This is a genomic window from Acinetobacter variabilis (genome assembly GCF_000369625.1).
Taxonomy (GTDB): domain Bacteria; phylum Pseudomonadota; class Gammaproteobacteria; order Pseudomonadales; family Moraxellaceae; genus Acinetobacter; species Acinetobacter variabilis.
The window spans coordinates 269,192-326,862 of the sequence record NZ_KB850113.1 but is presented as its reverse complement, the minus strand read 5'-3'; the positions used below and the strand labels follow the sequence as shown (position 1 = coordinate 326,862).

Below are 57,671 nucleotides of genomic sequence, written 5' to 3'. Positions count from 1 at the left end.
GCTCTTTAGTAATGTCAACGTTCGCGAATTTCTTGCCAATCTCGAATACAGATGGCAGACGTTTCATGATGGTGTCAGCACCCAAATGAGTCATATCAAGAAGGATATAATCGCCTTTAGGACCACAACCACGACCTTCTTTGATTTCCTGGTCCATAGAACGTGATACGAAGTCACGAGGAGCCAAGTCTTTCAGAGTCGGTGCATAACGTTCCATGAACGGTTCGCCGTCTTTGTTACGAAGGATTGCACCTTCACCACGACAACCTTCAGTCAACAGTACGCCTGCGCCCGCAACACCTGTAGGGTGGAATTGCCAGAATTCCATATCTTGTAATGGAATGCCTGCACGAGCTGCCATACCAAGACCGTCACCAGTGTTGATATATGCGTTAGTAGATGCACGGTAAACACGACCAGCACCACCTGTAGCGAACAATGTAGCTTTCGCCTGGAATACGGCAATTTTACCAGTTTCCTGGTCAATTGCTGTTACACCCAGTACATCACCTGCTTCGTTACGGATCAGGTCAAGCGCGATCCATTCAACGAAGAACTGAGTACCCATTTTCACATTGCTTTGATAAAGCGTATGAAGAAGCGCGTGACCTGTACGGTCGGCTGCAGCACATGCACGTGGAACTGCTTTTTCACCGTAGTTTGCAGAGTGACCACCAAATGGACGTTGGTAAATCGTACCGTCTGCGTTACGGTCAAATGGCATACCTAAATGTTCTAATTCGTATACCACTTGCGGTGCTTCGCGAGTCATGAACTCGATCGCGTCTTGGTCACCTAACCAGTCAGAACCTTTAACTGTGTCGTAGAAGTGGTAATGCCAGTTATCTTCTTGCATGTTACCAAGAGATGCACCGATACCACCCTGCGCTGCTACAGTATGAGAACGTGTTGGGAATACTTTTGTCAGTACCGCAACTTTCAAACCTGCTTGAGCAAGTTGGTAAGAAGCGCGCATACCAGAACCACCACCACCAACGATAACTGCATCGAAAGTTTCGTGCGGAATATTTGTGTAATCTTCTTTAGGGGTTATAGCGCCCATGATTGTTTCCTATCAATTCGCCCAAAAAATCTGGATTGCCCAGATCGCATATGCAAATACAGCAATAATCACTGCTGAAGTCAGTACAAGGCGTAAACCTGATGCTGATGGACCCATTTGACGAGTAGTCACATAGTCAGTGAATACCTGCCACATACCGATCCATGCATGCGCAACAAGAGATAAGACTGCCAACAAAGACATGATCTTCATTGGAACTGTCATCATAAAGCCGTACCATTGCTCGTAGTTGAAGCCACCATTCAGTAGGATCCAACCAAACACCACAACGGTATAAGCAGCTAGAACTACAGCACTAATGCGTTGGACAAACCAATCACGAGAACCTGAACCTGTTAAACCAGTAGCACTTTTCATTAGAGTACGATCCATACAAATGCTGCAACAATACCGATTGCAGACAAGATTAATGAAATAGTAGCTGCAGTACGACCGCTTTGCAGTTCTTCTGCAACGCCGATATCTGCAAGTAAGTGCTTAATACCAGTGAACAAATGATAAATTAAGCCGGCTACAAATACCCATACGATAAAGCGAACAAAGAAACCGTTAAAGATTTCCTGCACTTCAGCAAAACCTTCTGCTGAAGACAATGATTTATCCAACAGCCACAAAAGGACCGGTACGAGTAAAAATACGATGACACCTGAAAGACGGTGTAGAATTGATGCAATAGCCACGGGTGATTTTAAGTTTACTTCTAAAACTTGACCCATGGACAAATTGACAGGTCTGTTGCTTTTCACAGCGGGCATCCTGTAGTTAAAAACTCCATCCGGAGTTTGTTGGAATTAATTCGAAGGAAAGCTGGCATTATCAGGCAAATACATGCCTAAACATAAAACGACACTGAATTATAAAACGTGAACTATTAAAATACAAACAACTGTATTTGGCTTTTTAAACAAAAAACCTTTAAATAAGAATCATTAACAATAACTTTAAGTTCTCCCCTACTTGCTTTATCTTCATATTTTCATTCTAGATATTTGTTTTTTAATAATTAACTTGATTAATTTAGTCTGCTATTCAGCCGAGCTTCGACTAAGTAGATTTAGACTAAAGATGAACGGTAAAAATGTAATTTTGTCCCTAAGTCCTTATTAATCCCAAGTAAAATCATAAGGATAATTTCACAAATAAATAATGACTATTTATATAGAGGTATCTCAATTTGGAATTTTTGTACCAAAACCTACTTATCTCTTTGTAGATCATAGTTTTTTTGATGTTTTTAGACATTTTAGATTCAAAAAAACACTTATTTATTTTTGTTTAAGTTGTATTAAACAAAGTGAAGCAAATTTGCGAGCTATTTTTTAGCCAATTAAAGACAGCTAAAAAGAAAATTTATTGCTTTTATTTATAATTCAAGTTTGAAGTAAAAACTTAAGGAAATCGATGTAAGTTACGAGATTTATATAATTTTAAGTTGTAGCCTTAAAATATTTTCTCAATTTCTCCTTTATTTTTTGCTAGGAAAAAATGCTTACAAATACGGCAAAGACTATATTTTTTTCTGCACCTTCTGTTCAATTTGACTTATTATAGAGGTTTGGTACTGTGATTTTATTAAACTTTTTATACCAAGATAAATGACTAAACCACTATGAGAATGTCATTTTTCATCCATAAGTATAATTGACAAAATTTCAGTAGCCACTAATCTTATAGCAATTTTTTGATCCGTCCGTTTTGTGCATTAAAAGATTGATAGGCAACTCGGATATACATTCACCAGGACAGGAGATCTATTGAATGTCTGAAGCAACTGGCAAGAAAGCCGTTTTACAGCTTGATGGCAAAGAAATTGAATTACCAATTTACAGCGGCACATTGGGCCCAGATGTAATCGACGTTAAAGATGTATTGGCTGCAGGTCACTTTACTTTTGATCCTGGTTTTATGGCAACAGCTGCATGCGAGTCTAAAATCACTTTCATCGATGGTAATAAAGGTGTTCTTTTACACCGTGGCTACCCAATTGACCAGTTAGCAACTAAAGCTGATTACCTAGAAACTTGCTACTTACTTCTTAATGGCGAGCTTCCAACAGCTGAGCAAAAAGAAGAATTCGACGCTAAAGTTCGTAACCACACTATGGTTCACGATCAAGTAAGCCGCTTCTATAACGGTTTCCGCCGTGATGCTCACCCTATGGCAATCATGGTTGGTGTTGTTGGTGCGTTGTCTGCGTTCTATCATAACAATCTGGACATCGAAGATGTTAACCATCGTGAAATCACTGCGATTCGTTTAATCGCCAAGATTCCTACTTTGGCAGCTTGGAGCTACAAATACACTGTTGGTCAACCATTCGTTTACCCACGTAACGATTTGACTTACGCTGAAAACTTCCTGTACATGATGTTTGCTACTCCAGCAGACCGTGACTACAAAGTAGATCCAATTCTTGCGAAAGCAATGGACCGTATCTTCACACTTCACGCTGACCACGAACAAAATGCTTCTACGTCTACAGTACGTTTAGCTGGTTCTACTGGCGCTAACCCATATGCATGTATCGCTGCTGGTATTTCTGCACTTTGGGGTCCTGCTCACGGTGGTGCGAACGAAGCTGTTCTTAAGATGCTTGATGAAATCGGCACTGTAGAGAACGTTGCTGGCTTCATGGAAAAAGTGAAAACTAAAGAAGTTAAACTCATGGGCTTCGGTCACCGTGTGTACAAAAACTTCGATCCACGTGCGAAAGTAATGAAAGAAACTTGTGACGAAGTTCTTGGTGCTCTTGGCATCAACGATCCACAGCTTGCTCTTGCTATGGAACTTGAACGTATTGCACTTTCTGACGAATACTTCATCAAACGTAACCTTTACCCTAACGTAGACTTCTACTCAGGTATCATCCTTAAAGCGATTGGTATCCCAACAGAAATGTTTACTGTGATCTTCGCGCTTGCTCGTACAGTTGGTTGGATCAGCCACTGGTTAGAAATGCACAGCGGTCCTTACAAGATCGGTCGTCCTCGTCAGCTTTACACTGGCGAAGTTCAGCGCGACATCAACCGTTAATTCGGTTAGCGTTGAAAGACGTAAGAAACCACCCTTCTGGGTGGTTTTTTTATGACTGACAAAAACCAACACAACCAAGATGTGAAAAACTTAAAATAGTAAACCTGAAGAATTTTCAATTTCTGCAAATTTCTAGAAATTACTCTTATATCGTTAAGGATTGAGTTTTAATGCTGTTTTACCTGCTTCCCTTCATCCTGAAAATGATTCGTTTTGATCAGTTTAAAAGCCGGAACTTAACTTCAGGTGAAATCAAGCTTTGCCAACAAGTCTTTGCTGACCTGATTGACTATTCAGCAGTCCGTGTCATGAATCACCCTTTCCTGCCTTGGCAATCCAAGCATGTGATTATGGCACCAAGTGGTTATATTCATGTGCGTAACCTGAATTATCGGGACGATTATTCTAAAGAAAGCTGTTCTTATCAGGCGCTTTTCATTCATGAAATGGCGCATATTTATCAATATCAGCAGAATATTAATGTGTTGTTTAAGGGTGCTTTTTTGCAAACCGCTTATTTTTTAAGTATGGGAAAATATAATCCTTACAAATATCAATTTAATCCCAACAAATCCTTTTTAGACTATAACATTGAACAACAGGGAGATATTGCACGCGATATTTTTCTAAAAAAAATCCCTAATATTATTTTAAAAAATCAGTTAAGCAGATGATATTGAATATTTTTCACTCAAGTATTCTGTTGATTTCTATTTTTGGAAAATAAACTCATTTAAATCCAATTGAGTATTTTTTTGCATTTACCAGAATAAAAAAGCACCATAATAAGTCATTTCTGATCATAACTTTGTATATCTGTTTCAATTCTCCTGAAACAGCTCTAGCATCTGCCTCAAATTTCGATAAAATAAGCCAAGTATGATATTTGTAGCTCGCAAATCAAGATTTAATGATCATGCGGTCATGACTTTTTTAATTTTGGCCATTTGGCATTTTGTTCGTATCAAACTGCACTCAGCTGGATAATTAGAATTTTAAAAATCAGTGATTTAGTGTATTCACCTATAGGAATAGGACTTAATTGGAATGAAAAGTTTTAAAATTGCGATTGCTCAATTCTCTCCACATGTGGGCAATTTAGATGCAAATACGCAGACAATGATAGATTTGGCAAATCAGGCCAAAAAAGATAATGCTGATCTTATTATTTTCCCTGAACTTTCAACTTTAGGTTATCCGGCTGAAGATTTATTAATTCGTCCAAGTCTGGCTAAACGTACAAAACTGGCGTTTGAGAAACTGACTGAAGTAAAAGATATCGTCATGGTCTTCGGGTTTGTCAATCAAACCGAAGATAGTGAACGCTATAACTCAGCAGCCGTCATGAAAGATGGTGAAGTTTTAGGGGTTTATAATAAGCAAACTCTGCCAAACTATGGTGTATTTGATGAGAAACGCTATTTTGGTGAAGGACATCAACATCTGATCTTCGAATATCTGGGACACAAGTTTGGTGTTCTGATCTGTGAAGATGTCTGGTCATTATCTACCGTTCAACAGCTGGCTCAATTAAATATTGATACTGCGCTGGTTCTAAATGCTTCTCCATACGAAGTAGGCAAACCGCAACACCGTATCGATACCATGGCTGCACTGGTCAAACAGTTGAATATCAATTTGGTGTACTGTAACCAAGTAGGTGGACAAGATGACCTCATTTTTGACGGCACCAGCTTTGTACTCAATAAATCAGGCGAAGTGGCTCTACAAGCGCCTAGCTTTGAAAAGGGCTTGTATATCGCTGAATATGATGCAGAAAAATTAGAGTTCAGCAAAGGCACGATTACTCCAGCCCTAGAAACCATGGCTGAGATTTATCAAAGTCTGGTGATGGCAACTCGTGACTATGTACAGCGTTCAGGTTTCCCAGGCGTGATTCTGGGTCTGTCTGGTGGTATTGACTCTGCCCTGACTCTTGCCATCGCAGCAGATGCGATTGGCCCTGACAAAGTCCAAGCAGTGATGATGCCTTATACCTATACTGCTCAGATCAGTGTAGAAGATGCCACTGAACAGGCGAAAACGATGGGTGTAACTTTCGGTATTGCTGAGATTAACCCGATTGTAAGTGGCTTCTTGCAAACCCTGTATCCATTCTTTGGCAATGCCCCTGTAGATGCTACTGAGGAAAACCTGCAAGCGCGCGCACGCGGTACTTTATTAATGGCGCTTTCTAACAAGTTCGGCAATCTGGTTCTGGCAACCGGTAATAAATCCGAACTTGCCGTTGGTTACTGCACACTATATGGCGATATGGTCGGCGGCTTCGCGGTATTAAAAGATGTTTATAAAACCATTGTGTTTGAACTGGCAAAATACCGTAACAGCATCGCAGAAACTCCAGTAATTCCTGAGCGTGTCATTACTCGTCCACCATCAGCAGAACTTCGTCCAGATCAGGTCGATCAGGATTCATTACCGGCTTATGAAGTGCTTGATGCGATTCTTTATGCTTATATTGAAGAAGATCTGAGCCAAGATGACATCATTGCCAAAGGCTTTGAAGCTGAAGTCGTGAAAAAAGTGATTCGTCTAGTTGATATTAACGAATACAAACGTCGTCAAGGGGCAATTGGTCCACGTATCAGCTCGCGTTCTTATGGTCGTGAACGTCGCTATCCGGTCGTTAATGGTTGGAAAGCAGGTATCTAAGTTTTAACAAAACTAGATTAGCCATAATGCCCAAGTAAATGCTTGGGCATTTTTTTATCTTTAAGCAATAAATAGGGTTAAGAAATTAAAAGAAGATTCAAAAATTTAAACAGACAGAAATTTAGAAGAACTTTCTCTTAATTTTTTATTAATATTTTTATGGTACAAAAAAAGAGACCAAGCTGAGAGCTTGGTCTTTAAAAATGGTGGCTATGACGGGACTTGAACCTGTGACCCCCGCATTATGAGTGCGGTGCTCTAACCAACTGAGCTACATAGCCGTAAACTGTGTGCGCATTATCGTAATTTCAGGTTGTATCGTCAAGCATTTTAAACCACAAATGTTCAGTCTTTATGCAAATTAATCATAAACTCTTAAACTTTGTACAAATCATGCTTTAATTCGAAACCTATTAGCAAATACTATGAAAATTAGTATCTTTTTTTAAAGCCAAATCTGAATCGAAGTCGTATCAAATAATATTTAATCTTAAGAATAACTTGCTGAAGAAACAAAATAAAAAGTGAATCTACTACCTTTTCCTATCGCTATAATGCTTTTCCAAATATGACCAATAGTATCTCTGGATTAAAGCAAAACTGAAGATGACGAAATTCAAAATATACCTAAGCCTGCTCCTATTGAATTTTACAAGTTTAGCCACTGCAACTGTTATTCATCCAAGCAGCAGATTTTTAGGATGTGAAGATGTAAAGGATCTGGCTCAAGAAGTCATGCTCTTTAGACTCAAAGGTGCACCTCAGAAATGGATGATTCAGCAAATAAAGCAGCACTACGGTGCAGAGAATGATCTCCATGCTGTGATTGGTATAAAACTTACTGAAAAAGCGTTTAAATATGAAATACTACATGATCAGTTTGAACGCTCAGCCTTAATTAAAAATTTTGCAATTGATCACTATAATGAATGTGAGAAATCCATTTCAGATCATGATCAATCTAAACAAGAAAATAACGGTATTACCCCACCCTCGGAAAGGGAAATTTTAGAACACTAAAATTATGCTGATAGAAGCTTACTATTAGAAATAGCAGGCTATCTTTATGCAGTTTGATAGATTTTTTATTAGGGTGTGTTGACACTTTTAGCTTAAAAAATAGCGAAGTAGTAAAATCAAATCGCCAAACCCAATTTTACTATTCGCTATGCCTCGTACCATGCTGACAGATCAACACTGGCAAAAGTTGAAAGTTATTCTGCGTAATTTATCCATTCACCACAACTCAAATTTACGCAATTTTATTGAAGCTATTCTCTATAGAATTAGAACAGGCTGTCCGTGGCGAGATATTCCTTCCTATTTCGGTCAATCAAACTCTATTTTCAAACGTTTTAATCGTTGGTCAAGCAGCGGTAAGTTACTTAGATTATTCAAATTACTAGCCTCATGCCCCGATATGGAGTGGATTTTTATTGATGGCTCTCACGTACGTGCTCATCAACATTCTGCCGGTATAGCGAATCAATCCATTTCTAAAAGTGTAGGAGGAAACTCCTCAAAAATACATTTGATTGTTGATGCAAATGGCAATCCTGTTGATTTCATGATTACCGATGGAACCACACATGATGTCAAAGTTGCACCTGATTTAATATCAACATTAGACTTAAAAGAGACAAAAGTGGTCTGCGCAGATAAAGGCTATGATTCAGAACCACTGCGTGAACAGATCAGAAAAACAGGGACGAAAGCGAATATACCAAAGAAAATAAATAGCCAATCGAACAATGATCATATGGACTGGTATTTATATAAAATCAGGCATTTAGTTGAAAATATGTTTTGTAGATTAAAGCAATTTAGAGGAATAGCTACTCGATATGACAAGCTCAAAAGAAATTATCAAAGTGCTGTTGCCTTAGCCTGTATATTTTTATGGCTACCTTTATAGGTTTAATTATGAACAGTAAATGTCAACAGACCCTATTAAAATCTCAATTTTAAACCTGTCCCTACAGTTTTATATAACAGGGATTTTTTGAATCTAAAATTACAGGTAATAATACATTATTAAAATTAGATGGCTTTCTTAACCTAGTTCATTAATATTCTAAAATCATATTATTTTAATCTTAAAATATAATTATAAATCAGAAACTTATAAAATATATCAACCATTAAAAATTATTGCTTTGTTAAACATAATACTGAGGTATTTACTTGGTTTTATTTTTATAAAATACGCGCTATGATCAAAGTATAAACAACAATTCGTACACGATTTTAACGCGTCATATTTTTATAAAACTTATTTCCGATAAGGAGAATTCTAATGTCATTTGAACATATTTTAGTACCCGTTGACGGTTCAGAAACTTCCTACGCTGCAGTTGATAAAGCCGTCGAAATTGCCAAAGCATTTAATAGTAAAGTGACAGTGGTTCAGGTGCTGGCACTTGATCCCTATATCGCTGCTGAATACATTACAGCAGCTCAAACCAATGATCTGGTTGAACGTGCCCGTACCGCGATTTTGAAAACACTTGACGAAGCAAAAGCAAAATTTGCTGCGGCAGGTATTGAGGCAGAGACTCAGTTACTTGAAGGTCAGGTGATTTATAGCGAAATTGTCAAGGCAGCTGAATCCTTGAATACTGATCTGATTGTAATTGGTTCACATGGCCGTACTGGATTTAAGAAACTGTTCTTGGGAAGTGTTGCGCAAAGCATCTTGGGACAAGCCAATGTTCCTGTAATGGTCATCCGTAAGTAATAAAAAAATCCCCACTTCAATCAAGTGGGGATTTCTCTTTCAAACAAATCCATCCCATTGAAACTGCTTTAAGCTGACCCGATTTCCAGCACATAGAATCCCTTCTGCGCCTAATTTTTGCTGTTGAATATTATGTCCATATTCATCCAGTTTATTGAGACTGATCTTACCTTGAGCATTCACGACACGATGCCAAGGCAAATCGGTTTCTGTATCAAGCTGACTTAAAACCCTACCTACCAGACGTGCATGTTTAGGCAAGCCAGCCAGCTTAGCGATCTGCCCATAAGTCGCTACTTTCGCATAAGGAATTTGGCTAACCACACTCAGAATCATTTGTGCCATTTCCTGGCTTGCACTTGATGTCATAGGCTTTCAATCTTGACAGAAACTTCTAATAATTAGAAATTCTCCGGATTCTCTAAACGCTTCACTTCCTGTACTTTGTCAGGATGATGCACTGTTGCTACTCCATCTGCATCTTTCTTATCAATCAGCATTTCTGGCTGGAAGATGGTGATGGTTTCATTTCCATTTGCATCCTCCCCTACAATATACTGAAAACCGCGACGGTTCATTTTGTGGCACATCCGCTGATACCAGCCTTTAAAACCTTGGGTTTCTTCATTCGGGTTGTAATAAAAGGCATTCATTACGGCTGGCAAACCTAGGCCACAAACCACCCCTGAAAGAAGCACCACAATAAAGGTATATCCAATCAGAATACTGCTATATGCTTCCAGTTGTGGAATATTGGCCACTGCCAGAATCAGGGCTAAGGAAATCCCGCCACGTACACCGCCCCAAGACAGAATGGTTAAACTGCCGTTATAACTCTTCTTGCTCATTCTAGGGAATAATGCAAAAGACAGATGGTTGGCCAGGAATCGCGCCAAATGCAGAATTATGAAAGCAACAATTCCGCCTAGAACCAGACTGGTGCTTAGATCAATAATGAACAATTCCAGGCCGATCAAGGTGAACAGGAAGGAATTGATAATCCCCTCTACCGTATGCCAGAAATGGTTTACATCACCGATATCTGCATCAGCCAGAATTTCTTTCCATTTATTACCGACAATCAAGCCGCCTATTACACAGGCAATTGGTGCAGAAGCATGCGCCAGTAAAGCAACCAGATATGAACCACAAGCCAACAGTGCAGTAGTTAATATCAGTGATTCCATTTCATGCTTACCGCGCAGAATACGTAAAATCGCCAAACCAAACCCAATTCCGATCAAGACTGCCACGACAATTTCATAAAGCAATGTTTGCAGGACGGCGAGTACGGTAAAGTTTTCACCTTGCAGTACATTTAATAAGGTCATAAATAATGCAATACACATGGCATCATTAAACAGCGACTCACCTTCCAGCTTCACGATCAAATGATGGGGTGCGCGTACCGAACTGAGTACACCTTTAATCCCAATGGGATCCGTTGCTCCGAGCGCAGCACCGAGTAATAGTAGAACCAATATATCGACCTGGTTACCAATCAGGAACTGATAACCGTACAGCGCAATACCAAAGAAAACTGCACAGAAAACCAATGCCAGACTGGCCAGAATACCAATCGGCCGCCAGTGATTGCGTAAATCTGAAACCTTAAACTTCAATGCGGATGAAGTCAGAATGAAACAGATCACACCATTAATCAGGAAGTCATAAAAATCGACATGGCGAACTGCTTTCTCAATATTATCAATATTGATGCTAAAAAATGGATTACCCTGTAACAGGCTGGCGCACCATTGCAGGATAAATACAAAAATAGCGGAAACAATCGGCACACCAATGGCTTGAGGAAAACTTAGAACACGTTTGTTGAACATGGTAGTGGCAATTGACAGAGCAAAGACCACCGTCAACAGTTGTAAAAAAAAGAAACTTCCCATTAGGTTTCCTAAGATTTGGCAATTTGCAGCCGTGAGCTGAAAGATTTACTTGAAATATAAATTTAAAAAAACAGTATATTTTAGCGGATCAAGTTTAGTCCCATTTTTTTTTCGAATTAAGTTAAGTTTCTTTTCAATATTCACAACTGATGATTTAACATACAGTCTTAAAGCACTTTATTGCTCATCTCTCTTCTTTCTATTTTGAAATTTTCTCCCATGCATCAAACCGTCAAAACCATATTCCGTCTGTGTCTCGCTGCTGTCATTTTTTCAATCACACTTTCCTTGATGTTCACCTGTGTTGCCAAAATTCAGGAAATCCTGAAAGCAGATCAATATTATCAGCAAGCTGTGAGCATTCCTTTAAAAAGCAGTGCCAAAGCGCAATATGTACTGGTGTCTAATAATCAACGTCCAGACAATGCGCTGTTTATCCTGATTGCGGGAAATGGTTATGTAGCGAAAATCAGCTGTGAGCATTATGCTGCCCTATGTACTGATGACTATAACCAGTCACATACCCGGCAGATTCAGAATGTTAATTTAGTAAAAGTGAAAAATTATTTTTATATTGAAAATATTCAATTCCAAGATAGTCGAACTGGTCAGATCACTAAACTTAGCTATTCCAAAAATGAATTGAAGCAATTTTATAATAATGACATCAGCAATTTAAAATATATTCTCTTTGCGATTTGGCTATTTGCCTTAGCTGCCTTATTTGTCAGTATCAAGATTTTGAAAAACTTCCGTCGTTTTCTGGAAAAATAACTATTCAATCATTAGGGGAACATTTGCTCCCCTTTTTTGATCTTTAATTTTAGATATTTTGATTAAAAGTATCGCAAGCAGACATCTGACCTGATTTCAGGCCGGTATTAAACCATTTTACCCGCTGTGCACTGGTACCATGCGTAAAGCTGTCCGGTACGACATGGCCTTGTGCCTTTTTCTGCAGATAGTCATCACCGATCTTGTGTGCCGCATCCATTGCTTCCTGTACATCCCCCTGCTCCAGGAACTGCGTACGCTCATGGTTATGATAAGCCCATACCCCAGCTAGACAATCAGCCTGTAGTTCTTGACGTACAGAAAGCTGATTACCCTGTGCTTGAGTAGCTTGTTGACGTGCCTGCTGTACCTGTGAAGAAATACCTAAAATGGTCTGGATATGATGACCTACCTCATGCGCTACCACATAGGCTTGAGCAAAATCACCTGCCTGATCATTGCGAGATAACTCGGTTGAGTTCTGTTCCCCGCTGATTCCCATTTGAGTACGCATATCTTTAAAGAATGCCGTATCAATATAAACTTTCTGGTCTGCCGGACAATAGAAAGGTCCCATGGCCGATTGCGCTGTACCACAACCAGAATTTACCACACCACTAAATAAAACCAATTTGGGTGCAGTATATTGCTGGTTCAGCTGCTGCTGAAATATTTGAGACCAGGTATCTTCTGTATCGGCAAGCACAGTTCCTACAAAATCGATTGCTTCTTGCTGCTCTGGCGTTGGATTTTCCAAACCCCGTGTTTCTGCACTAGAAACACCTTGCGTGACCTGCTTGGTGGTTTGATAGGCTTGCTGTGGATCAACGCCAAAAAACTTCCAGGCCACGAAAGCAATAATCAACCCGAGAATACTGATTCCACCGGCTTTGGCACCACCGCCACGACGGTCTTCTACATTACTACTAACACGACGTCCTTTCCAGCGCATAGTGAGATTCCTTATAGTTTAAATTCAGCTTATTTTAACGGGCTTGATTTATGCCTGCTTTGGTTTCGATCTGATTTTTTGAATAAAGCCAATCAAGATAAATACAATTAACCCTGCCACAAAACCAATCACCAGATTAATCAGTGTAGGCGTAACAGCCCCTACGATACTTCCTAGGCTAGGAATATGCTCTACATACTCAACTGAGTCTTCAGTGAAATGATGAAACCATGGAATGGTATGTGCAATAATCCCGCCACCGACCAAGAACATCGCAATCGTACCTACAATCGTCAGGGTTTTCATCAATTTAGGGGCAAAAGCCAGTAATCCACGGCCTACACTTTGCTTAAAGCTAGATACCTGCTTAGTCAGGTACAAACCTAAATCATCAATTTTAACAATCATGGCAACGAAGCCGTACACCCCGACTGTCATTAATATGGCGATCCCTGCTAGTACGATGACCTTGGTGGTAAAAGCTGCGGCTGCCACGGTGCCCAAAGAAATCACTACAATTTCCGCAGACAAAATAAAGTCAGTTCGGATCGCACCCTTAATTTTCTCTTTTTCAAGTGTGGCCAAATCGGTTTCGATCGTAGTGAATTCAGCCTCAGCGTCTTCTTCAGTCTTGGCTTTTTTATGCTTTAAGCTATGCAGAACTTTTTCTACGCCTTCATAACAGAGAAACAAACCGCCAATCATCAGTAAAGGATTGATTAACCAGGGCGCAACCACACTAATAAGTAAAGCCAAAGGAACAAGAATCAGCTTATTAATAAAAGAACCTTTCGCTACTCCCCACACTACAGGAAGTTCACGTTCTGCCCGTACACCACTGACTTGCTGGGCATTTAATGCCAAGTCATCTCCTAAGACACCTGCTGTCTTTTTTGCAGCCATCTTGCTCATCACTGCAACATCGTCTAAAACAGTCGCAATATCATCCAATAATATTAATAAGCTGCTCGCCATTCTTGTTATCCTTATCATCTTTAGACATATTTTAATGAAAATATTTAAAAAATATTGTATTCACTTGTTTAATTAATAAGATTTTTTTACTACGACTTTTTTTCTGGCTGACATTCAAAAACAGAATGCCGTACAATGTGGCCATTCGTTAAAATATAGATGTAGTACAGACTACTTTTGGAATAGATAATGAGTAATCAAGATAATCGTCCAGTAATTTTGACTGGCGACCGTCCTACCGGACAGCTTCACCTTGGCCATTTTGTCGGTTCATTACGCTCTCGCGTAGGTTTACAAGATTCTCACCATCAACATTTGTTACTCGCTGATGCTCAAGCCCTGACAGATAATGCAGATAACTTTGAAAAAGTACGTCGCAATATTATTGAAGTGGCGACAGATTATCTGGCTGTCGGCATTGATCCAACCAAAACTACAATCTGTGTTCAGTCTTGCCTGCCAGCCTTAAACGAATTGACTATGCTCTATCTGAACTTTGTGACAGTTTCACGTCTAGAGCGCAACCCGACCATTAAATCAGAAATTCAGATGCGTGGTTTCGAGCGTGATATTCCGGCAGGTTTCTTATGCTATCCAGTGGCTCAAGCAGCAGATATCACAGCCTTTAAAGCCACTGTAGTTCCGGTGGGCGAAGACCAGATTCCAATGATCGAACAGACCAATGAAATCGTACGTCGCCTTAACCGTCAGATTGGCCGTGAATTACTGCCTGAATGTAAGGCGCTGCTTTCTAATGTGGGACGCTTACCAGGTTTTGACGGCAAAGCGAAAATGTCTAAATCATTAGGCAATACCATTGTTCTAGATGCTTCTGATAAAGATATCAAAAAAGCTGTCAATGCGATGTATACCGATCCGAATCACCTGCGTATTGAAGATCCAGGTCAAGTTGAAGGTAATGTGGTATTTACTTACTTGGACGCTTTCGACACCAATAAAGAGGAACTGGAAGAATTGAAAGCACATTATCGCCGTGGTGGTTTAGGTGATGGTACAGTAAAAAAACGTCTAGAAGGTATTCTAAAAGAGCTGATCGGTCCAATTCGTGAACGTCGTATGGAACTGGCTAAAGACCCGGATTACATCATGGATATTTTGAAAACGGGTACAGATAAATGCCGTGATATTACACAGGCCACTTTAGATGAAGTGAAAACAGGCTTAGGCGTTTTCCATTTCTAAGCTAGACAATATTTTTAAAAAAAAGCCCTTCATATGAGGGGCTTTTTTATGTAAGTTCAAAATGCGCAAAAATAAGGCATGTTTTCACACAGATTCTTCATAGTTTTAACCTTACTTAACATCTATTAACATGAATACTGATGAGTCACATGAGAATGAGTCCTAATATACTTACATACAGTAAGCAATCAAATTTAACTCTCTCCACAGTTAATCTTGATTTAGTTTTGAAAGAAACTTCCTTTTTCTACGCAATGACAACCCCAATCATTGCGTTTTTTTTGTCTGTAATTTTTGAAAATATAAAAAAATCCTGCCAGATGAGCAGGATTTTGTTGTTGGTTCTTGAATATTAATATTTGAACAAGCCTTTTTCTAATGGAATTTCAATTCCAATAGAAGCACCGCCATCCTGACCATTTACATCTGAGTCACTTATCCAAGCATTAATTTTAAGTGGCATTTCTGGACGAATATAATGCGACCAGGTGACATCTAATGCTTTAATTTCATCATCAAAAGCAAAAGCAGCATTATTTGCACTTGCACGTGCAGACTGATTGACTTCAGCAAACAATACCCGGCCTGATAAGCGGTTCATCGGATCAACACGGATATCACCACCTACTGAAACCATCTGCGCATCACCACCTAAAGCATGTGCCAGCGGATAACCATGCTGATAAAAGCCATCAGTATAATTGGTATGGTTATAAGAAATACCGCGCACCTTGCCGTTAGTCCGTGTATCTGCCCATTCTGTATAAAGTTGATATGGCATATTTCTTACAGTTGCAGAATAGTCTATACCCGCCAGATACATTTTTTTCGCAGGGAGACCACCTGCTTCATCTTCACCAACATATTGCCCATAGAAGCCCATAGGTACCTGTGTCAAAGGAAACAGATTCAAACGTGCATCAAAACCAGCGATCTGGTTCGATGGATCAGGCTCACCCGTACCACCATTATCTTTATTCCCGACAAAAGCATCCCATAATGAACTTAAGCTTTCAGGACGTCCTTCGCCCCCCCATTGAATCGCACGAGAAGCACCTAGCTCCAAGTAAGATAAAGGTTGGGCAGTTACACGAAGCCCAATAAGTTTGGCATCTGGAACGGCAGTATAATCATCCAATTGTCCTGCAAAAGCCTGATATTGCCACGGTCCAATCCAGGACAGCCATTTAGTTTCAAAAGCGGTTTGTTCTGCACGCTGTGCCATAAAGCCATATACTGGGCGGCTAGCATCGCCACGAATCAAGCTACCATCATGTCCCGGACCCCAATAGGTCGGAATTTGGCCGGCAATCAGCCATTGATTCCAGAGTTTCCCTGCAAGATAAGATCCTTCCAGATTCACATCCTGATCATTCTCAATTTGTCTATCTTTTTCGGCATTAACCCGGAGCTTGGCATCCCAGTTTTCGCCACCTGCATTAAACTCTAAAGCTGCCTGAAATTGTGCCTTTTGCTGATCGCCAAAGGCTTGAGGAATATCTTTTGGATCACTTTCCGCAAATAAGCCTACTTTGAGCTGCTGATTGTCTGCTGTTAATTTTGCCAGAACTGAATCAATAACACGTTGTTGTACTTTGTTACTCACTTGTGCATTGGATAGAGCACGTTGAATTTCATCACCACTGAGCGGCCAAGTCGAGGTACTGATCTGGATCACCCCTTGCTGGTTTAACCAGTTCAAGTCAGTACGAAGATTTGCATCATTCAGAACCAGCCCTTGAGCAAAAACAGGAAGCGAAAGTGTCGTAAGAAGTGCACTTAATAATGGTTTTTTTAGAAACATGGGATCAATATTCTCAAGTTTATTTTTGCCTAACCATAGATATTTCAAAAACAATATTCAATGGCGAAACTGTATCAGTATAATATGAAACCTTGGATTTAATTGACTTTTAAAATAATAAATCGCTTCAAGAAATGAGATAAAAATACAAAAATGAAATCACAAATGTAAAAAATAGAATGAAATAATGCTGGGTTATAATTTTATTTAAAATAAATACTGTGTCTTGTCCTGAAATAGATTGACAGTATTCCACTTCAAACCGAGTTAAGCAATTAGCTCGGTTTTAGTTTGCTCATACGTCTGATTCGGGGTGTTCATATTTAAACTTAAATGTGGTCTATAGCAATTATAAATCATGATAGATTCCGCAATTAAGTGATCTAACTCTTTCATGGTTTGACATCGTGTAGTTAAAAACTCCTGCTTTAATATTCCATTAATCCGCTCTGCTAATGCATTCTGGTAACAGTCTCCTCCATCTGTCATAGAAGGACATACCCCATAATGGCGTAATGCCGATTGATATAGTTCAGAGCAATACTGAGAGCCTCTGTCTGAATGGTGAATCATCCTGGCTGCCCGATCTGTCACATGCTGCATCGCCATATGTAGTGCCTGCACAACATTCTCTGCACGCATATCATTCGATAACTTATAACCTTTAATCTGGCGGGTATAAGCATCTGTCACCAAGGATAAATAATGTACGCCTTCAGCACTCTCAACATAGGTAATATCACTGACAAAGACTTCATTGGCTTGCACCGCTGAATAATCCTTTAATAAATTTGGATGCTTCTTCATCCAATGCTTGCTATCCGTAGTTTTTGTATAACGACGCTTGGGGCGAATCAATAAATTATTTTCTTTCAATATTTTAAATAACTGATCCCGTCCACACTTTAAACCACGCTGCAACAATTTGCCTTTAATAAGCCAATACAGCTTACGTGTTCCGATACTTGGCATGAGACAGCGATACTCCATAACCAACTCGAGTATTTGTTCTGTTACTTGTGCAGTCATTTGAGCACGTTTTTCTGCTTGATAATAAGCTTGTCGAGTGATTCCTAACCACTGACAATAACGTGAAACGCTTAGTCTTCTTTGGCTTTGCCAATCTTTGAAACGTGCTCGGTATACTTTTTTCCAAGATCAGTCCCACACTCTTTATCAATGTGATAAATCACATCCTGTATAAATTCAGTTTTGAGCTTTTCTGCGGCTAACTGTTTTTCTAATTGGCGGATTCGTTGTTGGGGTGTCAATTGGCGTTTAGAAGAAGTCGGCATATTCGAAGTCCAATCCTGTTGTCCGTGCTTGCGTAACCATACCAGCACAGTTGATCTTCCTTGAATACCATATTTTGCCTGAGCTTGTTTATAAGTAATTTGCCCTTTTTCTACTTCATGTACCACCATCATTTTAAAGGCGAAGCTATAATCACGTTGTGTGCGCTTAACTCGTTGTTCTCGTGCATGTTCCATAAAATAAGTCTCTTAAGGTGTAAACTTATTTCAGGACGGGACACTGAACACATAAAAAAAGGCAGTTTTAAAAACTGCCTTTTTTCGAAGAAGTCATCAGTGTTTATGACGCATATGCGGGAATAAGATTACATCACGGATACTTGGAGCATTCGCAAAGATCATCACCAGACGGTCAATACCGATTCCTTCACCTGCTGTAGGAGGCAGACCATATTCCAAGGCTTCAATGAAGTCAGCATCATAGTGCATTGCTTCATCATCACCCGCATCTTTCTCAGCGACCTGCGCCTGGAAGCGTTCAGCCTGATCAATTGGGTCATTTAATTCCGAGAAACCATTTGCCAGTTCACGACCACCGATAAAGAATTCAAAACGATCGGTAATATGCGGGTTTTGATCATTACGGCGTGCTAATGGTGAAGTTTCTGCTGGATATTCAGTCACGAATGTAGGCTGACGTAGTTGAGTTTCTACCGTTTCTTCAAATACGATTGTTTGCAGTTTACCCAGACCAAAACCTGGTTTTACCTGTTCTTTCAGTTCGTCCTGAATAAATTTTGCCAGAAACTCACGGTCATTGACATTTTCTGGAGTGAACTGTGGATTGTGCTCAAGAATGGCATCAAACATTGAAATTTTCTTGAATGGCCCTTTGAAGCTAAAGACTTCATCACCATAAGGCACATCAGTGGTACCTAGAATATCAATTGCCAGTTTTTCCAGCATTTGTTCAGTCAATTCCATCAGGTCTTTGTAATCTGCATAAGCCTGATAGAATTCAATCATAGTGAATTCAGGGTTATGACGAGTAGAAACACCTTCGTTACGGAAGTTACGATTAATTTCGAATACGCGCTCGAAACCACCCACAACCAGACGTTTCAAATAAAGCTCAGGTGCAATACGCAGGAACAATGGCATATCCAGCGCATTATGATGCGTTTCAAATGGACGCGCAGATGCTCCACCTGGAATCACGTGCATCATCGGGGTTTCAACTTCCATAAAACGTTTGTCATTCAGAAAACTACGAATACCGGCAACAACTTTGGCACGAACTTCAAAAGTTTTACGGGTTTCTTCATTCACGATCAGATCAAGATAACGTTTACGATACTTCACTTCAGTATCAGTCAAACCGTGGAACTTGTCTGGAAGTGGACGTAATGATTTTGTTAGTAATTCAAAATGTTCGATATGAACATACAGGTCACCTTTACCAGAACGACCGATATAACCTTCAACTGCAATGATATCGCCTAGATCCAGGCCTTTGATCGTTGCAAGTACTTCTGGCTCAAGCTCTTTGCGTGGAACATAAAGCTGAATACGACCGGTCATATCCTGAATCACGATGAATGAACCGCGGTTCAACATCACACGACCTGCTACTTTTACATGAACGTGTTCGCCAGCTTCAATTTCTTCTTTAGATTTATCAGCAAACTGGTCTTGTAAGTCTTGCGCATAATGTTCACGTTTAAATGTGTTTGGCCATGGGCTAACACCAGTTTCTTTTGCGTGGTCTTGAATCTGCTTTAACTTGGCATGACGCTGTGCAATTAAATCGTTTTCGGAAATGATTTGTTCAGAAGTCGATTGAGCGTTATTTTGCGTCATCTCTGCCTCGGATAAGATTAGTTAAAAAATAGAAGTTGCATAGAATAGCAGAAATCTGCATCAAATCGTAGCGTAAAGACTTCCCACACGCGGCTTTTCTTGAGAAAAATTTCTGGATATATGAAATTCTTAAAGGCAAATGATTTGCATTATTTTCAGTTTCGAATTTTATGATTGGTTTTTTAAAAATATTGCCAAACTTTTATTAGATGAAAGTCCAAGATCCCAACCTTCTGCACAAATTATGCCTTTATATCCAGTATCAGCTTAGACCAATAGCTAACTGCTTCCTCAAAATAGACGTTTTACAATAATGACCATATTAGAAGGTAGTGTTTTAACACCCTGACCACGACTTTGCCATGTCCGATAAAAATGAGTAAAAATATGTCTAAAATATTGTTTTTTCATGGCTTGGATTCGTCAAAACAGGCCACGAAATTTCATGCAATTGATTCAATGCATAAATATTGTATAGATGTGGATTATCGCAATCTGAGCTACCAGTCGGTAGCCGATTTCTACCACGAAATGGTTGAAACCATTAAGCCGGATATTCTGGTCGGACACAGTCTGGGCGGTTATTGGGCGCTAAAAATGTCACAAGCTCATCAGATCCCTTGTGTGATCGCGAATCCTAGCTTGCAACCGAATTTCCGCGATGATTATCCTGCGATTTGTGACAGTGATTTGCAGCATGATATTCCGCAAATGGCCTATCTGGAATTAGGTGATGAAATTCTGGATATGCATGCAGCACAGGCACAGCTTGAAGACTATATGCAAATTCATGCCATTGAAGGTGGTCATCATCGTCTGGAATATCCCGAACAGATTAACGACCTGATTCAGGAAATTGAATATCATTTTATCCGGCAATAAAAAAGCCCCAATAGTTGGGGCTTTTTTTAATCATCTAGACTTAAGCAACTGCAGCTTCAGGCTGAGATTTATCATCAAGTACTGACCAGATGTCCAAGCCTAATTCACCATGTAAATCTGGCAGATCAAGGAAGATGCTCGCACCTAGAACCTGATGCTGACATTTTTCAACCAACTCATGTACTGCTTTTAATGTACCGCCAGTTGCCAGAACATCATCTACAATAATCACTTTTTGTCCCTGAACTTCTGCAGACATTTCCAGACGGTCCAGACCATATTCAAGGCTATAACCTACACCTACCACTGGAGGCGGCAATTTACCTGCTTTACGAACCAGTAATAAGCCTTTGCCCGTACGCTGCGCCAACAGGCTTGCCAGCACAAAACCACGTGCTTCTACTGCCACAAAGCTATCTACTTCAGCTAGCTTTTCTTCAGGAATGCTGGCAATCAAAGCATCAGTTAATGGACCCAGATTATTCATGAATAATGGAGTCAAATCGAAGAAACAAATGCCTGTTTTTGGGAAATTCTGGACAGTACGAATGTGAGACCACAGAGTAGTAGACAAATTGCTCATGGGAGATCTTTAAACAAGGAAGGGAATAGGTGAATTTTAAACTAAATTAACAATGTGTAACAACAACGACTGTGCAATAATAAAGCAGAAAATAATAATAAGAAATTGATTTACATAACTAAATTTATTTTAAAAAATATTTAATAAAGACTTTGCTGAGTCTAAGTTATCTGATTTTAATCATATTTTCTGCCCGACTTTGGTCTACAACTTAAAATCTAAGCCAGAAGCGTGTTTTATAAAACTAAAAATACAACTCTTTGCCTAACCTTAAATATATTTCTAGTAATGAAATACCTGGGGACTGCCCTTTATGCTGTTAATTTCACTGATTAAACTTTTATTCGCTTTACTTTATGAATAGAACTGCGTAAAAATTTAGCCAAATATGTTTACTATTAAAAGTCATATTCTTTAGGGTCTTGCCATTTGTGGATTTTAAGCTGACAGCTACAGTTGGTCAGTTATGGAGAGTTATATGAAAAAATATCAATGCATCGTTTGTGGATGGATTTATGACGAGGCAGAAGGTTGGCCTCAGGACGGAATCGTTCCTGGAACCAAATGGGAAGATATTCCTGATGACTGGACTTGTCCGGATTGTGGTGTTTCTAAAGTCGATTTTGAAATGATTGAAATCTAATCATGTTCTTTTAAAGACCATATTTAATGGTCTTTTTTATGTCCTTTATACCTGAAAAAATTAATTTAAAAAAGCATGGAGAATCGTATGCATCCTATCGTCATCATTGGTTCGGGTATGGCGGGTTATGCTGTTGCCCGTGAGTTTCGTAAACTCAACCCAGACCATGAACTTGTCATGATTTGTGCTGATGATGCGACTAATTATGCAAAACCTACGCTTTCTAATGCTTTAGCAGGAAACAAAGCGCCAGAACATATCCCTTTGGGTGATGCAGAAAAAATGTCAGCACAGCTGCAAATGCGCATCGAAAAAAACACTTGGGTCAAAACGATTCATCCTGAACAGCATCAGCTCACTTTAGAAAAAGACGGTCAGGAAAGCTCACAGGATTATTCTAAATTGGTGCTGGCTGTGGGTGCTAATCCAGTACGCCTGGCCATTGCTGGTGATGCGAGCGACGATATTCATATGGTGAATAACCTGACTGACTATAAAGCTTTCCATCATAATCTGGCAGCCCGTGAAGATAAACGTGTGGTGATTCTAGGCGCAGGCCTGATCGGCTGTGAATTTGCCAATGACTTGCAGCATACTAATCATCAGGTCACCGTGATTGATCTGGCACCTCAACCGTTGGGTCGCTTATTACCTTCTCATGTCGCAGATGCTTTCCAGCAAAATCTTGAAGAGACGGGCATTCATTTTGTACTGGGGACAACAGTCGAAAAAGTCTCTAAAGTTGAAAATGGTGATTATCTGGTCACACTTGCCAATGGCCAGTCGGTAGTTGCTGATGTGGTGCTGTCTGCTGTGGGCTTACAGCCGAATATTTCTGTGGCAAAAGAAGCCGATATTCATACCAGTCGCGGGATTCTGACAAATACAAAACTAGAAACCAATCAACCGGACATTTATGCAGTAGGCGACTGTGCGGAAGTAAACGGAATGCTTTTACCATATGTCATGCCAATCATGCAGCAGGCCCGTGCCCTGTCTAAAACATTGAATGGCGAACATACTGCAGTTCATTATCCAGCGATGCCAGTTGCGGTCAAAACACCAGCTGCGCCATTGACTGTCCTTCCTGCTCCGGTTGATGTCGAAGTAACTTGGGAAAATGAAGAGTTTGATGACGGTATGCTGGCCAAAGCCTTTGATGCCAGCGGTACTTTACGTGGTTTTGTCCTGCTTGGTGCCACTGCTGCCAAACAACGCCTGGCATTGACCAAGCAGGTTCCTGACTTGATTCCAGCTACAGTTTAGATGTTTAATACAAAGGACATTTTTTAAGCGAAATGTCCTTTAATCAGGAAATATATCATGCATAGTGCCCTGCAGTTCAATCATTCTCCGTATACCGCTTTCATGCGTGAAACCAAGGTCGATCTTGGCAGTGGCATCGAATTGCACGTAGAAGTCGGAGGAAATCCTGAACACCCGACTATTCTGCTAATTATGGGGCTTGGGGCACAGATGCTGTACTGGCCGGACTTCTTCTGTAAATCTCTCATTGATCAGGGCTATCATCTGGTGCGTTTTGACAACCGGGATATTGGTTTATCTTCCAAGATTCACCATAAAGGACCTCGCTTAAACACCTTAAAAATGATGAGCCGTTTTGTACTGGGTTTAGGCAATCAGGGCGCGCCTTATACACTGTATGATATGGCAGATGATGTACATCTTCTGATTGAAAAAATGGGACTGGGTCAGGTCTATGTGCTCGGTGCCTCTATGGGCGGCATGATTGCCCAGATTCTGGCCGCACGTTATCCTGATAAAGTTAAAAAAATGGGCTTACTGTTTACCAGTAATAACCAGCCACTGTTACCCCCGCCTTTTCCAAAGCAACTCTTTAGTTTAATTGACAAACCCGCTTCCACAGATGAAGATGGCATTGTTGATCATAGCTTGAAACTGTTTAACATTATTGGCTCGCCGGGTTATGTGAATCATCTGGAAGCGATTCAGACCGCCCGTAAGCTATATAAGCGAAGTTACCATCCAGCGGGTGTACTTCAACAGTTTTTAGCAATATTATGTACAGGTTCATTGCTGCAACTGGACAAGCAAATCCAACAAGAGACCCTGGTGGTTCATGGTGCTCGTGACAGATTGCTGCCTCCTAGTCATGGTAAGGCTGTTGCAAAAGCAATTTCAGGGGCTAAATTTGAATTAATTGATGGAATGGGGCATGATATCCCTCCACATTTTATTCCATATCTTAGCGAATTATTTGCTGATCATTTTAAATCATAAACATTAGGACACTATGGCTGCATTACCATCCCTAAGACAGCTGTCATACCTCGTAACACTGTCTGAGACGCTGCATTTTACAGAAGCTGCTCGCCGCTCATTTGTTACCCAGTCAACTTTGTCTGGCGGTATTATGGAGCTGGAGCGTTTACTCGGTGGCGTTCTTGTTGAACGCGATCGCCAGAATGTACGTTTAACGCCGCTTGGTGAACAAGTGGTTGCACGTGCCCGTGTTCTACTGGCTGATGCTCAGGACTTAATGCGTTTAAGTCGTGAAATGAGTGAACCATTAACCGGTGATCTGCATCTTGGCGTTATTCCAACGATTGCCCCTTTCATCCTGTCACAATTTCTGGATGAAGTGCATCAGCAGCTACCGAAAATCCAGTTACATTTACATGAAGCTCAAAGTGAGAAAATTGTAGAGAAACTGGAGCATGGTAATCTGGATATGGTAGTGCTAGCGCTGCCTTTCGATACCCGTAGCCTGAAAGTTGCTGAAATTGCCAAAGAGAATCTGTATCTGGTACATCACAAATCTGACCAGAATGCGGCTCAAGCCAAATCTCTGGAAGATCTGGACCTGTCTCGCCTGATGCTTCTGGAAGAAGGCCACTGCTTGCGTGATCATGCATTGAGTGCCTGTCCAATTGGTGAGCGCAAAAATGATCATCGCCTGAAAGCAAGTTCATTACCGACGTTGATCGAAATGGTGTCTGCTGATCTTGGTTTTACCCTGTTGCCAGAAATTGCACTGCATACCAATATGATCAAAGCCAATCCGGATCTGCGTATTAATCCAATCAATGCTGCACCAAGCCGTACTCTGGCGTTGGTCACTCGTAAGAGCACACCGCTACAAAGCGAATTCGATGTGTTATTACAAATTTTGCAAAAAATCACTGCCCACGATGCAGCTTAATTAAGTCCTAATAAAAAAAGGAGCACTTAGATTGCTCCTTTTTTCTTGCCTGCGTCTTCTGATACAGTAAATTTCTATACATTCAGTCAATTAAAATGATCCAAAAACTAATTTTTAAACTTTAACTATCTATAATATATAAAAATTAAATCCCTATTTCTTGGGATTTGCAGTTAGAATAATTTAAGCCAAAATACATCTGTATATTAATTACTCTCAGGATAAGATTTCTTTGGCCTCATTTTTGCCCGCACCTGTATTATTGGTGCAACCTTATCCACCACCGCTCTCTTCCAATCTTGATCTTGCATTGCTACAGCTCGGTTATCAACCGGATATGCTGTCCTATACCGATCATCTGTCTGCTCAATCCCATATTGAACAGTATCTTCCCAATCTAGTGCTATATGAGATTCATGAGAAAGCCCAACTCAATCATCTGTATACGGTTCAAACCCGGATCCAGATTCCTCATCTGATTGCAGTTTTAGCTGATGATTCACCTGAAATGATTAATTTATTCTTGTCATCTAGCGTGGATCGATATCTGATTGCATCGCATCCTGTTTCAAAAATAGTAGCAAGCCTGAAAATCATCCTACGAGGTGGTTCCGATTTACATCCGGAATTAGCCCGTTATTTAGTGAGTCAGGAAACAAAAATACATTTTTTAAATCAGACTGAAGTACAGATTTTAAAGTATTTCAGCCAAGACCTGACTTTGGCCGAAATTCAAAACAGATTAAGTCTGCACGATTACCAGATTTATGCTGCTATTCGTAAAATCTATCAAAAACTCGAGAATCCATTTATCCATTCTCAAAATTAACAAAATATAAAAAAGGCTGGATTATCAGCCTTTTTAGTTTGCATAGAGTTATTTAAAGGTTTCCAGCAAGGTACGCTGTGCATTATGCGGTTGTTCACCTTCTGCAACTTGGGCACGCACCCAGGTTCCATCTCCTTGTAACAACCAGGCCTGCTGATTGTCTTTCAGGTAATTTAATAAACCTTGCTGGTAAATGCGTTTCTTCAATGTTTCATCTTCAATCGGGAAACAGGCTTCTACACGATTAAACAGGTTACGATCCATCCAGTCCGCGCTTGAGCAATAAATGCGGGAATCGCCATTATTGCTAAAATAAAACACGCGTGTATGTTCAAGGAAACGGCCGACGATTGAACGTACCCGGATATTCTCTGAAAGTCCCGGCAAGCCTGGACGTAGACAGCAAATCGAGCGGATAATTAGGTCAATCTGTACGCCCGCTTGTGAAGCCTCATAAAGTTTATTGATTAGTTGCAGCTCAGTTAAAGCATTCACCTTCACGATAATCTGAGCTTTCTTGCCCGCTTTGGCATTGGCAATTTCATTATCAATATAGTTGATGAGCTGGGCATGCAAGGTAAATGGAGCATGGAGCAGCTTTTTCAGCTTGGCCATTTTCCCCATTCCCGTCAATTCCTGGAAGATACGATGCACATCTTCACACAGATCTTTGTCTGTGGTTAACAAGCCATAATCGGTATAAATCCGTGCATTGCCCGCATGATAATTTCCGGTTCCTAAATGCACATAACGCACCAGCTTGTTATTTTCTCGGCGTACCACCAGAATCATTTTGGCATGGGTTTTATAGCCAACAATGCCATAGACCACGACAGCCCCCGCCTCTTGCAGTACGTTGGCAACTGCAATATTGGATTCTTCATCAAAACGTGCACGTAGCTCGATGACTGCAGTAACTTCCTTACCGTTACGGGCCGCTTCTGCCAGCACCTGCACGATCTCGGAATCTGGACCACTGCGGTACAGTGTCTGCTTGATCGCCAGCACCTGAGGGTCTCGTGCCGCTTCACGTAACAGCGTAATCACTGGAGCAAAAGATTCAAATGGATGATGTAGCAAAATATCCTGCTTCTGCATGGCACTGAAAACATTTTCAGATTTTTTTAGTACTTTAGGCAGAATTGGCGTATGTGAATCATAACGTAAATGTGGACGTTTGAAGTTGGACAGTAATCGCGCCAGATTAACTGGTCCTGCGACTTTATAGAGCTGGTCTTCATCCAGATCAAATTCTTCCAGCAAATATTCATAAATATGCTGCGGACAATTTTCAGTCACTTCCAGACGGACTGCACGACCAAAACGGCGCGAACTTAGCTCGCCTTTTAAGGCTTTGGCCAGGTCTTCAACATCTTCATTTAAGGCCAGATCGGCATTCCGGGTAACACGGAATTGGTAACATCCCGTCGCGGTCATGCCCGGGAACAGGTCAGACACATGTTCATGAATGATGGCGGATAACATCACATGATGTTCTTTACCATCAGTCAGTTCATCCGGTAAACGCACCACACGCGGCAATGAACGTGGCGCAGGAACAACCGCAAGATCAATCTGACGGCCAAAGGCATCTTTCCCTTCTAGCGTCACAATAAAGTTTAAAGATTTGTTGACCAATCGTGGGAATGGATGTGCCGGATCAAGGCTAATGGGCGTTAAAACTGGCGCAACCTGCTCCTGAAAATATTTTTTCACCCAGGTCGATTGTGCCGGTGTTAGCTCTCCACGACGCAGAAAACAGATATCTTCCTCACGCAGTTTCGGCAAAATCTCTTCATTTAAAATACGGTACTGACGTTCAATGGCGGCATGCGCAGTTTCGGCAATCTGTTCTAATACTTGTTTTGGCGTCAAACCATCCGGACTGCGACTTTCATTGCCCAAATCCAGTTGTTCCATGACGCCAGCCACACGAATTTCAAAAAACTCATCCAGATTACGTGAAAAAATCAAAAGAAAGTTCATGCGTTCCAGCAAAGGATGCAGAGGATCGACCGCCTGTTCCAGCACTCGCAAATGGAAATCCAGAATAGACAGTTCACGATTAATGTAACGATCATTATAAGTATATTCGGTTGGTGCCGAAGTCGTACTGGCTGCCGTATTCATATCAAACCTACGCTATTTTCAAGTCTTACTTATTGCTTTTAGTATGCTTCAAATTAATGACATTTTCATAAAAAAAGCCCAAATATTTGGGCTTTATCTTGATATTTTTATTTAAGGGATTTCAGCATAGCGCATATAACGCTGAATCATACGTTTACGTGCTTTTAGGGCTGATGCATTACGATGATCTTCAAAATATTTTGGATTGGTGAGAATCGCTGCCAGGAAGATGGCCTGATCACGCGTCAGGCTCTCTGCAGTCTTACCGAAATAATGTTTGGCTGCAGCTTCTGCCCCGTAGATATTGTCTCCAAACTCAATCGAGTTAAGATACACTTCCAGAATACGCTCTTTAGACCACATACGTTCCATCATCCAGGTCGCAACAGCTTCCTGACCTTTACGCAGGAATGAACGCTTGTTGACGAGGAACAGGTTTTTAGCCAGCTGCTGGGAAATGGTTGACCCACCGGCTACGACACGGCCTTCATTCTTGTTACGGCTGAGCGCAGTCTGAATACCATCCCAGTCAAAGCCATGATGGTGCATGAATTTTCCATCTTCTGCAGTCACTACCGCCCGTTTCAGATTGGTACTGATTTCATCATAAGGGCGCCACTGATGTTGAATGGGCTTGGAGGACTCAGTCCAATAATCAATCCGCATCATCATGGTGGTATTCACCGGATTGGTTCGCCACCAGGCTAAACTTGCAAAAATCCACAGTTGAACAAGTAAAATCACACTGACAATCACGAGAAGGGTGCGGGTCAGAAAGGCTTTCATGTCAGCGCGTTACTCCTGAAAATTCAATTTTTCGTGTTAAGCTTATTCGAAATATACAATCACAGCAAAAAAATAGCATGTCTGAAAATTCTCCCCCAACAACACATCGCAAACTTGAAATGCAGCTCTGGTGGATGACCGCACTCTTGATCTGCATCAATGTCGGCCTGTTTAGCTGGCAGGTTCTGAATGGTATGGATATCACACAGCCCAGTTCTCCAGATGCCATTCGCTGGGGAGCAGATTATGCACCTTTAACGTATTTAGCGGAACCCATACGCCTGTTTAGTAGCATGTTTTTTCATTTTGGCTTAATTCACCTGATGTTAAATATGTGGGCACTGTATATTTTTGGTAGTGTCGCTGAACAAATTTTTGGCCGGGTCTATTTTACAGGTCTTTATATTTGTGCCGGCCTGATGGGCAGCTTACTCAGTGGTTATATGAGCATCCAGGACAGCTATGCCTTAATCGAAGGCGGTGTAGCCAATCCTGGCTTATTGCCGGGTGTTAGTGCGGGTGCTTCGGGTGCAGTCATGGGTCTCGGTGCCTCCCTGACTGTTCTGTCTTTACTGCCGATGTTGCCCCGTCAGCCTTTTATTCTGGATAAAAAGACACTGGTAATGATCATGGGCCTTAACCTGGCGATGGGCTTCATGATCAGCGGAATTAACAATGCCGCACATATTGGCGGGATGATCATGGGGGCCGGACTAACAGCGCTCTGGTATCTTGGTCAGAAAATGCAGCGTGGCCTTTTGGTCAGCCTAGTTGCTTTACTGCTCGGCGTCGCTGCCTGTGTCGTGCTGTATCAACATAACCTGGCTTTGCTTGAACCGATCCGCCCACTCTGGCAAGAGATTTTACAGATGCTACAACAGCAGTTAGCGGATCAAACTGCGTGAGATGAATCTTATTGATTCATCTCACGCAGGCTTTGCAAGGGCGGAATCTCGGAAAGATAACTCAGACGATAACGCCCGATCAGGGTACACAAAACTGTCATAAACACAGGCAGGATAATCCAAATTTCCCAATGGGGCTGAATGATCAGATCCATCTTGTAGCTGGCAATGGCGCTGATCACTTCTGCAAACAGACATGAAACAATACCTGCGAATAGTCCGATAAAACCGATTTCCAGACTCATCATGGTTTTCAGCTTCTGTTTGGAACTACCAAAAGACCGGAGCAAAGCCACTTCACGTTTACGTTCATCCATGAGCAGGTTTAGACAGGCCATCAGTACTAGAAAACCGGATACGCTGACCAGCACAGCCAGAATGGTAATGATCTGCACCAGTACATTCACAATGCGTTTGATTTCTTCCAGAATCAGGCTGACATCAATAAATACCGTATTGGAAAACCGCTGAACCAGATTCACCAGTTTATCTTTATCTGTTTCCGGTACGTAGAAGCTGCCCAAATAACTGCCAGCATTAGCATCCATGGTATTTGGTGCAAAGATAAAGAAGAAGTTTGGACTAAAACTTTCCCACTCTACTGTTCTGAGGTTCACTACCTTGGTCTCAAGTATGCCTTCAGGCAAGCTAAAACTGAGCTTATCCCCCAGTTTGATGCCCAGCTCTTGTGCAGTATTGGCTTCGACCGAAACTTCACCCGGCTGTTTCAATCCTGCCCCCCCCTGCACAATGACATTATCCTGAGGATAGCGGTCCGATTGAGTCAGATTCAGTTCACGTCTTAAGGTATTACTCTGCTTGACCAGTTCAGCAGCAAAAGGATGATCATTTTTCGCCACCAGACGCCCGCGAATATTGGGATACAAGGGTGTACTTTTCCAGCCATTCTGTTCTAACTGAGCTTTTAAGTCAGGCATGTCAAAAGGCGGCAGACCATAGACAAACTGGTTGGGTGTCCCTTCCGGCAACTGTTGCTGCCAGCGATCAAGCAGGTCGGTACGTAGCACAGCCAGCACACTGATCAAGCTGAGTCCAAGGGCTAAAGCAGTAATTTGTAAAGCGGTCTGATAGGGTGTCCGCACATACGCAGACAGGTTGAATTTCAGATTACGCAGCAGTTTTAAGATACTCCAGACCGTGAAATACAGTACGGCACAGAGCAGGATAATGGCCCCGATCACCCAAGCTGTCAGCACAATATTTTCCGTTAAAATCACACTGAAAATAATCAGACTTAAGGTTCCGGTCAGTAACATCCACAACATCGAATGGACGGATTTTTCCTGCTGACGAATGACCCGAATCGGAGGGGTATTCAAGAGCTGAAACAGACTTGGCATGACAAAGCCCAATAACACCACAGCACTGGTCAGCATGGCAATTGGCAATGGTCCCAGCAGCATCGCCGTAGCAGAAAACTCAAGCTGCAAGTTTGGAATCAGCTGTAGCATAAGTTGCAATAAGCCATAACCCAATGCTACACCTATTACGCTACCAATCAGCATGGCGATTAAAAGCACTAAACCTAGCAAAGCCAGATAAGCGGCCAGAATCTGATTTTTGGTCGCGCCAATACAGCGCATCAGGGCAATATGATCCTGATTCTGCTGCACATAACGCTGCGCAGTTAAAGCAATGGCAATCCCGCATAACAAAATGGTGAGAATATTGGCCAGTTGCAAAAAAGTATCCAGATTGGCAATTGGTTTCATTAAACGGGTATTGCCTTCGCTGGCATTACGTAAGCGCAGACTGCCCTGCTGTTCCAGTTCTTGTCCCTCAACCCCAGCATCTGCTTCATCTGAAGTTCCATTTTCAGATTTTATCTTCTGCTTGAACCAGGCTTCATATTGCCGGGTATCGGCTGGATTACCCGCCATTAATAAACGGTAATCAATCCGGCTACCGACCTGAATCGCATTGGTGCGCGCCACTTCTGACTGAGCAATAATTACAGTCGGCGAAAAGCCAGAAAAGCCGAGCTCCTGATTCGAATCCTGCTCGATTTTTGCAGTAACCTTAAATTTGGCATCGGCAATATTCAGTTCATCACCCAGTTTGACCTTAAGTAGATCCATGGCCCGTGAACTCAGCCAGATTTCCCCCGCTTGGATTTTGTCTGCTGCAGGTTGAACCCGTAGTTCTCCTCGTAAAGGAAAAGCCTGATCAATAGCCTTAACATTGACCATGACAAACTGATCATTGGTATAAGCCATCGTACTAAAAAATGTGACTTCAGATTGCTGTAAATCGAGCTGCCTGGCCTGATCACGCCATTCCTGAGCTAGCGGCTCATTATCAGAAAGTACCAAATCTCCCGCCAGCATTTCAGCTGCCTGTAAAGCAACGGCGTTCTGAATCTGTTCATTACTGAACTTTAGTGCCGTTGTGGCACTAATCGCTAAGGTCAGCGCGATGATTAGCAGATAAATTCCTGTCGTATTAAAACTTTGTCTGAGTAAAGGACGAAACAGATGCTGCATATCAGCCTCCACTCGCATGTTCAATCAACTGACCATTGACCAGTTCAAAATGACGCTGGCATTGCCGGGCCAGATCAGGATCATGGGTAACCAGAATCAGCGTGGTGCTTAATTCACGATTCAACTGAAAGAGCAGTTGTTCGATTTCTTGGGCAGTTTCCCCGTCCAGATTACCTGTCGGTTCATCAGCAAAAATGATTTTGGGCTCACTGACCAGTGCGCGGGCAATGGCCACCCGTTGCTGTTCTCCACCCGAGAGCACTTTCGGTGTTTGCTGAGCTTGACGGTCTAATCCGACTTTTTGTAGCAATGCTAGCGCCTTCTGCTCAGCTTCACCATATTTAAAATATGGCTGTAAACGTAAAGGCAGCATGACATTTTCAAGTGCCGTAAGATGAGGCAAAAGTTGGAAAGACTGAAACACAAAGCCAATATTTTTTAGCCGGACTAAAGCGCGCTGTTCTTCATTCAAGTCTGATACCAGCTCCCCACAGACCGTTAACTGCCCGGTACTGGCCTGATCCAAAGTGGCCAAAATGCCCAGTAAAGTCGACTTTCCTGAACCGGAACGTCCGGTAATGGCGACCTGTTCTCCAGTCAAAATTTCCAGCGAAAGATCTTCAAAAATAGTCAGTTGTTTTTGTGAAAGTTGTATCTTTTGTGTCAATTTCTGGGCAGAAATAATCGCTTGTGGCATGATGGTCGAATCGTTGCTGCTTTGAATCATACGTGTCCTATATGAAAGATCTAAATCAGAAAAATCGTGTATTGCCTTGCCTGGTATTCTTTGGACTGTGCCTGATTCCTTTTAGTCTGTCGGCAAAGACCATTATGATTGTGGGTGACAGTATAAGTGCTGGTTATGGCATGCAACCACAGCAAGGTTGGGTACATTTATTACAAAAACGTTTGGACCAACACTATCCGAAACAGCATAAAGTGGTCAATGCAAGTGTGAGCGGTGAAACCACCAGTGGTGCCTTGGCAAGGCTACCGAAACTGCTACAGACACATCGTCCAGATATTGTGGTGATTGAGCTGGGCGGGAATGATGGCCTGCGTGGGCAGCCACCCCAAATGATTCAAAAAAATTTAGCAGCTCTGGTACAGCAGAGCCAGAAAGCCAGGGCGAATGTCATTGTTTTTGGAATGAAAATGCCACCAAATTATGGTCAGGCATATAGCAAGGCTTTTGAAAATAACTATAAGGTGGTCAGTCAGCAGTATAAGGTCAAATTACTACCCTTCTTTATGCAAGGTGTCGCTGGCAATAAAGGCCTAATGCAACAGGATCAGATTCATCCCAATGCCAAAGCCCAAACTATTTTATTAAATAGTGCTTATCCTTATATTAAAGGCGCCCTCTAAGGCGCCTTTAACTGGATCAAATCTTAAAATTTTCTTAGAAGTCAAAGAAAGTTACTTCACCGGTTTCAAGTGAATATTCTGCACCAATCACCTGTAACTTACCTTTAGCAATCAGGCTTTCCAGAACTGCAGAACCATGACGTAATTGATTTACTGAAGCAAATACATTGGAACGGACTGCATGTTTAGACAGTTTATTCAGGTCATCTTTCAGTTCAGTCTGCATTAGAATTTCAACTGATGGACGTACACGGTTCACGATCGACATCAGATTTGCAGATGGCGGCGTTGCTGGATTGGTTAATGCTTCAATTGTTGAATGAATAGCGCCACAATGTGTATGACCCAAGACAATTACAATCGGACAGCCAAAACTTTCTGCTGCGAATTCGACACTGCCGACTTGAGATGGTGCAACAATATTACCTGCTACCCGAATGACAAACAGATCACCTAACCCTTGGTCAAAGACCATTTCTGCGGGTACACGTGAATCTGAACATCCTAAAACAATAGCAAATGGTTCCTGACTTTCTGCCATTTCAGCACGTTGCTGATGCGATAATAATTTTAAATGCTGCGTTTCACCATTGACAAAGCGCTGGTTACCCTTTTTAAGACGATCTATAGCTTCCTGAGCTGTGAGCATTCTTTTTTACCATCGATGTTTTTAGTGGGAATATCTTACTGCTAGATTTTTTGAATGTCACTTGCAAAAAAAATTAGCTGTAAAATTTTTAGCTCTTTGATGATTTCTTGTTCTGGGAATTTTTCTGTGAAGTTCATCACGTTTTTTGGACAGTTTTTCTGCTTCAGCTAATAATTAACAGATGTACAATATTAAGGAATGCTTTAAAATAAGTGAAAGATTACGATTTGATTCATCTATAAATTGCAAATCGATAACACGGAAGTATTTTGAGCGTTTTTGCTCAGTTTTTTCAGGGGACAGTGCTAATGAAGAAAATAATAAAATTGCGCTCAAAAATTATCTATTCCACTTTAGTCGCTCTGGGTCTTAGTATATCCAGCCTGAGCCATAGCCAATATCTGTTTACGCCGCCGAAAGCCAAGTCTGCCGAAGTTTTACAGCTTTATCTGAGCCAGCAACGCATTCAGGCGGGTCTACAATCCAAAACCTTGAAAGTCGGTGATGTGACCTGGAGTTATAGCGAAGGCGGTGCAAAAAACAAACCCTCGATTATCCTGATTCATGGTCTGGCAGGCACACGCGACAACTGGAACCGCGTCGCCCAGTTTTTGACGCCCTATTATCATGTCATCATTCCAGATTTGCCGAGCAATGGCGATACCCGGGTTCCAGCAGATTTTGATTTGTCTGTACCCAATGTCACTTCGCAATTACGTACCTTTGTCGAAACCCTGAAGATTGAAAAAAATCTGCATGTCGCTGGTCATTCTCTAGGCGGCTCAATTGCGACAGTCTATGCGTCACAATACCCTTTCGATACCCAAAGCCTGTTTCTAGTGAATAGTGCCGGCATCTATAAAATGGGAAATACGCCTTATACCAAAGACCCGCATGCACTCAAAGACCTGATTGTCAGTAAACCTGGTGATCTGGAAGATGTCTCCAAACAGCTAATGCAGAATCCGCCAGCGATGCCTTACCAGTTAAGACATGCGCAGGAAAAACTGTTGATTGCCCGTTCCGAACAAACCAGCAAATCGATTGATCAGGTGGTAATGCTTAACCGGTTGTATACGCCTGATACCTTTGCCCGTCTGACCCGTACAGTGGAAGCGCCTACCTTGATTCTATGGGGAAAACAGGACCGGATTATTAATGTCGAAGTGGTGAAAGAGTTATATTCTTTATTAAAACGTGCTGAAACTCCGGTGATTTTAAATAATGTTGGTCATATGCCGATTCTGGAAGCAGAAAAACAGGTCGCCCAACATTATTTGCCTTTCCTGGCCAAGACACAGACCCTAAAAAATCCACTAGCTGATAAACTCATTCCTTTTAATTAAGTTTCAGAGAAGTTATGCAGAAACATCCGATGATTGAGCAGTTGATTGATGCTCAACTTGATTTTCTTGATCAGGTATTTTCTCAATCTGAAACCATTCAAAGCGAGTTTCACGAGTTTTATCTCTGGTTGCGCAAGCAGACGCTTAAAGATCTGTGGAGCTGTGAACTGATCAATCAGCTACTACAAAAGCAGATTCTGGATACTGCTGTCAGTTCTTTTCTGATTGAGCAGATTGCCGAACATATCCGGTTCGCACTGGTTCATCCAGCCAATGATACGACCAAAATTGCAGATGTCATTCCGGTACTGACCATTGATAAAATTGCACAATATGTGGCCAGCAAAAGTGGTCATCGTCAGCGCCTGATCAAAGCGGTGGTGAATAATCCTGCTTTTTCAGCCATGATTACGCAACTGATCCAGCATTCGATTCAGGATTATCTGGATAATTCTGTGATTGCCAAGAGTGTTCCGGGCGTTTCCCGCTTCATGAAAATGGGAAAATCTGTTCTGGAAAATGTTACGGATTCCAGTCTGGACAATACAGTTGCCCGTTATTTGCAAAAAAATATTTTAAAACTTAGCCAAATGAGTGAGCATGTGCTGAACCAGCACTTTGATGATGACAAGCTATACCATTTTCAGGCCAATCTTTGGCATAAGATCAAAGACATGCCGCTGTCCGTGCTCAAGAACTATATTGAAACCCAGGATCTGAACCAGACGGTGAGTTTGGGGCACGAAATCTGGGATCATATGCGCCAGACGGAATATATACAGCAGCAACTGCATGACGGGATTTATACCTGGTATGTACGCAATCAGGAACATACATTTGATCAGTTATTACGAGATCTGAATATTGATGAATCGTTGATTCAATATGAGCTGAATGAATTGCTAACACCGATAATTCAGCAGATGATTCATCAGGGCTATTTGCGTGAACGTGCCCGTGTCTATCTAGAAAAATTCTATTATGCTGAAAATACCTTAAAAATTTTAAAGATTGAAGACTAAAAAAAGCCGCTCGAGAGCGGCTTTTTCATATCTATGAATTAGAATTTGATATTCATACCCACGGTGTATCTACGACCATCAAGTACAATGTCATAATCGCCATTGGTAATTTCTTTATTGGCAATGTTATAAATACCAGCAGTCAAACTTAAGTTATCTGTCGCTTTAAAGACTGCACCGGCATCAAAAGTACCATATCCCGGTGTCCCATTATCCATAGAAGTACGGCTTAAATAATCACTGGTTTTGCCACGGTAATTATAGTCCATCCAGGTCGTCCAGGTATCTGAAACATCATAATTCAGACCGACATTCAGCATATGTTTTGGCATTTTATTCAAAGGCTGGCCTTTAAATTCGCCACTTTTTTGCTCAGTTTTTGTATAAGTATAACTTGTACTCGCGTGAAGATTATCCAGTACATCATAGTCTAATGTAAATTCAGCACCTTTCATTTCTGCATCGGAAACGTTTTTCATTTGGCTAACAAATCGATATGGCTTGCCATTTGCCGAACATTTCCATTCTTCTACAGGAGAACTATTTGTTGTTCCTGGCGTGTCACATAAACGATCTTCAACAATTTTATCTTTAAAATCAGATTTAAAGACCATTAAACTGCTTGTTAAGCCAAGTTCAGGAGCCGAATAGTTAAATCCGAATTCATAGCTCGTGCTTTTTTCTGGAGACAAATCAGGGTTACCAATGATGACAGCACTGCCTTTTCCTGTTCTGCTACCAAAACCTTCTGAAATTTGGCTAATCGTTGGTTGCTTATAGCCTGTACTTACACCACCTTTCAAAGTTATAGCATCTGTTAAATGATAAACACCATAGACACGCGGTGTAATTTCACCACCAAAGTATTCATCTTTATTGTAGCGGGCGCCCACAGTTAAAGCGAAATCATCGGTAATGCTCCACTCATTTTCTGCATATAAAGCAAATAACCAACGGTCGAGTGAAGTGACCCCAGTAATATCGGCTAGACCATTTGTGGTATCAGTGATTTTTTCTTTTTGATATTGACCACCCACTGTTAATGCATGGTTACCCAAAAAGAATGAGCCTTGTGTATTAAAGACTTTTAATTCTTCATTTTTTTCGTCAGCAACGGCACCACTATAGACTTTTTTAGTTGTTTCATCTTGATAGTATGAATCAAGGGTAAAATTATCGTAACGTGCTTTATGCGTTAAGGTATATAGATTTTTCTCATTTTCATTGATAGAGGCTTGAGTGGCAACATCCACACTTTTACCCAGTGTCGTGGTGTACTGCTGCCCTGTAAAATCATATCTCAAACCAATATCGTTATGTTCATCGACATTCCAAACCAGTTCAGTACCGAGCTTTCTAACTTTCTTCTCAGACTCACTTGAACCAGATTTTTGCCCTTCTCCACCGACAAAGTCACTTTCGTCATTCCCCTGGAAGTTACCATCTATACTTAAAGATAATTTATCTTGAATTAATGGGCCTGTGACATACATGCTGACGCCATAACTATCATTTGCATAATCATTATCAGACTTCGTATATTCAGGAGAAATACTTCCATGCCAATTACTAGCAGACGCTTTTTTAGTAATAATGTTAATTACCCCCCCCATAGCATCTGAACCATAAAGTGATGACATTGGACCACGTACGACTTCGATCCGTTCAATCATGTCAATTGGTGGTAAATATGCACCAATTTTCCCACCATCTGTACCATTACCATTCACTGCTCTACCGGCACTAATTGGTCTGCCATCAACAAGGTATTTCGTGTAGGTTGCACCCATACCTCGGATTGTAATCTCTTTATTATTGCCACCGCCTTGTACAGAAACACCTGGCATATTTTTTACAGCATCAATTACATCTGTATATGATTTTTTTTGTAATTCTTCCGCGGTAATGACTGAAATAGAAGCAGGTGCATCTGCAATATTTTGTTCAAAACCGCCCGCTGTGGTTACCACAATGGTCTGCAATTTAGTAGCTTCAGTCTGTAATGCTGCTTTTTGTTCTTCCGTTACCTGGTTTTGTGCTTGTACTGAAACAGCTAATGCTGAAAGCACTGCAAAGGCCAAAGTCGATTTCATAAACGGCTTACTCATATTCGAAGGTGCCCCAAAAGTTGATTTATGAAGAAATATTGCTGGAATTGTGACGCATTGTAACAAAAGTAATTACAAATACAATCACTATTGATAATTATTATCACTATCAAATACAAATAAAAAAATACCCCGATCATTCGAGGTATTTCTTACAAGCTAAATTTTATTAGAGACTTATTTGAAATAAGCACCTTCAGCTTGGGTATGGTCAGTCTGGTCAACGACACGTGCCAACTCAGGAATGTGCTGTTTCAAGGTTGTTTCAACGCCTTGTTTTAAAGTCACATCAATTGCTGAACAGCCTTGGCAACCACCACCAAATTTAAGAACCGCAGTTAAGCCATGCTCAGGATCTTCAACCACTTCAACCAGTGCGCAGTTACCACCATGACCTGCCAGACCTGGGTTAACTTCTGACTGAAGCACATAAGTAATACGTTCTTCTACAGAGGCATCAGGACCCACACGTGGCACTTTAGAATTTGGTGCACGGAAAGTCAGCTGACCACCAAAACGGTCTTTATTGTAGTCAATAACTGCATCTAGCAAGTATGGAATTGACGGAGAGTCAATATAGGCCGGAAAATCTGGATATTCCTGCTTATAGTCTGTAGGTACAACCTCATCAGGTGCACTATAAGCCATGCAACATTCAGCGCGCGGTGTACCCGGATTTTCTACAAACACACGTACGCCAATACCTGGTGTATTCTGTTTGTCCAATAGATCCTTTAAATACTCTTGTGCTGTCGGTGTAATCAAAAGATTTGGAATTTCTTCTGCAACCGGAGTGTTGCTGTTCTCAGTCGACATAACAATAATTTCCTCAAGCTGAAGCTGCTATTTTAACTGAAGATGCGGGGTAATTATAAAAATTCAACCAAAATTGTCGGATTTATTATAAAAGTCGCACTTTAGATTTGTTTTAATGGCATGATCATTGTCAAATAGATAGAACCAGAATTACTTATATGCTTGATTTACCTTTTAATCATACTGTCACTATTATTCTGATCACCTGTATTGTTTCTTTTATTGCTTTTTCAAAAGAAAAGGTAATGAATCGTCTGATTTTCTGGCCGCCTGCCATGCAACGTGGTCAATATGACCGTTTCATTACTCATGGTTTTATCCATGCAGATGGCACACATTTACTGTTCAATATGATCACGCTGTTCTTTTTCGGCAGCATTATTGAAAGTTTTTATCGCCAGTATTTATATGATCTGGGCTTTATTCTGTTTTATCTTGGTGGTCTGATTGCAGCGATTTTGCCAAGTTATCTGAAACATAAAAATGATGCGCGCTGGGCCAGCTTGGGTGCTTCCGGTGCAGTATCCGCGGTTCTGTTCGCTTATATTCTGTTTGAACCATGGAAACTGATTTTCGTGTTCTTTATTCCAGTCCCTGCGATTATTTTTGCTGTTTTATATGTGGCTTATAGTATCTGGTCGGGCAAACGCGGCAACAGTAATATCAATCACAGTGCCCATCTGTGGGGTGCAGCTTATGGTGTGGTGATGACCATTATTCTGGAACCACGACTTATTCCGCATTTCCTTAATAAACTAACTCAAATCCCCTTCTAAAGTTTTGAATGATTAAGGGATAGCCATTATCCCTTTTTTAATTATTCACATATGAAAATGATTTTCATTTCTATAAATTATGCTAATCTTGTCGCGAATTTAGAGGAATAAACATGAAATTTAAGACTTTAGCACTTGTCACAATATTAGGACTGACAACTTCTTTTACAGTTTCTGCACAGGTCACTTTCGACTATAAAGACCAAAATATTCAACTTTAAAAAGCTCCGAAAAAGATCGCAGTATATGACCTATCTGCACTGGATACCTTGAATGCACTAGGGCTTGAAGCTCAGCTGGTGCCTGCAGCAAGCTTTGCAGGCAACTTAAGCAAATACCAACAGGACAAATTCACCAAAGCTGGTTCACTGTTCGAACCGGATCTCAATGTACTAAAAACTACAAAACCTGATCTAATTATTGTCGGTGGTCGTTCGGCTTCTAAAGCTGAGGCAGTTAAAGGTATTGCTCCGACTTTAGATCTTTCTCCAGATACTAGCCAATATATTGCCGATCTGACGGAACGTACCCATGTCTTGGCACGTGCATTTGGTAAAGAGAAAATTGCTACTGAAAAGCTTAGTAAAATCGCAACGCTGCAGCAACAACTGAAAAAGCAGACTGAAGGCAAAACTGCACTGATGCTGTTTGCAGTCGGTGAAAATTTTATGCCACATGCAGAAAATGACCGTTTTGGCTTTGTTTATGAATTAGCAGGTTTTAAACCGGTATTGGCCCCCTCTGAACAGTCAAATGCACCCCGTCCAGAAGTAGGCTCTCCGGAAGCATTGAAAGCAGCGGAGAAAAATGTTCAGCGTATTACAACAGTCGTTGAGAAGAATCCGGATTACATCATTGTCCTGGATCGTGGTGCAGTGAATACCCAGAAATACATCGCTCAGGATAATATTCAGAAACACCCTGCCCTAAAAAATGCCAAAGCCTTGGCAGAGAAAAAAGTGATCTATGTGAATGCTGATGCTTGGTACATCACTGGCGCGGGTTTGGACAATACCGCTTTCATGCTGGAAGAACTGATCAAAAGCACAGCGAATTAATTTTTAACCCATTAATAAAAAGGAAGCTTCAAGCTTCCTTTTTATTTGAAACATCTCGTAATAAATTAACTCTCAAGACTGGAATTTAATGCCAACCCAAGAAGCAACTTAGCAGCGATAATGTATACATCTGTATATTAATTGCTGTAATTCGCGAGATATTTTGCATGTCCACTTCCCTAGACGGTCTTCAATTTCCCATTTCTGCTTCACAACAAAAACCAAGCACATCGAAAATCGGCCGTAACATTATTTCTGAAGCCTTAGGCGCAGTCGATCCTGTACATGCTACTGCAGCACAACAGGAAAAGAACTGGCGTAAGCAATATCCACTACACTTTAAACATCTGGTTGAAGGTGGATTACGCTCTGCGGGTGCAGCATTGAGTATTGCCAAGCAAGGTCTGGAAACCGCACATGCTAGCTTTGAGTTTTATCGTGATGGCCAGAAGCATCTACTAAAAGATGTGATGTCTCTGCCTGCGCAGAACCTGAATACTTTCCAGCTGAAAGGCCAGTCTGAAAAAGCTCCAGAATGGTATGTGCCTTATCATGGCAAAAAACTGCAAGGACAAGCATTACTGGATCAAATCCAGTCTTGGGAAGATCGTGGTATCGTCGAACCTAGTCATGCCAATGCGCTACGTGAATGTATTGCCCATCCGGAATGGTTTGACCTATCCGATCGTACCACTGTTCTATTTGGTGCCGCGTCTGAAGCAGGTCCACTGACCTGGCTGTCGAAATGGAAAGCCAATATCGTCGCAATTGACCTGCCGAATACCCGTGTCTGGGGCAAAATTCTGGATACAGTAAGTCAAGGCAACGCCACTTTATATGCACCATCAGTTGAAGCGCTTACTGCTGATACTTCACTGGAAGTTTTAAAAGAAAAACTAGGGGCTAACCTGCTCACCCAGATTCCTGAAATTGCCCAATGGCTGATTCAGTTCAAACAGGATCTGGATCTCGCGGCAATTGCTTATCTGGACGGTGAAAAGCACGTCCGTGTTTCTATGGCGATGGATGCCATTATGAAATATGTTAGCGAGCAGAAAGCCAATACCAGCCTGATGTATATGTGTACCCCAACCGATGTGTATGCAGTTCCAGAAGAAGTGGTTCAGGCTTCACAAAGCAAATACCAGCAGTTGTCGAAACTGGAAAGTACGTTAACCAAAGGCATTTCACTGATTTCACGGAAGCATTTTTTCCAGAAAAATAAGCAGGATCTGTTTAAGGTTGGCGACAAGTCCTATGGTATTTGCGACTGTCTGGTCGTTGAGCAAGGTCCAAACTATGCACTGGCTAAGCGCATCCAGCAATGGCGTGCAACATTGGCTCGTGCCAGCGGGCAGCAAGTGAGCATCAATATCGCTCCTTCAACAACGACTTATTCAGTGACCAAGAATCCACTGCTGAAAGCTGCGTTTAATGGTGCCAGCCTGTTTGATGTAGAAGCGTTTGCACCTGAAACCACTAATGCGATTATGGCAGCCCTGTGGATTCATGACTTACGCAACTCTGAGTCTGTTGCAAATCCTGATGTACAACTCAATCACCCACTTGAATTGATGATGTCAGGCGCGAATCATGGCGGTTTATGGCGTGTGGCTTATCTGGCACGTACTGCTCTACCATTTGCCGCGCTTTATGGTTTTGCAACGGATAAACTGCCGAAGGGATTGTTGGGTAAGTTGAAGAAGTAATTTTTTCTGAAATAAAGATGAAATCAATTTTATTGGTCAGGCGACATGGATGTCGCCGTTAGGCTGTCTTGCGTATCTTTCACAAGCAGTGCTTGTAAAGATACTCAGGAAGGATCATCAGCCTAACAAAAGATTTTTGTTACCTTGCGAAGTGCACTTCTCATCTTTCAAAAGTAAGACTAAGAAATACTCATTTTTTACATCTAGTTGAAATTAGCTATTAATCTCTCTATTGAAAGTACTTTTAGCTTTCTGATTACCCTCACCCCCTTGCGCAGCAATGCTACTCATCCCATAGGGAGACGGAGCATCATCCCTTATATTTCTAAAAGCCATGAGATAATAAAAAGTCTCTTATTTTCAGAAAGAAAATCGCTATTTCTTAAGGCTGAAACTTTTCTAGCACCCATAAAAAAACGCTGCCTAAGCAGCGTTTTTTACATCGAATTTCTTAGAACACTTTCAATAGAATCCAGTACAAACCACCTGATAAACAGATCGTTGCTGGCAAGGTGAATACCCAAGCAGACAGAATCGATTTCACCATTTTGAAGTTCAAGCCAGACTTATTCGCCACCATGGTACCTGCAACCGCAGAGTTCAGAACGTGAGTGGTAGAAACCGGCATACCAAAGCCATCAGCAGCCGCAATTGTAGACATGGCAACCAACTCAGCAGACATCCCCTGACCATAAGTCATGTGCTCTTTACCGATCCGTTCACCCACAGTCACGACAATTCGTTTCCAGCCGACCATCGTTCCCAGACCAAGTGCCAAGGCTGTTGCGACTTTTACCCAGGTCGGAATGTATTGCAGGAATGAATCCAGATTGTCACGGTATTCGTCGACGGTTTTTTCCTGAGCCTCGCTCATTGCCGGTAAAGCTTCTGCTTTGTCCAGACGTTTAAATGCTGTGGTGCTCAGGTACATGTCATTACGGAATTCTGAAACTTGCGCTTCTGGAACATCTTTAATATTGCTGTAACTACCGACTTTATCACCCAAGTGATCCGTCAGGCTTGCGAGTGCAGGAACAACCTCAGCATTCAATTCTTTAGTTTGAATGTATGTGGTAATGATGGCACGAGCCTTCTCATCCGGAATATCTTCATGCTGCGGATAAATCGCATCAGCCGTTTGCGAAGACAACTGGCCAAAAGACTGGATATGAGCTGCATCCAGATTTTTGTTCAGTGAATATGCCAAAGGTACACAGCCGATCAGGATCAGCATGATCAGACCCATACCTTTTTGACCATCGTTTGAACCGTGTGCGAAGCTTACACCTGTACAGGTAAAGATCAGAATGGCACGAATCAGCGGTGGCGGTGGCTTGTTCCCTTCAGGTGGCTTGAACAGTTCAAGCTGCTTTCTGAAGATCTTTTTCACCAGCAGAAATAGCACTCCAGCAAAAGCAAAACCGATCAAAGGTGAGAACAGCAATGCTTTACCAACTTTCAGCACCTGCTCCATATCCACACCAGAAGCACCACCACCTGAATTTAGCAGGTAGTTCATGATGCCTACACCCAGAATCGAACCGATCAGGGTATGTGAACTGGAAGCAGGAATGCCAAGAAACCATGTGCCCAGATTCCAGAGAATCGCAGCGATCAGCATGGCAAAGACCATGGCAAAACCGGCACCTGTGCCGACATTCATGATCAGTTCGACAGGCAATAATGCAATGATTCCGTATGCAACAGCACCACTGGCCACCATTACCCCAAGGAAATTACAGAAACCTGCCCACATGACTGCAACCGGTGCAGACAATGCATTGGTATAAATCACGGTGGCAACCGCATTGGCCGTGTCGTGGAAACCGTTGACGAATTCAAAGCCCAGCGCAATGAATAACGCCGTGCCTAAAAGAATCATTGAATACAGACCGATCGGTGGAATATGAGCTAAATCTGAGGTCAATTGGAAGCCGATATAGATCAGCGTGGAGATAATTAGAGTCAGAAACACCGGCATAAAAAATTTCGGTGTTGGCACATGAACATTGGCCGGCTTATCAGAAGGCGACTGTTGTGCTGAACCTAAGGGAGTTTGATTAGAATTCATGCAAGCAGGAATAGAGGATTCAAGAATCCCCATATTGTTCAATTAAATTGTGACAATTATATGACAAAGTGCTGTCATATAAACCAGTTTTTTAGACTTTCTCGTTGCCGTTTATCCTGTAACCACATGCTCTAAATTTTAAAAATATACAAATATAATCAATTATTTATTAAAAATAAAACGCTTGAATCGCCCAGCTTTATTCATGTTTTGCAATATATCTGATCATTCCTACCCGGCTGTCATATTTCCGAGCCTGTCATATTTGATTAAAGATTAGCTTTGTTATATGACACTCTGATGAAAGCTGCTTACATTTTATTTTCCAGTCGCACGCTTTTATCAAGAACTTTAATTTCCAGATTTCCATCTGTTTTCAACTTTCTATACCGGCTTGAGTTTCTTTATCAAATTTTCATATCAAGCATATCCAGCATTCTGTATAAGCGTTACAGAAAACTGCGCACTAATCTGTTAAGATTATTGCCGTTTTTGATGCTTACTGAGAAAGTTTGAATGTCCACACTTGCCACCCTAAAAGAACTTCTTGCCAAGAGAATTTTAATTATCGATGGTGCGATGGGTACCATGATCCAACGCCATAAATTGGAAGAAGCCGATTATCGTGGTGAGCGTTTTGCTGATTGGGCATACGACCTTAAAGGCAATAACGACTTACTTGTGCTGACTCAGCCTCAGATTATTCAAGGCATTCATGAAGCATATCTTGAAGCTGGTGCCGATATTATTGAAACCAATACCTTTAATGGTACCCGTGTTTCAATGTCTGACTATCACATGGAAGATCTGGTTCCTGAGATCAACCGTGAAGCGGCGCGTCTGGCTAAAGAAGCTTGTGCAAAATATTCAACGCCGGAAAAACCACGTTTTGTTGCAGGTGTGATTGGACCGACATCACGAACCACTTCTATTTCTCCAAATGTAAATGACCCTGCCTTCCGTAATATCACTTTTGACGAATTGAAAGTGAATTACATCGAATCAACCAAGGCCTTGATTGAGGGTGGTGTCGATATCATCCTGATCGAAACTGTGTTCGATACTTTAAATGCCAAAGCTGCGATCTTTGCAGTGCAGGAAGTGTTTAAAGAACTTGGCACTGAATTGCCAATCATGATTTCCGGTACGATTACCGATGCGTCTGGTCGTACCCTGACTGGTCAAACTGCAGAAGCGTTCTGGAACTCGATGCGTCATGCAGAACCAATTTCGATTGGTTTTAACTGTGCTCTAGGTGCAGATGCCATGCGTCCACACGTAAAAACTGTATCTGACGTTGCTGATACCTTTGTTTCAGCACATCCGAATGCCGGCTTACCAAATGCTTTCGGTGGTTATGATGAAACTCCAGAAGAAACTGCAGCTTTCATTAAAGAATTTGCGGAAAGTGGTCTGATCAACATCACTGGTGGTTGTTGTGGTACGACACCAGATCACATCCGTGCGATTGCTCAAGCCGTTGAAGGTATTGCGCCGCGTAAAGTGCCAGAAATTGAGCCTGCATGCCGTTTAAGTGGTTTGGAACCATTTAACATCACTAAAGATTCATTGTTCGTTAACGTCGGTGAACGTACCAACGTCACTGGTTCGAAAAAATTCCTGCGTCTGATCAAAGAAGAGAACTTTGCCGAAGCTTTAGATGTTGCGCGTCAACAGGTTGAAGCCGGTGCACAGATCATCGACATCAACATGGATGAAGGCATGTTGGATTCAGAAGGTGCGATGGTGCACTTCCTGAATCTGGTCGCATCTGAACCTGATATCTCTCGTGTGCCAATCATGATTGACTCATCTAAATGGGAAATCATTGAAGCTGGTCTGAAATGCGTCCAAGGTAAAGCGGTTGTTAACTCGATTTCCCTGAAAGAAGGTTATGACGAGTTTGTAGAACGTGCCCGCCTCTGCCGTCAGTACGGTGCTGCGGTGATCGTGATGGCATTTGATGAAAATGGTCAGGCTGATACTGCGGAACGCAAAAAAGAAATCTGTAAGCGTTCTTATGACGTGCTGGTGAATGAGGTTGGCTTCCCGTCTGAAGATATCATCTTTGACCCGAACGTGTTTGCGGTAGCAACCGGTATTGAAGAACATAACAACTACGCAGTTGATTTCATCGAAGCGACTGGCTGGATCAAACAGAACCTGCCAAATGCGATGATCTCTGGTGGTATCTCAAACGTATCCTTCTCCTTCCGTGGGAATGAGCCGGTACGTGAAGCGATCCATGCGGTATTCCTGTACTACGGTATCCAGCAAGGCTTAACCATGGGTATCGTGAATGCTGGTCAGCTGGCGATTTATGATGACATCGACAAAGAACTGAAAGCAGCCGTTGAAGATGTCATCCTGAACCGTAACCAGGGTGAAAGCGGTAACGAAGCAACTGAAAAATTGCTGGAAATTGCTGAAAAATATCGTGGTCAAGGTGGTGCACAAAAAGCTGAAGAAAGTCTTGAATGGCGTAATGAACCGGTTGAAAAACGTCTTGAATATGCACTGGTCAAAGGTATTACCACTTATATTGACCAGGATACTGAAGAAGCTCGTTTAAAATCTGCCCGTCCACTGGATGTAATCGAAGGACCACTGATGGCAGGTATGAACGTGGTCGGCGACCTGTTCGGTGCTGGTAAAATGTTCTTACCGCAAGTGGTAAAATCTGCACGTGTGATGAAGCAAGCTGTGGCTTGGCTCAACCCGTTCATTGAAGCGGAAAAAACCCAAGGCGAAGCCAAAGGTAAAATCCTGCTGGCTACAGTAAAAGGCGACGTACACGACATCGGTAAAAATATCGTGGGCGTGGTACTGGGCTGTAACGGTTATGACATCGTGGACCTTGGCGTGATGGTGCCGTGTGAGAAGATTCTACAAACGGCAATTGATGAGAAAGTTGACATCATTGGTCTATCTGGTTTGATCACACCTAGCTTAGATGAAATGGTTTTTGTTGCCAAAGAAATGCAACGTAAAGGCTTTAACATTCCACTGATGATTGGTGGTGCGACCACATCGAAAGCGCATACAGCGGTGAAGATTTCTCCGCAATATCAAAATGATGGTGTGTTCTATACTGCCGATGCATCTCGTGCTGTAGGTGTGACCACACAATTACTTTCTGCTGAAATGAAACCACGATTAATGGCGGACTATGCAGCGGATTATGAAAAAATCCGTACCCGTCTTGCCAACAAGCAACCAAAAGCAGCAAAACTATCTTATGCTGAATCAGTTGAAAATGGTTTCAAAATCGACTTCGACAAGAATGCCCCAGTAAAACCAAACTTCATTGGTTCAGAAACATTCACCAACTATCCTTTAGAAACTTTGGTTGAATACTTCGACTGGACACCATTCTTTATTTCCTGGAGTCTGGCGGGCAAATTCCCGAAAATCCTTGAAGATGAAGTGGTAGGTGAAGCAGCGCGTGATTTGTATGAACAAGCACAAGCAATGCTCAAAGATATTATCGACAATAAACGTTTCGATGCGCGTGCAACGTTCAGCATCTACCCTGCAAATCGTACCGGTTCAGATACGGTTGCTGTGACTGATGAAGCTGGCAATGTAACGCATACCTTCGAGCACTTACGTCAGCAGTCTGACAAAGTCACTGGTAAAGCGAATTACTCTTTGGCTGACTTTATTGCACCGAAAGATGTAGCTCAGGATTACCTTGGCGGCTTTACCGTTTCGATCTTCGGTGCGGAAGAGCTGTCTCAGGAATATAAAGCCAAAGGCGATGACTATAACGCGATTATGGTTCAGGCCTTGGGTGACCGTTTTGCAGAAGCATTTGCAGAGCATTTACACGAACGTATTCGTAAAGAGTTCTGGGGCTATCAAGCAGATGAACAGCTTTCAAATGAAGATTTGATTAAAGAAAAGTATGTCGGTATTCGTCCTGCACCGGGCTACCCTGCTTGTCCTGAACATTCTGAAAAAGCGCCATTGTTTGACTGGTTAGGTACGACAGAGAAGATGGGTACTTACCTGACTTCGAGCTTTGCAATGTGGCCACCTTCATCTGTCAGCGGTTTCTATTATGCAAACCCTGAAACTGAATACTTTAATGTAGGTAAAATCTCTGGCGATCAGTTAGAAGATTATGCGAAGCGTAAAGGTTGGACCTTGGATGAAGCGAAACGTTGGTTAGCACCGAATTTGGATGATTCTGTGGTTTAAGGGTCATTTAGTTTCGATATAAAAAATCCCCTCGAGTGAGGGGATTTTTAATTTTGAATCTCCCCTAACCCCTCTTTTACAAAGAGGGGAATTTCACGCATCAAATTGATTACGTTATACCTCCTCCCTTTTTTAAAGGGAGGTTGGGAGGGATTAAACAGCTCTAAAAATTAAGTTATGATAAGTTATTAAAATTAAAGACAATCTCTAATATGGATCAATTTAATACAAGAGAAATAGCTTCTATCACTTGGGGAACTATATTTATCGTTGCATTAATATTTTTTTCCTTAAAAAATCCTCAGCTCAGAAATTCTCTTATAGCTTTGATCAAAGCTTTTTTTCAAACAAAAATCATTACTTCAATTATATTCACCACTTCATATCTAGCACTGATTATATTGCTTCTCTACCAACTTAAAATTTGGGATTTTAGCCAGATTAAAAACACATTTTTTTGGTATATAACATTTGCGATAGGTACTTTATTCAATATAAATACAATTAGAGAAAATTCAAAAAATTTCTTTCTAAAAACAATAAAATCATCAATAAACTTAAGTATACTTGGCGAATTCAAACATGAGGTGCGACAGTTTGAAAAGTCTTATGATAATCAACAAGCTGAGCAAATTTCTCTAATGGTGTAAGCCAATCTAACGCTTTTCTAGGACGAGTATTCAGTGACATGGCAACTTGATTTAAATAATGCTGATCTGCCTGATTTAAATCAATCCCTTTAGGTAAATATTGCCTAATTAAACCATTCATATTTTCGCATGTGCCTTTTTGCCAGGGTGAATGTGGGTCACAGAAATATACATCTATGCCTAAATCTTCTTCAAGTATTTTATGTTCTGCCATCTCGCGTCCACGGTCATAGGTCAACGTTTTACGCAGTTCTGCAGGTAAATATTTCAGAGCTTCAGTTAAAGCCTTGCGCACTGATTCTGCCTTTGCATCAGGTAATGTTGCCAAGATACAGAGCCGTGTATTTCGTTCAATAAGTGTTGCTATCGAACTTTTATTGTCTTTACCTTTAATTAAATCAGCTTCCCAATGACCCGGTATTTTTCTTTCTTGAACTTCGGCTGGGCGCTCATGAATAGTTTTAATATCCTGTAATATAGAATCTTTTTTAGGTTCACCGTTAGCTTTTCGCTTTTTATTTTCATGACGCAGACAGGATAATAAGTCTTTTTTCAACTCACCCTTTGGTAATGCTCGTATCGTTGAATAAATCGTTGTATGGCTTACATTCATTGTTTGATCCAAATCAGGAAATGTCTTTAAACGCTTTGCTATTTGCTGAGGAGACCATAAACAACGGATCGCTTCAACAATAAATTTCCAGAGGATTGAATCGATTTTGAGTTTTCTGTGACCACGTCTACGTCTAGCGAAGGTGTTATCAGAAGCATATCGAGCTTGATAAACGTCATTGATGCTATTTCTTTTAAGCTCACGATAGATCGTACTAGGATGTCTTTTAATGAGTTCAGCAAATTTTCTGGCTGAAAAGCCTTCTTTTCTTGACTCAAGCATTAATGCAGTACGATCTTCAAAGTTAAGATGATGGTATGACAATTTTATATACTCCATAAACCCTTTAAATTAATTAGGTGGTTTATGTCGCACTTCAAGTTTTACTCTGCCCTTCTTCAATTCATTGTTAATTTTCATACATTTAATTTTTTCATAGAATTAATAGTAATTATTCCCTTTATTACTTTTTTAGCTATTTTGAGTACTGTTGCTAATGACAGTATAGAACAGCAGAAAGTTAAGAGAATTATTGACTACTTATTAACTGTTATTTTTTTCATTTTTTTGGTTCATTTTTTAATTAAGCTTTTTAGAGATTTCTCAAATTTTGCAAACCTCCAAACATTACAAGACTTCTTTATCCCAATCATTTTGACAATATTTTATTTACCATTTCTATGGGTTTTCCTTTTATATATGAAATATGAAGAAATATTCGTAAGACTTCAATTTTTTGGCGAAGATAAAAAGCTCATTCCCATTACAAAATTTTCTTTAGTTTTAAATTTTAGAGCACATGAAGAATTGATTGATGAATGGTTTCATCATATCAAAATCCATAAAATCGCAAATTATAAACAACTATTCGATTCATTTACTATCATCAAACACAGAAATGTAAAAAGGAAAAATTTAGTTGATATTCCTATCCCATTGGGAAGTGGCTGGAATGTATATCAAGCAGAAAATTTCTTAAGTGCCTATGAACTCCAAGTTAAATATTCTGATATTGGCGATGAAATTTGGTTTGGATCTAAACTAATTAAACTAGATGAAGTGTTTAATTCTTCTACATTAACCTACTATATCCAAGGCACTGAAGATATTGTAAAAAAGTTGAAAATTAAACTATTTATCTATGACCTTAATCTTATGAACAAACATCTAAGCATCTTCATTGAAGTGATAAACTACCTGCTCAAAAAGTCACTTAATGTTAGTTTAAGTCAAGATCAAGTTAATAATATTTATAGCTTGGAAAATTTTGTAGACATCTTACATGATAAACAAATTGAATTTCGTTACGAAAAATTTGATCATTCAGCTACACCAGCATGTGAATTCGTATTCTCAATAAAAAATCCCTCCTAACCTCGCTTTAAAAAGGGAGGAACCACACGAATCCGAAACCGCGATCAAATTCATGGCAAGTCCCCCTTTGTAAAAGGGGGATTTAGGGGGATTCAGTAGCTAACTGATTCAAACAATACTGATAAATCACTTCCACCACACTATCCAATTGCTCCACCAATTGCCCATTATCAAATCTGAACACTTTAAACCCAAGTTGAGCCAAAGCCTCATCTCGAATTCGATCTGCTTCTAAGCCTTCTGCTGTAAAGTGCTGACTACCATCACATTCAATGACCAGGTTAGCAGCGGGACAGTAAAAATCCACAATGTAATTTAAAATTGGCTTCTGCCTATAAAACTGCAAACCTAAAATTTGCTTATTCCGAAGTCGTGACCATAATAACTTTTCAGCATCTGTCAGGTTGTTGCGTAAATCACGCGAGGCTTGCTTTAAGTTTTTATTGTAGGGTTTCATTTTTATTCTCTTTTATTTTTAATCTCCCCTCGCCCTTCTTTTTCAAAGAGGGGGACTCCACAGAAACAAATAAATTACGTGACAGGCCCTCCCTTTGAAAAAGGGAGGTTGGGAGAGATTTAATTTATCAAATATGGGCCCCTTTTCTAACCCATCAATCCCAAACTATTCATTTTTACACTTTTAAGTCTGCAAAATTCATCACTTTCATGAATAATAGACCAATAAATTTATCTCCCAAATCAATGACTCTTGGTGTTCCAATGAAGAAACTCATGAACGGTGCTGAAAACATCGTTGTCGAAATGTGCAAAGGCTTTGTCCTGGCACATCCAGAACTGGCATTTAATGAATCTTATAAAATCATTTCTCGAAAAGAAAAACACCAAAATGTCGCGCTGATCAGTGGTGGGGGTAGCGGTCATGAACCTGCTCATGCCGGTTTTGTCGGTCAAGGCATGCTGGACGCTGCCGTATGTGGTGACGTGTTCGCCTCACCTTCACAAATTCAGGTTTATAAAGCCTTGCAGCAAGTGGCGACTGACAAAGGCGTGTTGATGATTATTAAAAACTATTCTGGCGATATGATGAACTTCCAGAATGGTGCTGCCTTAGCGACTGAAGATGGCATCAAAGTTGATTACGTAAAAGTCGCTGATGACATCGCAGTAAAAGACAGCCTATACACTGTCGGTCGTCGTGGTGTTGCCGGTACAATCTTCGTGCATAAGATTGCCGGTGCTGCTGCCTCTAAAGGGTATGAACTAGCACGTGTTAAAGAACTGGCACAAAAAGCTGCGAATAATGTGATTAGCCTTGGTTTTGCCTTTACCTCTTGTACCGTTCCAGCCAAAGGCACACCAACGTTCATTTTAGCTGAAGATGAAATGGAATACGGCGTGGGTATCCACGGTGAACCGGGGATCCGTCGTGAAAAAATCCTGCCGTCTAAAGAACTGGCGCAACGTATTGTCGATGACCTATTTCTGGATCGTCCTGACCTAACTGAAGTGGCTGTTCTGGTAAATGGCTTTGGCACGACTCCACTGCAAGAATTGTATGTGTTCAATAACGATGTATGTGAACATCTGGCAAGTAAAGGCATCAAAATTTACCGTACCTTTGTCGGCAACTACATGACCAGTATCGACATGGCCGGTGCATCAGTTTCCCTACTAGCTGTGGATGATGAACTAAAAACTTATCTGGATGCAGAAGCCAATACGCCTGCTTTTAAAATGGATGGTTCACCTGTACTGCCATTTGAGTTTGCAGCCAAAGGTCAAACGGCTACCCGTACAGTGAATACAGATGTTGAAACACATCCTGAACATGCTGTGATTGCCAATGAACAGTTCACTATCGAGAACATGCGCTATGTTGTGGATGTGATGAGTGTCTGCATCATTAAAAATGAAGTGCCTTTCTGTGAACTGGATGCCCATGCAGGTGACGGTGACTTTGGTATGAGTGTGGCTAAAGGCTTTAAACAACTCAAACGCCAGTGGCATGAACTGGTTCAGGCTGAACAGATGGATGATTTCCTGCTGAACTGCTCCATGATCATCATGGAACATTGTGGTGGCGCTTCAGGTCCAATCTGGGGATCTGCCTTCCGTTCAGCAAGTAAAGCCATTCAAGGTAAACAAACTCTAAGCGTGGCAGATTTTGCCGAGATGCTGCAAGCTGCGGTCAAAGGTATTCAAGTGACTGGTGAGCGTTCATTTGGTCGTGGTGCTGTGGTTGGTGACAAAACCCTGATTGATGCTCTGGCTCCATGTGCAGATTCTTGGTCTGCCAATACTGACAAGACTTTTAAAGAAAACTTTGTTCTAGGTGCTCAAGCGGCAGTTCAAGGTGCAGAATCCACCAAAGAGATCGTAGCGCGTATGGGCCGTGCCGGTACGGTGGGTGATCGTAGCCTGGGTTATCCGGATGCTGGTGCGCATGGTTTAGGTGTGATCTTTACTGATATTGCTGAGCATATTAAATAATTAAAAATCCCTCCTAACCTCCCTTTAGAAAAGAGAGGAACCACGCGAATTTAATATTGTTATTTGATCCATATGGAGTCCCCCCTTTGTAAAAGGGGGATTTAGGGGAATTCCATTCCTTTATTTAAATCTCTCCAAAAACTTCTCCAACTCCTCCGTCACCACCACCCTTTTTCTACCCTTTAATTGATCTTTATCCAGCAAACCTTCTGAGTCTACAACCAGCACTTTATGTCCATCCTGTTTTAAACGCTCGACACCTTCAAATAGCATTCGGGCACCCACATCATGTATCAAAGTGAGATTGGTCAAATCGAGAATAATGGTACTTTTACCTTCAGGTTCATCCTGCAAGATCCGTAGCAGCATTTCAGACTCGGTAAACTGCAATACGCCACGCAGTTCATAAACCACGACGTTATTCTTTTTCCCCACTGTGTAACGACTTTGCAAAATGGTCTGTGCTGACGGCGTACCTTCCATGAGATGCAGTCCCATATCGTGCGACAGATTTTCAAAAATTTTCACACCACGTACACTATTACCATGCTCATCAATTTTTGGGGAAAATACCGCAATTCCCACTTGCCCTGGCAGCACTCCAATAATGCCCCCTGCCACGCCGCTCTTGGCTGGAATACCAACTGTCGTCAGCCAGTCCCCTGCAGCATCGTACATACCGCAGGTCAGCATGACACTGAGTAATTGCCGGACTAAAGCCCGATCCAGCATACGTTTTCCTGTCTTGGGATGCACACCACCATTAGCCAAGATACTGGTGATCACGGCCAGATCTTTGACGGTGACCTTAATCGCACACTGCTTGATATAGCCATGCACGATTTCTTTAGGATCTTCATCCAGCACACCAACAGTACGCAGCATGTAACCAATCGACATGTTACGAAAAGCTGTTTTAATTTCCGAATTATAAACTTGCTCATCAAAAGACAATTCCCGTCCTGCCAGTCCACTAAGAAAACGGCGTAACTGTTCAGCACGTGATACCGTTTTCTTGGCAGGAATTAGGGAATGTGTAGTAATCGCGCCAGAATTAATCATCGGGTTTTTGGGAATATTGCGTTCTTTTTCCAACGAAATCTGATTGAAAGCCTCACCTGATGGTTCTACGCCGACTTTTTCAAGTACCTTTGCCAGTCCAATTTCTTTAATGGCTAGCGCATAAGCGAAAGGCTTGGAAAGCGACTGCATGGTAAATTCAACGTCATCATCCCCGGCAGAATAGATGGTTCCATCTACGGTCGATAGCGCAAGTCCGAGCTTGTCAGGATTAACCGACGCGAGTTCAGGAATGTAATCTGCCAATTCGCCTTTTTTATTATCATGGCAAGCAGAAAGCACATGATTCAAGTAATCCGGTACCGGCGTTTTCATGGCAAATGCTCCCATCTCAATCTTTTATATCATTTTTATTAAAACTGAATACTGAAGGCGGTTTTGCTACTTTTATGCAGTTTTATGTTGTGAAAATGGGAGATGGGTAAAAGAGATAAAAAAAAATAGATGAATTCATTGGACAAGATAAGAAATCTTAAAAATGAGAAATCATAAAGATGAGCACATTATTTTCAGATTACAGGTCTATTTCTATCAAGCAATAAACCTGTAACCGATGACAACCAGCTTGATCTTGCAAGTAGATTATTTTACTTTAGTTTTGCGAATCATCTTATACAATACTTTTGGCGATAAACGTGAGACCAGAACGCCCAGTTTTTCTTTAGAGCCACCCACCACGATATATTCTTCACCACGTTTCAACGCTTCTATAGTCTGACGGGCAAAATCAGCCGGTTCCAGGCCATTTTCAATCACTTCATCCTGCTTGGCCTGAGGTTTACCTTCCCCATTTAAGGCGTTAAAAGATACGTTGGTTTTAATAAAGCCCGGAAAAATCACGGATACCTGGATACCCTGATCTGCCATTTCAGCGCGCAGGCTATTCGCCCACATATGAATCGCGCCTTTGGCTGCTGAATAAGACGCTCGATATTGAGTTCCAAGCAATCCGGCCACACTGGAAATAAAGGCAATCCGACCAGATTTTTGTCTTAAAAATGTCGGTAAAACGGTTTTGGTCAAAAACACCTGAGAGAAATAATCGACTTCCATAATGGCGCGTTCAGTCTGCATGGTGGTTTCCTGAATCAGGGCACGCTGACTGAGTCCGGCATTATTGATTAGCCAATCAATGCGGCCTTTCTCACTCAGCACCTGTTCATAGGCTGTGCGTACCTGATTTTCATCAGTAATATCGGCTACGATTGAGATGTGCTGATCAGGATTCACCAGTCTCGTACGGACTTTTTCCAGTTCTTCCAAACGTCGTGCGGTCAATACTATCTGCGCACCTTGTGCAGCACATTCTTCGGCCAGTGCCTTACCAATTCCTGAAGATGCTCCGGTAATCCAGACGACTTTTCCCTGTAAATTTTCTAGTTTTGCCATTAAATCCTGTCACCCTCTTTATATGAATATGTGCCTGGCGGCATTTCATCTTCCAGAAATGCCAGCAACTGCTCAAAATAATAACTCATGGTATCCGCATCATAGAGGCTACCGAGTTTATCAAAACGTTTATAACCCAGTTGTGTGGTCAGGTGAATCACACCATTCAATGTTTTATCCACCACCACATTAAATTTCAGCATCTTTTTTGGTTCACGCACCAGATGCGTCACTCCTTGATCCACCACTTGGATAAAAGCCTTCAAGGCCGGTGAGACATACTGATTATTGCC

General features: G+C 41.3%; 48 protein-coding genes and 1 tRNA gene (2 of these 49 running past the window's edge). 24 read left to right on the top strand and 25 right to left on the bottom strand.

What is annotated here, in order from left to right; translation table 11 throughout:
* The 3 genes in view from F897_RS07210 to sdhC are tightly spaced (at most 12 nt apart) and all read right to left on the bottom strand, a layout consistent with a single transcriptional unit that may run on beyond the window.
* Positions 1-1,063 carry the 5' portion of an FAD-binding protein gene (locus F897_RS07210; protein ID WP_005234615.1) on the bottom strand. Its footprint begins 836 nt before the window's first position, so only the first 1,063 of its 1,899 coding nucleotides appear in the window; its start codon is at positions 1,061-1,063; its stop codon lies off the left edge, out of view.
* Positions 1,064-1,075: 12 nt separating this feature from the next.
* Positions 1,076-1,441: a succinate dehydrogenase, hydrophobic membrane anchor protein gene (gene sdhD / locus F897_RS07205; protein WP_005234613.1), complete on the bottom strand. Its 366-nt coding sequence runs from the start codon at positions 1,439-1,441 to the stop codon at positions 1,076-1,078.
* Entirely contained in the window at positions 1,441-1,839 is a 399-nt protein-coding gene (gene sdhC / locus F897_RS07200) for a succinate dehydrogenase, cytochrome b556 subunit (RefSeq protein WP_034705238.1), read from the bottom strand. Before sdhC ends, sdhD begins: the two co-directional genes overlap by 1 nt.
* A gap of 1,003 nt (positions 1,840-2,842) precedes the next feature.
* Here sdhC and gltA point away from each other — a divergent pair.
* From gltA to F897_RS07185, 3 genes are all read left to right on the top strand, one after another.
* Positions 2,843-4,117, top strand: coding sequence for a citrate synthase (gltA, locus tag F897_RS07195; protein WP_004782984.1), 1,275 nt, complete (start codon positions 2,843-2,845; stop codon positions 4,115-4,117).
* Between the two features lie 170 nt (positions 4,118-4,287).
* Positions 4,288-4,791, top strand: a complete 504-nt coding sequence (locus F897_RS07190) for a hypothetical protein (RefSeq protein ID WP_005234611.1) — start codon at positions 4,288-4,290, stop codon at positions 4,789-4,791.
* 373 nt (positions 4,792-5,164) lie between these two features.
* Positions 5,165-6,790 (top strand): NAD+ synthase, encoded by a 1,626-nt coding sequence (locus tag F897_RS07185; protein WP_005234610.1) that lies wholly within the window; start codon positions 5,165-5,167, stop codon positions 6,788-6,790.
* 204 nt (positions 6,791-6,994) lie between these two features.
* On the opposite strand, the gene F897_RS07180 is transcribed toward F897_RS07185, so the two are convergent.
* Positions 6,995-7,071 (bottom strand) — tRNA-Met (locus F897_RS07180).
* A 325-nt stretch (positions 7,072-7,396) separates the two neighbouring features.
* Between F897_RS07180 and F897_RS07175 the strand changes: the two genes are divergently transcribed.
* The 3 genes from F897_RS07175 (at position 7,397) to F897_RS07165 (ending at position 9,527) form a co-directional block, all read left to right on the top strand.
* Entirely contained in the window at positions 7,397-7,810 is a 414-nt protein-coding gene (locus F897_RS07175) for a hypothetical protein (protein WP_005234609.1), read from the top strand.
* A 148-nt stretch (positions 7,811-7,958) separates the two neighbouring features.
* The gene (locus F897_RS07170) at positions 7,959-8,705 is read left to right on the top strand and encodes an IS5 family transposase (protein ID WP_005234608.1); all 747 of its coding nucleotides are present in this window, start codon (positions 7,959-7,961) and stop codon (positions 8,703-8,705) included.
* A gap of 381 nt (positions 8,706-9,086) precedes the next feature.
* On the top strand, positions 9,087-9,527 hold the full coding sequence (locus F897_RS07165) for a universal stress protein (RefSeq protein WP_005234607.1): 441 nt from the start codon (positions 9,087-9,089) through the stop codon (positions 9,525-9,527).
* A gap of 39 nt (positions 9,528-9,566) precedes the next feature.
* Here F897_RS07165 and F897_RS07160 read toward each other — a convergent pair whose 3' ends face one another.
* The gene (locus F897_RS07160; protein ID WP_005234606.1) at positions 9,567-9,863 is read right to left on the bottom strand and encodes an MGMT family protein; all 297 of its coding nucleotides are present in this window, start codon (positions 9,861-9,863) and stop codon (positions 9,567-9,569) included.
* A 65-nt stretch (positions 9,864-9,928) separates the two neighbouring features.
* Positions 9,929-11,428, bottom strand: coding sequence for a cation:proton antiporter (locus tag F897_RS07155; protein WP_005234605.1), 1,500 nt, complete (start codon positions 11,426-11,428; stop codon positions 9,929-9,931).
* 219 nt (positions 11,429-11,647) lie between these two features.
* Between F897_RS07155 and F897_RS07150 the strand changes: the two genes are divergently transcribed.
* Complete coding sequence (locus tag F897_RS07150; RefSeq protein ID WP_005234603.1) at positions 11,648-12,202, top strand: hypothetical protein; 555 nt, start codon at positions 11,648-11,650, stop codon at positions 12,200-12,202.
* A gap of 49 nt (positions 12,203-12,251) precedes the next feature.
* Here the strand turns inward: F897_RS07150 and ypfJ are convergent, their stop codons facing one another.
* Positions 12,252-13,154, bottom strand: coding sequence for a KPN_02809 family neutral zinc metallopeptidase (gene ypfJ / locus F897_RS07145; RefSeq protein WP_005234599.1), 903 nt, complete (start codon positions 13,152-13,154; stop codon positions 12,252-12,254).
* A 48-nt stretch (positions 13,155-13,202) separates the two neighbouring features.
* Complete coding sequence (locus F897_RS07140) at positions 13,203-14,129, bottom strand: DUF808 domain-containing protein (RefSeq protein ID WP_005234598.1); 927 nt, start codon at positions 14,127-14,129, stop codon at positions 13,203-13,205.
* Between the two features lie 189 nt (positions 14,130-14,318).
* Here F897_RS07140 and trpS point away from each other — a divergent pair, with 189 nt between their 5' ends.
* Positions 14,319-15,332 carry a tryptophan--tRNA ligase gene (gene trpS / locus F897_RS07135; protein WP_005234596.1) on the top strand — a complete coding sequence of 338 codons (1,014 nt, stop codon included), beginning with the start codon at positions 14,319-14,321 and terminating at the stop codon, positions 15,330-15,332.
* A 352-nt stretch (positions 15,333-15,684) separates the two neighbouring features.
* Here trpS and F897_RS07125 read toward each other — a convergent pair whose 3' ends face one another.
* The 3 genes from F897_RS07125 to lysS form a co-directional block, all read right to left on the bottom strand.
* Positions 15,685-17,136 (bottom strand): capsule assembly Wzi family protein, encoded by a 1,452-nt coding sequence (locus F897_RS07125; RefSeq protein WP_005234594.1) that lies wholly within the window; start codon positions 17,134-17,136, stop codon positions 15,685-15,687.
* Between the two features lie 267 nt (positions 17,137-17,403).
* A protein-coding gene (locus F897_RS17010) for an IS3 family transposase (protein ID WP_104425744.1) occupies positions 17,404-18,626 on the bottom strand; the annotation gives its coding sequence in 2 pieces (ribosomal slippage) (positions 17,404-18,290 and positions 18,290-18,626; 1,224 coding nt in all).
* Between the two features lie 96 nt (positions 18,627-18,722).
* A complete protein-coding gene (gene lysS / locus F897_RS07110; RefSeq protein ID WP_004783006.1) occupies positions 18,723-20,249 on the bottom strand; it encodes a lysine--tRNA ligase in 1,527 nt (508 codons plus the stop codon).
* Positions 20,250-20,636: 387 nt separating this feature from the next.
* Between lysS and F897_RS07105 the strand changes: the two genes are divergently transcribed.
* Positions 20,637-21,131: a YqiA/YcfP family alpha/beta fold hydrolase gene (locus F897_RS07105; protein ID WP_005234593.1), complete on the top strand. Its 495-nt coding sequence runs from the start codon at positions 20,637-20,639 to the stop codon at positions 21,129-21,131.
* Positions 21,132-21,171: 40 nt separating this feature from the next.
* Here F897_RS07105 and F897_RS07100 read toward each other — a convergent pair whose 3' ends face one another.
* Positions 21,172-21,714 carry an adenine phosphoribosyltransferase gene (locus tag F897_RS07100; protein WP_005234592.1) on the bottom strand — a complete coding sequence of 181 codons (543 nt, stop codon included), beginning with the start codon at positions 21,712-21,714 and terminating at the stop codon, positions 21,172-21,174.
* A gap of 478 nt (positions 21,715-22,192) precedes the next feature.
* Between F897_RS07100 and rubA the strand changes: the two genes are divergently transcribed.
* The 5 genes from rubA (at position 22,193) to F897_RS07075 (ending at position 26,370) form a co-directional block, all read left to right on the top strand.
* Positions 22,193-22,357: a rubredoxin RubA gene (rubA, locus tag F897_RS07095; RefSeq protein ID WP_004783011.1), complete on the top strand. Its 165-nt coding sequence runs from the start codon at positions 22,193-22,195 to the stop codon at positions 22,355-22,357.
* Between the two features lie 87 nt (positions 22,358-22,444).
* On the top strand, positions 22,445-23,623 hold the full coding sequence (gene rubB / locus F897_RS07090) for a rubredoxin reductase RubB (RefSeq protein WP_005234591.1): 1,179 nt from the start codon (positions 22,445-22,447) through the stop codon (positions 23,621-23,623).
* Positions 23,624-23,680: 57 nt separating this feature from the next.
* Positions 23,681-24,619, top strand: a complete 939-nt coding sequence (estB, locus tag F897_RS07085) for an esterase EstB (protein ID WP_005234589.1) — start codon at positions 23,681-23,683, stop codon at positions 24,617-24,619.
* A 13-nt stretch (positions 24,620-24,632) separates the two neighbouring features.
* Entirely contained in the window at positions 24,633-25,541 is a 909-nt protein-coding gene (gene oxyR / locus F897_RS07080) for a LysR family transcriptional regulator OxyR (protein ID WP_005234587.1), read from the top strand.
* Between the two features lie 232 nt (positions 25,542-25,773).
* The gene (locus tag F897_RS07075; RefSeq protein ID WP_005234585.1) at positions 25,774-26,370 is read left to right on the top strand and encodes a response regulator transcription factor; all 597 of its coding nucleotides are present in this window, start codon (positions 25,774-25,776) and stop codon (positions 26,368-26,370) included.
* 48 nt (positions 26,371-26,418) lie between these two features.
* Here F897_RS07075 and ppk1 read toward each other — a convergent pair whose 3' ends face one another.
* Together ppk1 and mtgA are read right to left on the bottom strand one after the other, a co-directional pair.
* The gene (gene ppk1, locus F897_RS07070; RefSeq protein ID WP_005234583.1) at positions 26,419-28,500 is read right to left on the bottom strand and encodes a polyphosphate kinase 1; all 2,082 of its coding nucleotides are present in this window, start codon (positions 28,498-28,500) and stop codon (positions 26,419-26,421) included.
* 111 nt (positions 28,501-28,611) lie between these two features.
* Positions 28,612-29,286: a monofunctional biosynthetic peptidoglycan transglycosylase gene (gene mtgA / locus F897_RS07065; RefSeq protein ID WP_005234581.1), complete on the bottom strand. Its 675-nt coding sequence runs from the start codon at positions 29,284-29,286 to the stop codon at positions 28,612-28,614.
* A gap of 77 nt (positions 29,287-29,363) precedes the next feature.
* Between mtgA and F897_RS07060 the strand changes: the two genes are divergently transcribed.
* Positions 29,364-30,191: a rhomboid family intramembrane serine protease gene (locus F897_RS07060; protein ID WP_005234579.1), complete on the top strand. Its 828-nt coding sequence runs from the start codon at positions 29,364-29,366 to the stop codon at positions 30,189-30,191.
* Between the two features lie 8 nt (positions 30,192-30,199).
* On the opposite strand, the gene F897_RS07055 is transcribed toward F897_RS07060, so the two are convergent.
* Both F897_RS07055 and F897_RS07050 read right to left on the bottom strand, forming a co-directional pair.
* Positions 30,200-32,695 carry an ABC transporter permease gene (locus tag F897_RS07055; protein WP_005234578.1) on the bottom strand — a complete coding sequence of 832 codons (2,496 nt, stop codon included), beginning with the start codon at positions 32,693-32,695 and terminating at the stop codon, positions 30,200-30,202.
* A 1-nt stretch (position 32,696) separates the two neighbouring features.
* On the bottom strand, positions 32,697-33,422 hold the full coding sequence (locus tag F897_RS07050) for an ABC transporter ATP-binding protein (protein WP_005234577.1): 726 nt from the start codon (positions 33,420-33,422) through the stop codon (positions 32,697-32,699).
* 11 nt (positions 33,423-33,433) lie between these two features.
* Between F897_RS07050 and F897_RS07045 the strand changes: the two genes are divergently transcribed.
* A complete protein-coding gene (locus F897_RS07045; RefSeq protein ID WP_005234576.1) occupies positions 33,434-34,063 on the top strand; it encodes an arylesterase in 630 nt (209 codons plus the stop codon).
* A gap of 34 nt (positions 34,064-34,097) precedes the next feature.
* Here the strand turns inward: F897_RS07045 and F897_RS07040 are convergent, their stop codons facing one another.
* Positions 34,098-34,712, bottom strand: coding sequence for a carbonic anhydrase (locus F897_RS07040; protein ID WP_004783034.1), 615 nt, complete (start codon positions 34,710-34,712; stop codon positions 34,098-34,100).
* Positions 34,713-35,020: 308 nt separating this feature from the next.
* Here F897_RS07040 and F897_RS07035 point away from each other — a divergent pair, with 308 nt between their 5' ends.
* Positions 35,021-36,058 (top strand): alpha/beta fold hydrolase, encoded by a 1,038-nt coding sequence (locus F897_RS07035; RefSeq protein WP_005234575.1) that lies wholly within the window; start codon positions 35,021-35,023, stop codon positions 36,056-36,058.
* 14 nt (positions 36,059-36,072) lie between these two features.
* A complete protein-coding gene (locus F897_RS07030) occupies positions 36,073-37,080 on the top strand; it encodes a hypothetical protein (protein ID WP_005234574.1) in 1,008 nt (335 codons plus the stop codon).
* A gap of 38 nt (positions 37,081-37,118) precedes the next feature.
* Here F897_RS07030 and F897_RS07025 read toward each other — a convergent pair whose 3' ends face one another.
* The gene (locus F897_RS07025) at positions 37,119-39,173 is read right to left on the bottom strand and encodes a TonB-dependent receptor domain-containing protein (RefSeq protein WP_005234573.1); all 2,055 of its coding nucleotides are present in this window, start codon (positions 39,171-39,173) and stop codon (positions 37,119-37,121) included.
* A 192-nt stretch (positions 39,174-39,365) separates the two neighbouring features.
* A complete protein-coding gene (nfuA, locus tag F897_RS07020) occupies positions 39,366-40,004 on the bottom strand; it encodes a Fe-S biogenesis protein NfuA (RefSeq protein ID WP_005234570.1) in 639 nt (212 codons plus the stop codon).
* A gap of 158 nt (positions 40,005-40,162) precedes the next feature.
* On the opposite strand from nfuA, the gene F897_RS07015 reads away from it, so the two are divergent.
* The 3 genes from F897_RS07015 (at position 40,163) to F897_RS07005 (ending at position 43,547) form a co-directional block, all read left to right on the top strand.
* Complete coding sequence (locus tag F897_RS07015; protein ID WP_005234568.1) at positions 40,163-40,780, top strand: rhomboid family intramembrane serine protease; 618 nt, start codon at positions 40,163-40,165, stop codon at positions 40,778-40,780.
* A gap of 236 nt (positions 40,781-41,016) precedes the next feature.
* Complete coding sequence (locus F897_RS07010) at positions 41,017-41,838, top strand: ABC transporter substrate-binding protein (RefSeq protein ID WP_082188708.1); 822 nt, start codon at positions 41,017-41,019, stop codon at positions 41,836-41,838.
* Between the two features lie 167 nt (positions 41,839-42,005).
* Positions 42,006-43,547, top strand: a complete 1,542-nt coding sequence (locus tag F897_RS07005) for a hypothetical protein (RefSeq protein ID WP_005234563.1) — start codon at positions 42,006-42,008, stop codon at positions 43,545-43,547.
* Between the two features lie 451 nt (positions 43,548-43,998).
* Here F897_RS07005 and F897_RS07000 read toward each other — a convergent pair whose 3' ends face one another.
* Positions 43,999-45,618: an inorganic phosphate transporter gene (locus F897_RS07000; RefSeq protein ID WP_034580859.1), complete on the bottom strand. Its 1,620-nt coding sequence runs from the start codon at positions 45,616-45,618 to the stop codon at positions 43,999-44,001.
* Positions 45,619-46,134: 516 nt separating this feature from the next.
* On the opposite strand from F897_RS07000, the gene metH reads away from it, so the two are divergent.
* Positions 46,135-49,821: a methionine synthase gene (gene metH, locus F897_RS06995; protein ID WP_005234560.1), complete on the top strand. Its 3,687-nt coding sequence runs from the start codon at positions 46,135-46,137 to the stop codon at positions 49,819-49,821.
* 576 nt (positions 49,822-50,397) lie between these two features.
* Here the strand turns inward: metH and F897_RS06990 are convergent.
* Positions 50,398-51,423 carry an IS30-like element ISAba125 family transposase gene (locus tag F897_RS06990; RefSeq protein ID WP_010326927.1) on the bottom strand — a complete coding sequence of 342 codons (1,026 nt, stop codon included), beginning with the start codon at positions 51,421-51,423 and terminating at the stop codon, positions 50,398-50,400.
* A 27-nt stretch (positions 51,424-51,450) separates the two neighbouring features.
* Between F897_RS06990 and F897_RS06985 the strand changes: the two genes are divergently transcribed.
* Positions 51,451-52,458: a hypothetical protein gene (locus tag F897_RS06985; RefSeq protein ID WP_005234556.1), complete on the top strand. Its 1,008-nt coding sequence runs from the start codon at positions 51,451-51,453 to the stop codon at positions 52,456-52,458.
* 82 nt (positions 52,459-52,540) lie between these two features.
* On the opposite strand, the gene F897_RS06980 is transcribed toward F897_RS06985, so the two are convergent.
* Positions 52,541-52,915: an endonuclease domain-containing protein gene (locus F897_RS06980; protein ID WP_005234554.1), complete on the bottom strand. Its 375-nt coding sequence runs from the start codon at positions 52,913-52,915 to the stop codon at positions 52,541-52,543.
* A 263-nt stretch (positions 52,916-53,178) separates the two neighbouring features.
* Here F897_RS06980 and dhaK point away from each other — a divergent pair, with 263 nt between their 5' ends.
* Positions 53,179-54,909, top strand: a complete 1,731-nt coding sequence (dhaK, locus tag F897_RS17005; RefSeq protein ID WP_122959127.1) for a dihydroxyacetone kinase subunit DhaK — start codon at positions 53,179-53,181, stop codon at positions 54,907-54,909.
* 120 nt (positions 54,910-55,029) lie between these two features.
* Here the strand turns inward: dhaK and F897_RS06970 are convergent, their stop codons facing one another.
* From F897_RS06970 to F897_RS06960, 3 genes are all read right to left on the bottom strand, one after another.
* Entirely contained in the window at positions 55,030-56,304 is a 1,275-nt protein-coding gene (locus F897_RS06970) for a glutaminase (protein ID WP_005234543.1), read from the bottom strand.
* A 267-nt stretch (positions 56,305-56,571) separates the two neighbouring features.
* On the bottom strand, positions 56,572-57,378 hold the full coding sequence (locus F897_RS06965; RefSeq protein ID WP_005234541.1) for an SDR family oxidoreductase: 807 nt from the start codon (positions 57,376-57,378) through the stop codon (positions 56,572-56,574).
* Positions 57,378-57,671, bottom strand: the final stretch of a protein-coding gene (locus F897_RS06960; RefSeq protein WP_005234535.1) for a hypothetical protein. 402 nt of this gene lie beyond the right edge of the window; only the last 294 of its 696 coding nucleotides appear in the window; its start codon lies off the right edge, out of view; the stop codon is at positions 57,378-57,380. The genes F897_RS06965 and F897_RS06960 overlap by 1 nt, the downstream gene beginning before the upstream one ends.

Coding starts and splice junctions, on each gene's coding strand:
- F897_RS07160 (WP_005234606.1), bottom strand. CDS start 9,863: ATGATTCTGAGTGTGGTTAGCCAAATTCCTTATGCGAAAGTAGCGACT.
- F897_RS07155 (WP_005234605.1), bottom strand. CDS start 11,428: ATGGGAAGTTTCTTTTTTTTACAACTGTTGACGGTGGTCTTTGCTCTG.
- F897_RS07175 (WP_005234609.1), top strand. CDS start 7,397: ATGACGAAATTCAAAATATACCTAAGCCTGCTCCTATTGAATTTTACA.
- F897_RS07170 (WP_005234608.1), top strand. CDS start 7,959: ATGCCTCGTACCATGCTGACAGATCAACACTGGCAAAAGTTGAAAGTT.
- nfuA (WP_005234570.1), bottom strand. CDS start 40,004: ATGTCGACTGAGAACAGCAACACTCCGGTTGCAGAAGAAATTCCAAAT.
- ypfJ (WP_005234599.1), bottom strand. CDS start 13,154: ATGCGCTGGAAAGGACGTCGTGTTAGTAGTAATGTAGAAGACCGTCGT.
- F897_RS07035 (WP_005234575.1), top strand. CDS start 35,021: ATGAAGAAAATAATAAAATTGCGCTCAAAAATTATCTATTCCACTTTA.
- F897_RS07040 (WP_004783034.1), bottom strand. CDS start 34,712: ATGCTCACAGCTCAGGAAGCTATAGATCGTCTTAAAAAGGGTAACCAG.
- F897_RS07055 (WP_005234578.1), bottom strand. CDS start 32,695: ATGCAGCATCTGTTTCGTCCTTTACTCAGACAAAGTTTTAATACGACA.
- F897_RS07060 (WP_005234579.1), top strand. CDS start 29,364: ATGTCTGAAAATTCTCCCCCAACAACACATCGCAAACTTGAAATGCAG.
- F897_RS07025 (WP_005234573.1), bottom strand. CDS start 39,173: ATGAAATCGACTTTGGCCTTTGCAGTGCTTTCAGCATTAGCTGTTTCA.
- lysS (WP_004783006.1), bottom strand. CDS start 20,249: ATGACGCAAAATAACGCTCAATCGACTTCTGAACAAATCATTTCCGAA.
- F897_RS06970 (WP_005234543.1), bottom strand. CDS start 56,304: ATGAAAACGCCGGTACCGGATTACTTGAATCATGTGCTTTCTGCTTGC.
- F897_RS06965 (WP_005234541.1), bottom strand. CDS start 57,378: ATGGCAAAACTAGAAAATTTACAGGGAAAAGTCGTCTGGATTACCGGA.
- estB (WP_005234589.1), top strand. CDS start 23,681: ATGCATAGTGCCCTGCAGTTCAATCATTCTCCGTATACCGCTTTCATG.
- mtgA (WP_005234581.1), bottom strand. CDS start 29,286: ATGAAAGCCTTTCTGACCCGCACCCTTCTCGTGATTGTCAGTGTGATT.
- F897_RS07185 (WP_005234610.1), top strand. CDS start 5,165: ATGAAAAGTTTTAAAATTGCGATTGCTCAATTCTCTCCACATGTGGGC.
- F897_RS06980 (WP_005234554.1), bottom strand. CDS start 52,915: ATGAAACCCTACAATAAAAACTTAAAGCAAGCCTCGCGTGATTTACGC.
- F897_RS07050 (WP_005234577.1), bottom strand. CDS start 33,422: ATGATTCAAAGCAGCAACGATTCGACCATCATGCCACAAGCGATTATT.
- F897_RS07105 (WP_005234593.1), top strand. CDS start 20,637: ATGTCTAAAATATTGTTTTTTCATGGCTTGGATTCGTCAAAACAGGCC.
- metH (WP_005234560.1), top strand. CDS start 46,135: ATGTCCACACTTGCCACCCTAAAAGAACTTCTTGCCAAGAGAATTTTA.
- F897_RS07005 (WP_005234563.1), top strand. CDS start 42,006: ATGTCCACTTCCCTAGACGGTCTTCAATTTCCCATTTCTGCTTCACAA.
- F897_RS07030 (WP_005234574.1), top strand. CDS start 36,073: ATGCAGAAACATCCGATGATTGAGCAGTTGATTGATGCTCAACTTGAT.
- rubA (WP_004783011.1), top strand. CDS start 22,193: ATGAAAAAATATCAATGCATCGTTTGTGGATGGATTTATGACGAGGCA.
- trpS (WP_005234596.1), top strand. CDS start 14,319: ATGAGTAATCAAGATAATCGTCCAGTAATTTTGACTGGCGACCGTCCT.
- ppk1 (WP_005234583.1), bottom strand. CDS start 28,500: ATGAATACGGCAGCCAGTACGACTTCGGCACCAACCGAATATACTTAT.
- F897_RS07015 (WP_005234568.1), top strand. CDS start 40,163: ATGCTTGATTTACCTTTTAATCATACTGTCACTATTATTCTGATCACC.
- F897_RS07100 (WP_005234592.1), bottom strand. CDS start 21,714: ATGAGCAATTTGTCTACTACTCTGTGGTCTCACATTCGTACTGTCCAG.
- F897_RS07150 (WP_005234603.1), top strand. CDS start 11,648: ATGCATCAAACCGTCAAAACCATATTCCGTCTGTGTCTCGCTGCTGTC.
- F897_RS06990 (WP_010326927.1), bottom strand. CDS start 51,423: ATGGAGTATATAAAATTGTCATACCATCATCTTAACTTTGAAGATCGT.
- dhaK (WP_122959127.1), top strand. CDS start 53,179: ATGAAGAAACTCATGAACGGTGCTGAAAACATCGTTGTCGAAATGTGC.
- gltA (WP_004782984.1), top strand. CDS start 2,843: ATGTCTGAAGCAACTGGCAAGAAAGCCGTTTTACAGCTTGATGGCAAA.
- F897_RS07140 (WP_005234598.1), bottom strand. CDS start 14,129: ATGGCGAGCAGCTTATTAATATTATTGGATGATATTGCGACTGTTTTA.
- rubB (WP_005234591.1), top strand. CDS start 22,445: ATGCATCCTATCGTCATCATTGGTTCGGGTATGGCGGGTTATGCTGTT.
- oxyR (WP_005234587.1), top strand. CDS start 24,633: ATGGCTGCATTACCATCCCTAAGACAGCTGTCATACCTCGTAACACTG.
- sdhD (WP_005234613.1), bottom strand. CDS start 1,441: ATGAAAAGTGCTACTGGTTTAACAGGTTCAGGTTCTCGTGATTGGTTT.
- F897_RS07045 (WP_005234576.1), top strand. CDS start 33,434: ATGAAAGATCTAAATCAGAAAAATCGTGTATTGCCTTGCCTGGTATTC.
- F897_RS07165 (WP_005234607.1), top strand. CDS start 9,087: ATGTCATTTGAACATATTTTAGTACCCGTTGACGGTTCAGAAACTTCC.
- F897_RS07190 (WP_005234611.1), top strand. CDS start 4,288: ATGCTGTTTTACCTGCTTCCCTTCATCCTGAAAATGATTCGTTTTGAT.
- F897_RS07000 (WP_034580859.1), bottom strand. CDS start 45,618: ATGAATTCTAATCAAACTCCCTTAGGTTCAGCACAACAGTCGCCTTCT.
- F897_RS07125 (WP_005234594.1), bottom strand. CDS start 17,136: ATGTTTCTAAAAAAACCATTATTAAGTGCACTTCTTACGACACTTTCG.
- F897_RS06985 (WP_005234556.1), top strand. CDS start 51,451: ATGTCGCACTTCAAGTTTTACTCTGCCCTTCTTCAATTCATTGTTAAT.
- sdhC (WP_034705238.1), bottom strand. CDS start 1,839: ATGCCCGCTGTGAAAAGCAACAGACCTGTCAATTTGTCCATGGGTCAA.